This is a genomic window from Pseudomonas sp. Eth.TT006, assembly GCF_054456575.1.
Map to the genome: position 1 here is coordinate 112,232 of NZ_JBTJEN010000001.1, position 57,671 is coordinate 169,902.

Genomic DNA, 57,671 nt, shown 5'->3' on the forward strand with positions numbered 1-57,671 from the left:
CGGGTTATTCATGGCAAGCAGGGGCAGGGGACAGTGAATGGTTTCATGGGCCACAGGTCTGAAGACGTAGATCAGAAGAATCATAGCGGAGGTCGACCGACGGCGGACGGCTTACTTTCATCACACCGGCCAAGCCGTTATGGTGGCCGCCACTGACCAAGCAACAAGGAACCCACGCGTATGCGCGTTGCGATACTGGACGATGAGCCGGCCGAACTGCGCCGGGTCGAGCAAACCCTGCAGCAGATGGCGGCCGTGGGCGAACAGCCGTGGTCACTGCACAGTTTCGAGCGCGGCGAAGATCTGCTGCGACAGCTACGCCGCGAAACCTTTGACCTGTTGATCCTCGACTGGCAACTGCCCGACCTCACGGGTCTGGCTTTGCTGCGCTGGACTCGCGAACACATGGAAGCACCGCCCGCCGCGATCATGTTGACTAGCCGCGACGGCGAAAGCGATATCGTCCAGGCCCTCAACGCCGGTGCCGATGATTACGTGAGCAAACCGTTCCGCCCCAATGAGCTGAAAGCCCGGGTCGCCGCCGTGCTGCGCCGACACAGCCAGCAACGCAGCGCTGCTAGTGAAGTGCTGAGCTTCAATGACCTGACATTCGATGATGCAGAGTTGACCGTCACCCGTGAGGGCAAACCCATCGTCATGACTGAGCGGGAGTATCGACTCGCCCGTTGTCTGTTCAGCAATCTGGGCCGGCCGTTGTCGCGGGATTATCTGTACGAGCGGTTTTGGCCGCATGAGGAGATGGCGTCGTCGCGACCGCTGGATACGCATATCTATCGGCTGCGTAACAAGTTGGGGCTGACGGCGGATCGGGGTTGGCAGTTGCTGACGATTTATGGATATGGGTATCGGTTGGAGAGTGTGACGGTTGAGTCAGAGTAAAAATCGAAAGATCGCAGCCTGCGGCAGCTCCTACCGGTAATCCATGTGGAGCTGCCGCAGGCTGCGATCTTTTGATCTGCCAAAAAAAAGGCCAACGCAGATGCGTTGGCCTTTTCGTTGACAGCAACCTCGATCAGAAATCCAGGTTCGAAACCGCCAACGCATTGCTCTCGATGAAGTCACGGCGTGGCTCGACCGCATCACCCATCAGGGTGTTGAAGATCTGGTCTGCGCCAATGGCGTCTTCGATGGTGACTTTCAGCATGCGACGCACGCTTGGGTCCATGGTGGTTTCCCACAGCTGATCCGGGTTCATTTCGCCCAGACCTTTATAGCGCTGGATGGTGTGGCGCTTGGTGCTTTCGGCCATCAGCCAGTCGAGGGCTTCCTTGAACTCGGTGACGGCTTTCTTGCGCTCACCACGCTGGATGTACGCGCCTTCGTCGAGCAAGGTGCTGAGTTGCGCACCGAGGGTGACGACGGTCTTGTAGTCGTTACTGCCGAAGAAGTCGCGGTTGAAGGTGACGTAGTTCGACAGGCCGTGGGAGATCAGTTCGACCTCTGGCAGCCACACGCCACGTTCACGGTCCTCACGCAGGCTGGCCTTGTAGACCAGGCCCGACTTCTCGACGGTGCGCAGACGGACTTCGTATTGCGCCAGCCAATCCTGCATCTTGGCGTGGTCGCCAAGCATTTCCAGACTCACCGCCGGCAGGTAGATGAAATGCTCAGTCAGTTCCTGCGGGTACAGGCGCGACAGACGCTTGAGTGTCTTCATTACCATACGGAAGTCATTCACCAGACGCTCGAGCGCCTCACCGGAAATACCCGGGGCTTCTTCGTTCAGGTGCAGGCTCGCATCTTCCAGGGCCGACTGCGTCATGTACTCTTCCATGGCGTCGTCGTCTTTGATGTATTGCTCTTGCTTGCCTTTCTTGACCTTGTACAGCGGCGGCTGGGCGATGTAGATATAGCCGCGCTCGATCAGCTCCGGCAACTGACGGAAGAAGAAGGTCAGCAGCAGGGTACGGATGTGCGAACCGTCGACGTCAGCATCGGTCATGATGATGATGTTGTGATAACGCAACTTGTCGATGTTGTACTCTTCGCGACCGATACCGCAGCCCAGCGCGGTGATCAGCGTGCCCACTTCCTGGGACGAGATCATCTTGTCGAAACGAGCCTTCTCGACGTTGAGGATCTTGCCCTTCAACGGCAGGATCGCCTGGGTCTTGCGGTTACGTCCCTGCTTGGCAGAGCCGCCCGCGGAGTCACCTTCCACCAGGTACAGTTCGGACAGGGCCGGGTCTTTTTCCTGGCAGTCGGCAAGCTTGCCTGGCAGGCCGGCGATGTCCAGCGCGCCTTTGCGGCGGGTCATCTCACGGGCTTTACGCGCTGCTTCACGGGCGCGCGCTGCGTCGATCATCTTGCCGACGACCAGCTTGGCTTCGTTCGGGTTTTCCAGCAAGAAGTCGGAGAAGTACTTGCCCATCTCCTGCTCGACTGCAGTCTTCACTTCGGAAGACACCAGCTTGTCTTTGGTCTGCGAACTGAACTTCGGATCCGGCACCTTCACCGAGATGATCGCGGTCAGGCCTTCACGGGCATCGTCACCGGTAGTGGCGACCTTGTGCTTCTTCGCCAGGCCTTCCTGCTCGATGTAGTTGTTCAGGTTACGCGTCAGCGCCGACCGGAAGCCCACCAGGTGGGTGCCCCCGTCCCGCTGCGGAATGTTGTTGGTGAAGCACAACAGGTTCTCGTTGAAGCTGTCGTTCCACTGCAGGGCGATTTCCACGCCGATGCCGTCTTCACGCTGGATGTTGAAGTGGAACACTTGGTTGACCGCAGTCTTGTTGGTGTTCAGGTATTCAACGAACGCACGCAGGCCGCCTTCGTACTTGAACAGCTCTTCCTTGCCGCTGCGCTCGTCCTTGAGGACGATGCCGACACCAGAGTTCAGGAAGGACAGTTCACGAATACGCTTGGCCAGGATGTCCCAGCTGAAGTGAATGTTCTTGAAGGTTTCCTTGGAAGCCTTGAAGTGAATCTGTGTGCCGGTGGTTTCGCTGTCGCCAACGATGGCCATCGGTGCCTGCGGTACGCCGTGGACGTAGGTCTGTTCCCAGATCTTGCCGCTGCGGCGAACAGTCAGTACCAGCTCTTCGGACAGCGCGTTCACTACCGACACACCTACACCGTGCAGACCGCCGGATACTTTGTAGGAGTTGTCGTCGAACTTACCGCCCGCGTGGAGGACGGTCATGATGACCTCGGCGGCGGAAACGCCTTCCTCTTTGTGTACGTCTACCGGAATGCCACGACCGTTGTCTTTAACGGTGATGGACTCATCCGGATGGATGATGATGCTGATGTCGTCGCAATGGCCGGCGAGGGCTTCGTCGATCGAGTTGTCGACCACCTCGAACACCATGTGGTGCAGACCGCTGCCATCGTCGGTGTCACCAATGTACATACCGGGACGTTTGCGCACGGCATCCAGGCCTTTCAGCACTTTAATGCTCGATGAGTCGTACGTATTTTCTTCGCTCAATGCCTTCACTCCCGATGGTCGTGGGTCTGGGTGATACGGCCCTGTTCCACGTGGAACAGAGCGACTGGCGTTTCCGTCTGCCAGCCTTCCCTCAATAATTCGTGATCTACACAGGTGATAAAAACCTGGCAGCGTAAGTCTTCCAGCAAGCGGCACAGCGCACGACGGTGGCCCTCGTCCAGCTCGGACGGCAAGTCATCCACCAGATAAATACACTGGCCGCGGCGGGCCTGGCTCACCAGATGCCCCTGGGCGATGCGCAAGGCACACACCACCAACTTCTGCTGACCCCGGGACAAGATGTCCGCGGCGTTGTGTGCGCCCAATCGAAGACGCAAATCAGCCCGTTGTGGTCCGGCCTGGGTATGACCCATTTGCTGATCCCGTTGCACGGAGCCAGCCAATACGGCACTCAATTCCCGGTCCTTGTCCCAGCCTCGGTAATAGCTGAGCGTCAAACCTTCGAGCTCAACCAGTTCGCTCAAGGTTTGTTCAAAGACTGGTTTCAAGGCTTTGATGTAAGCGCGGCGGTATTCATCGATTTCAGCGCTGGCCTGGCACAGTTCCCTGTCCCAAACCGCTTGCGAAACGGCGTCAAGTGTACCATGCCGCAGCCAGGAGTTTCTCTGGCGCAAGGCCTTCTGCAGACGCTGCCAGGTCGCCATGAACCGCGGTTCGACGTGGAACACGCCCCAGTCGAGAAACTGCCGGCGAATCTTCGGCGCGCCCTCGAGCAGGCGGAAGCTGTCGGGGTTGATCAACTGCAGCGGCAGGATCTCCGCCAGTTGCGCGGCGCTGCGAGCGTTCTGACCGTCGATGCGGATCTGGAACTCGCCCTGACGGTCGCGCGATATCCCCAACGCACTGTGTCCACCCTCGGCCAGCTCGACCTGACCGAACACGGTGCAGGCAAGTTGCTCGTACTGGATGACTGGCAACAGCCGCGTGCTACGAAACGAACGGGCAAGCCCCAGCAGGTGAATGGCTTCCAGAACACTGGTTTTGCCGCTGCCGTTGGCGCCGTAAAGGATGTTGATGCGGGGGGAGGGGGAGAAGGTCACCGGGTGCAGATTACGCACCGCGGTGACCGAAACACGACTTAAGGACATCCAGAGTCAGCTGATTACAGACGCATCGGCATGACAACGTAAGCCGAGTCGTCGTTGTCGGACTCTTGCACCAGCGCACTGCTGTTGGAGTCGGACAGGATCAGGCGAACCTGCTCGGTGGTCATCACGCCCAGTACGTCGAGCAGGTAGCTCACGTTGAAGCCGATTTCCAGCGAACCGCCGTTGTATTCAACGCCCACTTCTTCTTCCGCTTCTTCCTGCTCCGGGTTGTTGGCCTGGATCTTCAACTGACCGCTGGCCAGTTGCAGTCGAATGCCGCGGTACTTCTCGTTGGACAGAATCGCGGTACGGCTGAAGGCTTCACGCAGGGCCTGGCGATCACCCAGTACCAGCTTGTCGCCGCCTTTCGGCAGTACGCGCTCGTAGTCCGGGAATTTGCCGTCGACCAGTTTCGAAGTGAAGGTGAATTCACCGGTGGTGGCACGAATGTGGTGCTGGCCGAGAACGATGCTGACATTGCCATCCGGCTCGGTGAGCAGGCGTGCCAGTTCGAGAATACCTTTGCGCGGCACGATCACCTGGTGGCGGTCCGGCTGACCGATATCGGCCTGCATCGAGCACATCGCCAGACGGTGACCATCGGTGGCCACGGCACGGATCACCCCGGCCGAGACTTCCAGCAGCATGCCGTTGAGGTAGTAACGCACGTCCTGCTGCGCCATGGCGAAGCTGGTGCGTTCGATCAGACGCCGCAGTTTGCTCTGCTCCAGGCTGCAGGTCAGCGAACCCGGGCCCTCTTCAACGGTCGGGAAATCGTTGGCCGGCAGGGTCGACAGGGTGAAGCGGCTACGGCCAGCCTTAACCACCAGCTTCTGCTCGTCGACCTTGATGTCGATCAGCGCATCGTTGGGCAGGCTCTTGCAGATGTCCATCAGCTTGCGCGCAGGCACGGTGATGGAACCTGTTTCGGCCGGCTCTTCGAGTTGCACGCGGCCAACCAGTTCGACTTCCAGGTCGGTACCGGTCAGCGACAATTGCTGGCCATCGACAACCAACAGCACGTTGGAGAGTACCGGCAAGGTCTGTCGGCGCTCGACGACGCCTGCGACCAGTTGCAGGGGTTTCAACAGGGCTTCGCGTTGAATGGTGAAATGCATGGTCTAGTCCCTTGCCTTAATAAGCTGCGCTGGTGTTCATCAAGTGGTCAGTGTACGCAGCAGGTTCTTGTAGTCCTCGCGGATGTCCGCGTCGGATTCCTTAAGTTCGTTGATCTTGCGGCAGGCGTGCAACACCGTCGTGTGGTCGCGACCGCCAAACACATCGCCGATTTCCGGCAGACTGTGGTTGGTGAGTTCCTTGGACAAGGCCATGGCCACCTGACGCGGACGCGCCACCGAGCGCGAACGGCGCTTGGACAGCAGGTCGGAGATCTTGATCTTGTAGTACTCGGCGACAGTGCGCTGAATGTTATCCACAGAGACCAGTTTGTCCTGAAGTGCCAACAAGTCTTTCAGGGATTCGCGAATCAGCTCGATGGTGATGTCACGGCCCATGAAGTGCGAGTGGGCGATCACGCGTTTCAGCGCACCTTCCAGCTCACGGACGTTGGAGCGAATGCGCTGGGCAATGAAGAACGCCGCATCGTGTGGCAGCTCGACTTTGGCCTGGTCGGCTTTCTTCATCAGGATCGCCACGCGGGTTTCCAGCTCAGGCGGCTCGACGGCAACAGTCAGACCCCAGCCGAAACGGGATTTGAGGCGCTCTTCAAGGCCTTCGATTTCTTTCGGATAGCGGTCACTGGTGAGAATGACCTGCTGGCCACCTTCAAGCAGGGCGTTGAAGGTGTGGAAAAACTCTTCCTGCGAACGCTCCTTGCGGGCGAAGAACTGAATATCGTCGATCAACAAGGCGTCCACCGAACGGTAGAAACGCTTGAACTCGTTGATCGCGTTCAGCTGCAGCGCCTTGACCATGTCGGCCACAAAGCGCTCGGAATGCAGGTACACGACCTTGGCATTCGGATTCTTCTTTAATAGATGGTTACCCACTGCGTGCATCAAGTGGGTTTTACCCAAGCCGACACCGCCATAAAGGAACAGCGGGTTATAGCCGTGCTTGGGGTTATCTGCTACCTGCCAGGCTGCCGCACGGGCGAGCTGGTTGGACTTGCCTTCAACGAAGTTCTCGAAGGTAAAGGTGCGGTTGAGGTAGCTGGTGTGCTTCAGCGCACCTTCGACCTGTACGGTGCGCTGTTCGGCGCGCACCGGGGCCTGTTGCGAGGCCGCACCGGCCATCGGATCGAAGCTGTCACGGGACGGCTCTTCGCTGACTTCTTCGGTTTTCTGCGTCGAGCGCTTCGCCGGAGCAGGCGTCGGTGCCGGCACAGGAGCGCTGACCGGTGCCGCATTGGCCTGGGCAAGAGATGCTTGCGCAGCCGCCAATGGCGCATTCGGCGCGGCACGCGGTGCCGAACTGCGTTTGCTGCCTATTAATAAGGAAAGCGCAGGCGCCATGCCGTTGCCGTGCTCATCCAGCAGTTCAAGGACGCGACCCAGGTACTTTTCGTTGACCCAGTCCAGCACAAAACGGTTCGGTGCGTAGACGCGCAACTCGTCGCCTTCGGCTTCGACCTGTAGTGGACGGATCCAGGTGTTGAATTGTTGGGCAGGCAGCTCCTCGCGCAAAAGCTCCACGCACTGCTGCCAAAGTTCCACTGACACGGATATCCCCTAAGTTGAAAGCCGGTGAGGCAAAAACAAGCGGCCATTGTAGCGGCGAGCGGTCCACTTATCCACATGCAGGTTGTGTGGTGAACATGATTAATCAATGCGTTAACCGGCAAAAAGGCGACCAACGGTGTATGAATAAGCTCTGTGGATAACCGCCTCTGAGGGCACTGGACAACTGGGGGTAGAACCCGGTGGATAACCGACCTGTGGATAACTGGCGTTTCCACACACAGGTTATCCGACACTGCAGCACAGGCTGAACACGGTTTTCCACTGTAGTTGTCATTCTCTGTACATCACGATCCATAAGGCCCAGACCTGGTTATCCACAGAAGAGGGCCGTCCTAGCTTTTACAAGCTTTACAGAAAAGCTTTAAATAATTCCCTTCTTTATTTTTATGTTTGGCCAACACGTTCACGGTCCTGAAAGCTCCAGAGATCTATTTATAAGGAAACGCTGGTTGGAAATTGACCTGAAGGCTTGCTTTCTCTAGAATCCCCGGTCTCTTAAAACGGGGGCCATTCCGGCCCGTTGTGGACGAACCAGGTAACACGACATGAAACGTACTTTCCAACCAAGCACTATCAAACGCGCTCGTACCCACGGTTTCCGTGCTCGCATGGCTACCAAGAACGGCCGCGCAGTCCTGTCGCGTCGTCGCGCCAAAGGTCGTGCGCGTCTGGCAGTTTGATAATCCGGTACTGGAGGTGAGTCAGGACTTCAGTCGGGAAAAGCGTCTGCTTACCCCCCGGCATTTCAAGGCAGTCTTTGACTCCCCTACCGGCAAGGTTCCGGGGAAAAACCTCCTGCTCCTTGCGCGCAACAACGATCTTGATCACCCCCGTCTCGGGCTGGTTATCGGGAAAAAGAGCGTAAAGCTCTCCGTCGAGCGCAATCGCCTCAAACGTCTTATGCGCGAATCGTTTCGCCTGCACCAGGATTCACTGGTCGGCTGGGACATCGTTATCGTCGCGCGCAAAGGTTTGGGCGACGTAGAAAACCCCGAATTGATTCAGCATTTCGGCAAGCTCTGGAAACGTCTGGCCCGTAACAAGCCAGTCCCAGCAGTCAAAACCGAAACTGTAGGGGTAGACAGTCCAGATGCGTAAACTGGCACTCGTTCCGATCCAGTTTTATCGCTATGCCATTAGTCCTCTGATGGCCAGCCACTGTCGTTTCTACCCCAGTTGTTCCTGCTACGCGTATGAAGCCATTGAAAATCATGGCCTTCTGCGCGGTGGCTGGCTGACCTTTCGTCGTTTAGGTCGCTGTCATCCGTGGAATCCCGGTGGTTATGACCCGGTTCCACCTATCCCTACCTCCCGTTCTTCTTCGATGGCCGAGTAATCATGGATATCAAACGCACGATCCTGATCGTCGCCCTGGCAATCGTGTCCTATGTCATGGTCCTTAAATGGAACCAGGACTATGGCCAGGCTGCCCTGCCGACTCAGAATGTTGCTTCCAGTACGACTGCATCCGGTTTGCCGGACACCGTTCCTGGCAATAACGCTTCCGCCAGTGACGATATTCCGCGTGCCGCCAGCGATACCAGCGCACCTGCAGAAACGCCGGTCGCTGCCAGCAAGGATCTGATCCAGGTCAAAACCGACGTGCTCGATCTGGCGATCGATCCACAGGGCGGTGACGTTGCGCAACTGACCTTGCCCCTGTATCCACGTCGTCAGGACCGTCCGGATGTGCCGTTCCAGCTGTTCGACAACGGCGGCGAACGGACTTATCTGGCGCAAAGCGGCCTGATCGGCACCAACGGTCCGGACGCAAGCCCGGCCGGTCGTCCGGTTTATTCCTCGGAGAAGAAAAGTTATCAACTGGCTGACGGTCAGGACCAACTGGTGGTCGACCTGAAGTTCAGCAAGGACGGCGTCAATTACATCAAGCGTTTCACCCTGAAACGTGGCCTGTATGACGTGACTGTGACTTACCTTGTGGATAACCAGAGCGCTCAGCCCTGGACCGGTTCGATGTTCGCGCAGTTGAAGCGCGACGCCAGTGCCGACCCTTCGTCGACTACTGCCACCGGCACCGCGACTTACCTGGGCGCCGCCCTGTGGACAAGTTCCGAGCCGTACAAGAAAGTGTCCATGAAGGACATGGACAAAGGTCAGCTCAAGGAAACCGTCACCGGTGGCTGGGTAGCCTGGCTGCAACACTACTTCGTGACTGCATGGGTTGCGCCGAAGGGCGAAAACAACATCGTTCAGACGCGTAAAGACAGCAAAGGCAACTACATCATCGGTTACACCGGTCCTGCGCTGACCGCTGCACCGGGTGCCAAAGTTGAGACCAGCGCCATTCTGTACGCTGGCCCGAAAAGCCAGGCAGTGCTGAAAGAGTTGTCCCCAGGTCTGGAACTGACCGTCGACTACGGCATTCTGTGGTTCATTGCCCAACCGATCTTCTGGTTGCTACAACACATCCACGCGATCGTGGGTAACTGGGGCTGGTCGATCATCTTCCTGACCATGCTGATCAAAGGGATCTTCTTCCCACTGTCGGCTGCCAGCTACAAATCCATGGCGCGCATGCGTGCCGTTGCTCCGAAACTGGCTGCACTGAAAGAGCAACATGGCGATGACCGGCAGAAAATGTCGCAGGCCATGATGGAGCTGTACAAGAAAGAGAAGATCAATCCGCTGGGCGGCTGCTTGCCGATCCTCGTGCAGATGCCGGTTTTCCTTTCGCTGTACTGGGTTCTGCTGGAAAGCGTGGAAATGCGCCAGGCGCCGTTCATGCTGTGGATCACCGACCTGTCGATCAAGGATCCGTTCTTCATCCTGCCGATCATCATGGGCGCGACCATGTTCATCCAGCAGCGACTGAACCCGACGCCGCCGGATCCGATGCAGGCGAAGGTAATGAAAATGATGCCGATCATCTTCACCTTCTTCTTCCTGTGGTTCCCTGCAGGTCTGGTGCTGTACTGGGTAGTGAACAACTGCCTGTCGATTGCCCAACAGTGGTACATCACGCGTAAGATCGAAGCGGCGACGAAAAAAGCCGAGGCGTAACTTGCTCTGTGGATAACACCACTCAAAACGCCCCCTAGTGGGGCGTTTTGCTATCTGCCACTTTTGTCTGGATTCCGGTTTATGAGCGCACCTCGTGAAACCATCGCTGCCGTCGCCACCGCTCAAGGTCGCGGCGGCGTCGGTATCGTCCGCATTTCCGGGCCGCTGGCCAGTGTGGCGGCTCAAGCCATCGCCGGCCGCGAACTGAAACCGCGTTACGCGCATTACGGTCCGTTCTTTAGTGCTGATCAGCAAGTTCTGGACGAAGGTCTGGCCCTGTACTTCCCGGGTCCGAACTCATTCACCGGCGAAGATGTGCTGGAACTGCAAGGCCATGGCGGCCCGATCGTTCTGGACATGCTGCTCAAGCGCTGCCTGGAACTGGGCTGCCGTCTGGCGCGTCCGGGAGAATTCAGCGAACGCGCGTTCCTCAACGACAAACTCGACCTGGCTCAGGCCGAGGCAATCGCCGATCTGATCGAGGCCAGTTCTGCACAGGCTGCGCGCAATGCCCTGCGTTCATTGCAAGGCGCGTTCTCCCAGCGTGTGCATAACCTCACCGAGCAACTGATCGGTCTGCGTATCTACGTTGAAGCCGCCATCGACTTCCCGGAAGAAGAGATCGACTTTCTTGCCGATGGCCATGTGTTGAGCATGCTCGACAAAGTGCGCGACGAGTTATCCACAGTGCTGCGTGAAGCCGGGCAAGGTGCATTGTTGCGTGACGGCATGACCGTGGTGATCGCCGGTCGTCCGAATGCCGGCAAGTCCAGCCTGCTGAATGCCCTGGCCGGGCGCGAAGCCGCGATCGTTACCGAGATTGCCGGCACTACGCGGGACATTCTGCGCGAACATATCCACATCGATGGCATGCCACTGCACGTTGTCGATACGGCAGGCCTGCGTGATACCGATGATCATGTGGAAAAGATCGGTGTCGAACGGGCGCTGAAGGCCATCGGTGAGGCGGATCGGGTGTTGCTGGTGGTGGATGCGACCGCACCGGAAGCACTGGACCCATTTGCGCTGTGGCCGGAATTTCTGGAAACCCGACCGGATCCGGCGAAAGTCACCCTGATCCGCAACAAGGCCGATCTGACCGGAGAAGCAGTAGCTCTGGAAACCAGTGAAGACGGCCATGTAACCATCAGTCTTAGCGCCAGGTCGGCCGGAGAAGGGCTGGATTTGCTGCGCGACCATCTCAAAGCCTGCATGGGTTATGAACAGACCTCGGAAAGCAGTTTCAGTGCACGTCGCCGCCACCTTGAGGCTTTGCGCCACGCCGGTGCGGCGCTGGAACACGGCCGTGCACAGCTGACCCTGGCAGGCGCTGGCGAATTGCTCGCTGAAGATTTGCGTCAGGCCCAGCATTCTCTCGGCGAGATCACCGGAGCCTTCAGTTCCGATGATCTGCTGGGAAGGATCTTTTCCAGCTTCTGTATCGGCAAATGAAAAAAAGGGGCTGTGGACAATTTATCCACAGCCCCTTTGTCGTTTACCAGTTGTAAGAGACCGTGCCCAGCAAGGTGCGGTCCTCACCCCAATAGCAACGGCCAGCATCGTTGCATCCCGACACATATTCCTTGTCGAACAGGTTCTTCGCGTTCAGGTCGACGCTCCAATGGGTGTCGATCTGGTAGCCGACCGCCGCATCCACCAACGTGACATCGCCGGCATCCAGCTTTCCGTACAGCGAAGGCGAGGTGTAGGCGAACGCACTGTCGAAGTAACGCACGCCACCGCCGACGTACAAACCTTTCAAATCGCCATCGAGGAAGCGGTATTTCGCCCAGACCGACGCCTGATTACGTGGCACGCCGGTCATTTGATGGCCTTTCACCAATGAGGTCGCGGCATCTTTGGTGATGCGTGCGTCGGTGTAGGTGTAAGCCGCTGTGACATTGAGGTTCTGGGTCAGATTGCTGTTGAGTTCCAGTTCCACACCTTTGGAGCGGCTTTCGCCCACTTGGCGGTAACTCGAGGTGGTGGCGTCGAAATAGGTGTCATCCTTTTTGCGCAGGTCGTACACCGACGCGGTGAATGCGGTATCCCAGCCGATCGGTTCGTATTTCAGACCCACTTCGTACTGGCTGCTGGTGATCGGATCAAGCGGCGTGCCGGCATTGGAAATCTGCTGCACAGGCACAAACGAAGTGGAATAGCTGACATACGGCGTCATGCCGTTGTCGAACTGGTACATCACGCCGCCCTGGTAAGTGAACTTCTTGTCCTCGGAGCTGATGTCGCTGCCCTTGGCCACCTTGTCGCGGAAATCACTGTCGACCCAGTCCTGACGACCACCGAGGAGAAACAGCCAGTGGTCATACTTGCTCTGGATCTGTGCATAAACGCCTTTCATCTGTTGCTCAAGCAAGGTGTTTTGCACGGCAATCGGCGTGCTCGGGTCGCGCAGGTAAACCGGGTTATACACATCGATCGGCCCGACGACGCCGGCATCCCAGTCCTGACTGAATGAAGTACGGTCATAACTGGCGCCGAACAGCACGGTGTTTTCCAGCCCACCGACCTGGAATTTGCCTTCCAGTTGGTTATCCAGCGAGTACACCATCGACTTGTTGAAGCGATCGTAGGCGGTCATATTCAGGCGCGTGCCGAAGCCGGCATTATTGAGGTTACCGGGCCAGGTTTCATGGCGGGTGATGCGCGACTGCATGTAGCGTGAGTTCTGCCGGAACTGCCAGTCGTCATTAAACGAGTGGCTGAACTCGTAACCGCTGCTCCAGGTCTCCCGTTCGAAGGTGTTCCAGTCCGGGTCGCCGAGCATGGTGCCTTTGGATAACTTGCCGTTGGGATTGCTGAGCAAGGTCCCGGCAGCCGGCAGGCCGAGTTCCATGTTGGTGTGATCCTTCTGGTAGTTGGCCAGCAGGGTCAGGGTGTTGAAATCGTCGAAATTCAGCGTGAGCGATGGCGCGATGTAGAGCCGGTCATCCGGGACGTGATCGGTCTGGGTATCGGATTTGCGACCGAGCATCACTAAGCGCCCGAGAACATTGTCGCTGTCATTGAGTGGCCCGGAGACATCCACGCCAAGCTGCCGGCGATTGTTCGAGCCGTAGCCCAATTGCACTTCGCCTTGGGGGGCAGCGGTCGGGCGCTTGCTCACCAGGTTGACCAGGCCACCCGGGGCGTTTTCGCCATAGAGCAGCGACGACGGGCCACGGAAAACCTCAACGCGCTCAAGCCCGTAAGGCTCGGTGCTGGTGTCATAGCGGTTGCCCTGTACACGCAGTCCATCGCGCAATAGCCCGTAGCCGTAATCGGTGGCGTTGAAACCGCGAATGTAGAACAGGTCTCCCGCCAGGCTGTCACCGGCAGCAAACGGCGGGGCGAAGATCCCAGGCACGTAGCCGAGCACCTCGGTGAGTGTCTGAGATTTCTGATCCTTCATGCGCTGGCCGGTTACGACTGACACCGAACGCGGCGTTTCCGACAGCGGCGTGCTGGTTTTCGTACCAATCCGGCTGTTCTGCGCCTTGTAACCGACGTCGGCGGCGTAATCCAGGTTCATCGGGTTGGCCAACTGACCGTTGACGTTGGTCGGTGCCAGCTCCAGCGAGCCGTCGTTGGGCAGTGCCTGCAGAATGTAGCTGCCCGGCGCTTGCAGTACGGCTTGTAAGCCCGAGCCCTGCAGCAGCTCGGCAAATCCCTGGTCGACACTGACACTGTCGTTCAGGCCGGCGCTGCGCAAGTGGCTGGTCTGTTGCGGGGAGAACGACAGGATCACATTGGCGGCGGAGGCGAACTGGCTCAGCGCACTGTCCAGCGGACCGGCGGCAATGGTGTAGCGCTGGGCCGGCGATGCCGCGAAGGTGCTTTGGCTAATGACCAGGCAGGAAGCGGCGCTGGTCATCAGTAAGCTGTAGGCAATGCAGTGCTGGGAAAAACGCTGACGGAATGTGGGAAGGCGCATGGATGGATAAGCCCTGAAGGTGGCAAAGAGCCGCGTTTATCGCGATTACCTGTAGGGCCGGGTCAGGGCCAAAAAAGATAACCCCGGCCGCAATTATTTTTCTCAGGTGTTCCGGGATCAGGCGTTATGGCTGATCGACACCCAGTAACGGGTGAAGTAACGGACGTTGACCGGCAATGACGCCTGAAGATTGGCCAGCACAGCATCGGTCGTATCCAGACGGAACGTGCCAGACACTCGCAGATCCCGAGCCTTGGAATCGCAATGCAAGACGCCGTGACGATAGCGCCCCAACTCTTCGATTACATCGCCCAACCGCGCATCGAGGACGATCAATTGGCCGTTGGTCCACGCCACTGCCGAGGTTTTGAAGGGATGAATCAAGCCGACATGCCGACTGTCGAAGTCAGCGCCTTCGCCCGCTTTCAATATCATCGCTGTGGATAAATCAGCGGGTTGTACACTGACCCGATCCTCCAACACACCTACACGGGTAGAACCCGCCAGCTGGTGAACGGAAAAACGCGTGCCCAAGGCTCGAATCCGCCCATCGCGGGTTTCGACCAATAAAGGACGCTGGTCGCCAAGCTTGCCGGTTTGAATCAGCATCTCACCCGAGCGCAGGCGAATCAGCCGCTGCCCTGCGTCAAAAGACACGTCGATGGCCGAATCGGTATTGAGCTGAATCTGGCTGCCATCGGCCAACGCGATGTTGCGCCGCTGGCCGACGCCGGTTTTATAGTCGGCCCAGACATTGCCCAGGGATGTGTTTTGCTGAACATTCCAGCCAACGAAACCCGTCCCCGCCGCAAGCAGCAATAGCTTCAATACCTGACGCCGGTGCTGGCCGTGGTTCAGCGCTCGACGTTTCAGATCCTGCGGCACGGTGCCGAGATGGCGCTGCAGTTGTTCCATCTGGTTCCAGGCCGCCAGATGCGCTGGATCACTATCTATCCACAGCTGCCAAGCCTTGCGCTCGGCAAGCGTTGGCGAATGGGCCTGGAACTGCACATACCAACTGGCGGCAGCTTCGAACACCTGGCGGTTCGGGGTGATTGGCATCAGCGCTGCGCCATGATCAGGGCACATTCGGTCAGCGCACGGATCATGTGCTTCTTCACCGTGGTCAGCGAAACCCTCAATTGCGTGGCGATCTGTTGATAAGTCAGGCCATCGATCTGCGACAGCATGAAGATCTGTCGGCTTCTGTCACCGAGCCCGCTCAGGGCCTTATCCACGGCGACCAGGGTTTCGATAATCAGCGCCTTGTCCTCTTCGCTGATGGTCGTGGCTTCCGGCCGGGCTGCCAGGGTCTGCAAATAAGCGGCTTCGACAGCTTGTCTGCGATAACGATCGATGACCAGCCCGCGGGCAATGGTCGCCAGATAATCCCTGGGTTCGCGAATCTGTGCGGCATTGCGCGCGGTGAGGATCCGCACAAACGTGTCATGCGCCACATCGGCCGCATCGCAGGCGTCATGCAATTTGCCCTTGAGCCATCCATATAGCCACGAATGGTGTTGCGCGTAGATTCGCTCGATCGCAGCAGTGTGGGTGGCTAGGGACATGGAGAGAACTGGCGAGTTAATGATAATGGCTATTATTAGCCTCTGTTACGTTCACTCACAATAGCCCTTAGGCTTTTCTCTGACTGTCTCTGTCGGCGCCACTGATCTTCAGCGGCGCTTTTTTTTGCATATGTTGAAGCCGCCGACCCGGTTTTCTGTGGATTAAGCCCTGTGAATAACTGCCACTGAGGTCAGTTGATAACAGGGCTTGAAAACTGGATACAACCCCACCTGTGGATAACCATCACTTTCATCCACAGGCTTACACCGGTTATCCAAGGGCCTTATTGGCACATGGGCACAGGGTTTTAAAACGCTGTACACGCTGAATTATAAGGGATACAGAGATTTATCCACAGACAGGAGGGTCAGTAAGAATAAGCATTAAAACAAAGGTTTTATAAATTTCTCTCTTTTTTATTCTTTTAACCTCGAGTTCTCCACAGCTGGTTAAATTTTGTGCAAAGGGTTCTTTAGGAAGGGCGAAGTCCCTATACTTGCCGACCAGGTCCAGAAACCTGATCTCAAACTATTCCTGAATGACCTACTTAAGCAGGCACGAGGTGCGTGGTGGATTTCCCTTCCCGTTTTGAAGTGATCGTCATCGGCGGCGGTCATGCCGGTACCGAGGCAGCACTGGCCTCAGCACGTATGGGGGCGAAAACCCTGCTGCTGACGCATAACGTGGAAACCCTCGGTGCCATGAGCTGTAACCCGGCCATTGGCGGCATTGGTAAAAGCCATCTGGTCAAGGAAATCGACGCCCTCGGCGGCGCGATGGCCGTGGCCACCGATCTGGGCGGCATCCAGTTTCGCGTGTTGAACAGCCGCAAAGGCCCGGCCGTGCGTGCAACCCGTGCGCAGGCCGACCGGATTCTGTACAAGGCCGCTGTCCGCGAAATTCTGGAAAACCAGCCGAACCTGTGGATATTCCAGCAAGCGGCTGACGACCTGATCGTCGAGCAAGAACAAGTCCGCGGTGTTGTCACGCAAATGGGTCTGCGGTTCTTCGCCGATTCCGTGGTGTTGACCACTGGCACCTTCCTCGGCGGACTTATCCACATCGGTTTGCAGAATTTCTCCGGCGGTCGCGCCGGTGATCCGCCGTCGATTGCTCTGGCTCACCGTTTGCGTGAACTTCCATTGCGTGTCGGTCGCTTGAAAACCGGTACGCCGCCACGCATCGATGGCAAGTCTGTGGATTTCTCGGTGATGACCGAGCAACCGGGTGATACGCCAATCCCGGTCATGTCGTTCATGGGCAACAAGGAACAGCATCCACGTCAGGTCAGTTGCTGGATTACCCACACCAACGCCCGCACCCACGAAATCATCGCGGCGAACCTCGACCGTTCGCCGATGTATTCCGCTGCCGGCGAAATCGAGGGCATCGGCCCGCGCTACTGCCCGTCGATCGAAGACAAGATTCACCGCTTTGCCGACAAGGAAAGCCATCAGGTCTTTATCGAACCAGAAGGTCTGACCACCCATGAGCTGTACCCGAACGGGATATCCACAAGCCTGCCGTTCGACGTGCAATTGCAGATCGTGCAATCGATCCGCGGTATGGAAAACGCGCACATCGTGCGTCCGGGCTACGCGATCGAGTACGACTACTTCGACCCGCGCGACCTGAAGTACAGCCTCGAAACCAAAGTCATCGGCGGTCTGTTCTTCGCCGGCCAGATCAACGGCACCACCGGTTACGAAGAGGCTGGTGCCCAGGGTCTGCTCGCGGGTGCCAACGCAGCACTGCGCGCCAAGGGCAAAGAAGCCTGGTGCCCGCGTCGCGACGAGGCGTACATCGGGGTGCTGGTCGACGACCTGATCACCCTCGGCACTCAAGAGCCGTACCGCATGTTCACGTCCCGTGCCGAATACCGCCTGATCCTGCGTGAAGACAACGCCGACCTGCGTCTGACCGAAAAAGGTCGCGAACTCGGCCTGGTCGATGACGCGCGCTGGGCGACCTTCTGCAAGAAACGCGAAAGCATCGAGCTCGAAGAACAGCGCCTGAAAAGCACCTGGGTTCGCCCGGGCACCGAGCAGGGCGATGCGATTGCCGAAAAATTCGGCACGCCGCTGACCCACGAATACAACTTGCTCAATCTCTTGAGCCGTCCGGAAATCGACTACGCTGGTCTGGTCGAAGTGACCGGCAACGGCGCCGAAGATCCACAGGTCGCCGAGCAGGTTGAAATCAAGACCAAATACGCCGGTTACATCGACCGCCAACAGGACGAAATCGCCCGTCTGCGCGCGAGTGAAGACACGAAACTGCCTGTGGATATCGATTACACCAACATTTCCGGTCTCTCCAAGGAGATCCAGAGCAAGCTCGGTGCGACGCGTCCGGAGACGCTCGGCCAGGCTTCACGGATCCCGGGGGTGACCCCGGCAGCCATTTCGCTGTTGATGATTCATTTGAAAAAACGCGGCGCGGGCCGTCAGTTGGAGCAAAGCGCTTGAGTTCTAAGGTCACTTCGCAACACGCCGAAGAGTTATCCACAGGAGCCCGCGCGCTCGGTGTCAATCTCACTGAAACCCAGCACGAATTGCTGCTGGGTTACTTGGCCCTGTTGATCAAATGGAACCAGGCCTACAACCTGACGGCTGTGCGCGATCCGGACGAAATGGTCTCGCGGCATTTGCTTGATAGTCTGAGCGTGATGTCGTTCATCGAAAACGGCCGCTGGCTCGATGTCGGCAGCGGTGGCGGCATGCCGGGGATCCCGCTGGCGATCCTGTATCCGCAGTCGCAAGTGACGTGTCTGGACAGCAATGGCAAGAAAACCCGCTTCCTGACCCAGGTCAAACTCGAACTCAAACTGGATAACCTGCAAGTTATCCACAGTCGCGTCGAAGCCTTCCAGCCCGCGCAGCCATTCAACGGGATCATTTCCCGGGCGTTCAGCAGCATGGAGAACTTCACCAACTGGACTCGCCACCTCGGCGACGCCGATACGCGCTGGCTGGCAATGAAGGGCGTTCATCCGGCCGATGAGCTGGTAGCATTGCCGGCAGACTTCAAACTCGATAGCGAACACGCCCTGGCCGTACCCGGTTGCCAAGGCCAACGCCATCTGCTGATACTGCGCCGCACGGCATGATTGGGAACACAAGCAAGAATGGCTAAGGTATTCGCGATAGCGAACCAGAAGGGTGGTGTGGGCAAGACCACCACCTGCATCAACCTCGCAGCATCCCTGGTCGCGACCAAGCGCCGGGTGCTGTTGATCGATCTCGATCCACAGGGCAACGCCACCATGGGTAGCGGTGTGGATAAACATGGCCTGGAAAACTCGGTCTATGACCTGCTGATCGGCGAATGCGATCTGACCCAGGCCATGCACTTTTCCGAGCATGGCGGTTATCAACTGCTGCCGGCCAACCGCGATCTGACCGCGGCCGAAGTGGTGCTGCTGGAAATGCAGATGAAGGAAAGCCGTCTGCGCAGCGCGCTGGCGCCGATCCGCGAAAACTACGATTACATTCTGATCGACTGCCCGCCGTCGCTGTCGATGCTCACGCTCAACGCGCTGGTCGCCGCCGACGGGGTGATTATCCCCATGCAGTGCGAATACTTTGCGCTCGAAGGCTTGAGCGACCTTGTGGATAACATCAAGCGCATCGCCGAACTGCTGAACCCGAACCTCAAGGTCGAGGGTTTGCTGCGGACCATGTACGACCCGCGCCTGAGCCTGATGAATGATGTGTCGGCGCAGCTTAAGGAACACTTCGGCGAGCAGCTCTACGACACGGTGATCCCGCGCAACATCCGTCTGGCCGAAGCGCCGAGCTACGGCATGCCGGCACTGGCCTACGACAAGCAATCGCGCGGCGCGCTGGCCTACCTGGCCCTGGCGGGCGAGATGGTTCGCCGTCAGCGCAAAAATTCACGCATCGCCGCTGCCCAGCCAACTTAAGGAATCCCCATGGCCGTCAAGAAACGAGGTCTCGGACGTGGACTGGATGCACTGCTGAGTGGTCCGACTGTCAGCGCCCTGGAAGAGCAGGCTGCGCAGGCGGATAGCCGTGAACTGCAACATCTGCCGCTGGATCTGCTGCAGCGTGGCAAATACCAGCCACGCCGCGACATGGACCCGCAGGCACTGGAAGAACTCGCGCAGTCGATCAAGGCGCAAGGCGTGATGCAGCCGATCGTGGTGCGCCCGATTGGCGCTGGCCGCTTCGAAATCATTGCCGGTGAACGCCGTTGGCGCGCCAGCCAGCAGGCCGGGCAGGAAACGATCCCGGCGATGGTTCGCGATGTGCCGGATGAAACCGCAATCGCCATCGCGCTGATCGAAAACATCCAGCGCGAAGACCTGAACCCGATCGAGGAAGCGGTGGCCCTGCAGCGTCTGCAACAGGAATTCCAGCTGACTCAGCAGCAAGTGGCTGAGGCTGTGGGTAAGTCGCGGGTGACTGTGGCTAACCTGTTGCGACTTATTGCGCTGCCTGAAGTGATCAAGACCATGCTGTCCCACGGCGACCTGGAAATGGGTCACGCCCGTGCTTTGCTCGGTTTGCCGGACAATCAGCAGGTGGAAGGGGCGCGACATGTTGTCGCACGCGGCCTCACCGTGCGCCAAACTGAGGCACTGGTTCGCCAGTGGTTGAGCGGCAAACCGGAGCCCGTGGAAGCGGCCAAACCCGACCCGGATATCGCTCGTCTCGAACAGCGTCTGGCCGAGCGCCTAGGCTCTGCGGTGCAGATTCGCCACGGCAAGAAGGGTAAGGGTCAGTTGGTCATCGGTTATAACTCGCTCGATGAGCTTCAAGGTGTGCTTGCACACATCCGCTGAAACATTTCCTCATGTAGCGCGCAGTCGGAAATCACTACCTGACAGTTGAATAGGGGCTGAACCGCCCCTATACTCTGCGCGCATTTTGTCGGCACAAATTATGCCAAGTTATTGAATTCTGGCAGCCGGCCATTGGAGAGCAAACGTGATGGAAACCCGCAAGCCAAACCGCCTGCCGTTCCATCGCCTGGCGGTTTTTCCGGTGCTGATGGCTCAATTTGTCATTTTGCTCATTGCCGCTTTGGCGCTCTGGCAATGGCATGGAGTCGTTGCCGGATACTCGGGACTTTGCGGAGGCCTGATAGCCTTGCTGCCCAATGTTTATTTCGCTCACAAGGCATTTCGGTTTTCCGGCGCCCGAGCAGCCCAGTCCATCGTCCGGTCTTTTTATGCCGGCGAGGCAGGCAAACTGATTTTGACGGCAGTGCTGTTTGCACTGGTGTTTGCAGGTGTGAAGCCATTGGCGCCGATCGCAGTATTCGGCGCTTTCGTGCTGACTCAGTCGGTCAGCTGGTTCGCTCCCCTGCTGATGAGAACAAGACTTTCGAGACCTTAGGGCGTTTGAGGCAACCATGGCAGAAACAACCGCTTCGGGCTATATCCAGCACCACTTGCAGAACCTGACCTTCGGTCAGCTACCTAACGGCGGCTGGGGCTTTGCCCATTCCGCAGCAGAGGCCAAGGAAATGGGCTTCTGGGCTTTCCACGTCGATACCCTCGGCTGGTCGGTCGCATTGGGTCTGATCTTCGTTTTCCTTTTCCGCATGGCGGCGAAGAAAGCGACTTCCGGTCAACCAGGTGCCCTGCAGAACTTCGTTGAAGTACTGGTCGAATTCGTCGATGGCAGCGTGAAAGACAGCTTCCATGGCCGTAGCCCGGTGATTGCACCGCTGGCACTGACCATCTTCGTCTGGGTGTTCCTGATGAACGCCGTCGACCTGGTACCGGTCGACTGGATTCCTCAGCTGGCCATCCTGATCACCGGCGACCACCACATCCCGTTCCGCGCCGTGTCGACCACCGACCCGAACGCGACCCTGGGCATGGCGTTCTCGGTTTTCGCACTGATCATTTTCTATAGCATCAAGGTCAAGGGCATCGGCGGCTTCATCGGCGAACTGACCCTGCACCCGTTCGGCAGCAAGAACATCTTTGTTCAGGCCCTGCTGATCCCGGTGAACTTCCTGCTGGAATTCGTGACCCTGATCGCCAAGCCGATCTCTCTGGCTCTGCGTCTGTTCGGCAACATGTATGCCGGCGAGCTGGTGTTCATTCTGATCGCTGTGATGTTCGGCAGCGGCTTGCTCTGGCTGAGTGGCCTGGGCGTTGTTCTGCAGTGGGCGTGGGCGGTGTTCCACATCCTGATCATCACCCTGCAGGCGTTCATCTTCATGATGCTGACCATCGTCTATCTGTCGATGGCGCACGAAGAAAACCATTAAGACCAGTCTCGACTAGTCTGATGTCCTTCCCGGTAAAACGGGAAGGGGCTCTTCACAGGGCACCTGAAACGATTTGTTTTACCGCTTTAATCTAAAAAACCTAAACCATACGACGTAAAAGTCGGGAGGAAAGATGGAAACTGTAGTTGGTCTAACCGCTATCGCTGTTGCACTGTTGATCGGCCTGGGCGCACTGGGTACCGCAATTGGTTTCGGCCTGCTGGGCGGCAAGTTCCTGGAAGGCGCAGCGCGTCAGCCAGAAATGGTTCCAATGCTGCAAGTCAAAATGTTCATCGTTGCCGGTCTGCTCGACGCCGTAACCATGATCGGTGTTGGTATCGCTCTGTTCTTCACCTTTGCGAACCCGTTCGTTGGTCAGATCGCTGGCTAATTACCCGGATTCTTCCGAGTAATTTGGTGTGATGGACAACGTAACTGCGAGGTGTTGGCGTGAACATTAATGCGACCCTGATTGGCCAGTCCGTTGCGTTCCTGATTTTTGTACTGTTCTGCATGAAGTTCGTATGGCCTCCGGTCATCGCGGCACTGCACGAACGTCAAAAGAAGATCGCTGATGGTCTGGACGCTGCCAGCCGTGCAGCTCGCGACCTGGAGTTGGCCCAAGAGAAAGCGGGTCAGCAACTGCGCGAAGCGAAAGCTCAGGCAGCTGAAATCATCGAGCAAGCCAAGAAACGCGGTAACCAGATCGTTGAAGAGGCTGTTGAAAAAGCCCGTATCGACGCTGACCGTGTGAAGGTTCAGGCTCAAGCCGAGATCGAACAGGAACTGAACAGTGTCAAAGACAAGCTGCGTGCCCAAGTGGGCTTGCTGGCTGTCGGCGGCGCCGAGAAGATCCTGGGTGCCACAATCGATCAAAACGCGCACGCAGAGCTGGTTAACCAACTGGCTGCTGAAATCTAAGCGAGGGCGATCATGGCAGAACTGACCACGTTGGCCCGACCTTACGCTAAGGCGGCCTTCGAGCACGCTCAGGCCCACCAGCAACTGGCCAATTGGTCAGCCATGCTCGGCCTGGCAGCAGCGGTGTCGCAAGACGACACCATGCAGCGCGTGCTCAAGGCCCCGCGACTGACGAGCGCAGAAAAGGCCGCCACGTTCATTGACGTGTGCGGCGACAAGTTCGATGCCAAGGCACAGAATTTCATCAATGTCGTTGCCGAAAACGACCGTCTCCCGCTTCTGCCGGAGATCGCCGCTCTTTTCGACCTGTACAAGGCCGAACAAGAGAAGTCGGTAGACGTTGAAGTGACCAGTGCTTTTGCATTGAACCAAGATCAGCAAGACAAACTCGCCAAGGTTCTCAGTGCACGACTCAACCGGGAAGTGCGCCTGCAAGTCGAGGAAGACAGCTCCCTTATCGGGGGTGTTGTCATCCGCGCCGGCGACCTGGTTATCGATGGCTCGATTCGCGGCAAAATCGCGAAACTTGCCGAAGCATTGAAATCTTGAGTTTGAAGGGGCAGCAGAGCAATGCAGCAACTCAATCCTTCCGAAATAAGTGAAATTATCAAGGGCCGCATCGAAAAGCTCGATGTGACCTCCCAAGCCCGTAACGAAGGCACTGTCGTCAGCGTATCTGACGGCATCGTGCGGATTCACGGTCTGGCCGACGTCATGTACGGCGAGATGATCGAGTTTCCGGGCGGCGTCTACGGTATGGCCCTCAACCTGGAGCAAGACTCCGTAGGTGCCGTTGTACTGGGCGCATACACCAGTCTGGCTGAAGGCATGAGCGCCAAGTGCACCGGCCGCATCCTCGAAGTTCCGGTTGGTAAGGAACTGCTGGGTCGCGTAGTCGACGCACTGGGTAACCCTGTTGACGGCAAAGGTCCACTGGGCAACACCGAGACCGACGCGGTCGAGAAAGTTGCACCGGGCGTGATCTGGCGTAAGTCGGTAGACCAGCCTGTACAGACTGGCTACAAGGCTGTCGATGCCATGATCCCTGTCGGCCGTGGCCAGCGTGAGCTGATCATCGGTGACCGTCAGATCGGTAAAACCGCTCTGGCGATCGACGCGATCATCAACCAGAAAGACAGCGGCATTTTCTGCGTCTACGTGGCAATCGGTCAGAAGCAATCGACCATCGCCAACGTGGTTCGCAAGCTGGAAGAAAACGGTGCACTGGCTAACACCATCATCGTTGCAGCGAGCGCTTCGGAATCTGCAGCACTGCAGTTCCTGGCTCCGTACTCCGGTTGCACCATGGGTGAATTCTTCCGCGACCGCGGTGAAGACGCGCTGATCGTTTATGACGATCTGTCCAAGCAAGCAGTGGCTTACCGCCAGATTTCCCTGCTGCTGCGCCGTCCACCAGGCCGTGAAGCTTATCCAGGCGACGTGTTCTATCTCCACTCCCGTCTGCTGGAGCGCGCATCCCGCGTTTCGGAAGAGTACGTAGAGAAGTTCACCAACGGCGCAGTGACCGGCAAAACCGGTTCCCTGACCGCACTGCCGATCATCGAAACCCAGGCTGGCGACGTTTCCGCGTTCGTTCCGACCAACGTGATTTCCATCACTGACGGTCAGATCTTCCTGGAATCGGCCATGTTCAACTCGGGCATCCGCCCTGCAGTGAACGCCGGTGTTTCGGTATCCCGTGTGGGTGGTGCCGCTCAGACCAAGATCATCAAGAAGCTGTCCGGTGGTATCCGTACCGCTCTGGCTCAGTACCGTGAACTGGCGGCATTCGCCCAGTTCGCTTCTGACCTGGACGAAGCGACCCGCAAGCAACTTGAGCATGGTCAGCGCGTTACCGAGCTGATGAAGCAGAAGCAATACGCACCAATGTCGATCGCTGACATGGCGCTGTCGCTGTATGCCGCTGAGCGTGGGTTCCTGACTGACATTGAAATCGCCAAGATCGGCAGCTTCGAACAAGCGCTGATTGCTTTCTTCAACCGCGATCACGCCGATTTGATGGCCAAGATCAACGTTAAAGGTGACTTCAATGACGAAATCGACGCTGGCCTCAAAGCCGGTATCGAGAAGTTCAAGGCCACCCAAACCTGGTAAGCCGCAGCGGGAGCCGCAAGGCTCCCGCTTGCTAACCTGATAGGTGTTACATGGCAGGCGCAAAAGAGATTCGCAGTAAGATTGCGAGCATCAAAAGCACGCAAAAAATTACCAGCGCCATGGAAAAAGTGGCGGTCAGCAAAATGCGCAAGGCACAAATGCGCATGGCTGCTAGCCGTCCTTATGCGGAACGTATCCGCCAGGTAATTGGGCATCTGGCCAACGCCAACCCGGAATACCGCCACCCGTTCATGATCGACCGTGAAGTAAAGCGCGTCGGTTATGTCGTAGTGAGCAGTGACCGTGGTCTGTGCGGCGGCTTGAACACCAACCTGTTCAAGGCCCTGGTCAAGGACATGGCGGTAAACCGCGAAAACGGCGTCGAGATTGATCTGTGTGTCGTGGGTAGCAAGGGTGCGGCCTTTTTCCGCAACTTCGGCGGTAACGTCGTTGCAGCTATCAGCCACCTGGGTGAAGAGCCGTCGATCAATGATCTGATCGGCAGCGTCAAGGTGATGCTGGATGCCTACCTGGACGGCCGTATCGACCGCCTGTCCGTGGTATCCAACAAGTTCATCAACACCATGACGCAACAGCCTACCGTGGAGCAGTTGATTCCACTGGTGGCGACCCCGGATCAGGAACTCAAGCACCACTGGGACTACCTCTACGAACCAGACGCCAAAGAGCTGCTTGACGGCTTGATGGTGCGCTACGTGGAGTCGCAGGTGTACCAGGCGGTGGTCGAGAACAACGCGGCTGAACAGGCTGCGCGGATGATCGCGATGAAGAACGCTACCGACAACGCCGGTGATTTGATCAGCGATTTGCAGCTGATCTACAACAAGGCGCGTCAGGCTGCGATCACCCAAGAGATCTCGGAAATCGTCGGCGGCGCTGCCGCGGTTTAACGGTTCAAATATTCAGAGGATCCAGCTATGAGTAGCGGACGTATCGTTCAAATCATCGGCGCCGTTATCGACGTGGAATTTCCACGCGACAGCGTACCGAGCATCTACGACGCCTTGAAGGTTCAAGGCGCCGAAACCACTCTGGAAGTTCAGCAGCAGCTGGGTGACGGCGTGGTTCGTACCATTGCGATGGGCTCCACCGAAGGCTTGAAGCGCGGTCTGGACGTCAACAACACTGGCGCAGCCATCTCCGTACCGGTCGGTAAAGCGACTCTGGGCCGGATCATGGACGTACTGGGCAACCCGATCGACGAAGCTGGCCCGATCGGCGAAGAAGAGCGCTGGGGTATCCACCGCGCCGCTCCTTCCTTCGCAGAACAGGCGGGTGGCAACGAGCTGCTGGAAACCGGCATCAAGGTTATCGACCTGGTCTGCCCGTTCGCCAAGGGCGGTAAAGTCGGTCTGTTCGGTGGTGCCGGTGTAGGCAAAACCGTAAACATGATGGAACTGATCCGTAACATCGCCATCGAGCACAGCGGTTATTCCGTGTTCGCCGGTGTGGGTGAGCGTACTCGTGAGGGTAACGACTTCTACCACGAGATGAAGGACTCCAACGTTCTGGACAAAGTGGCACTGGTTTACGGTCAGATGAACGAGCCGCCGGGAAACCGTCTGCGCGTAGCCCTGACCGGCCTGACCATGGCCGAGAAGTTCCGTGACGAAGGTAACGACGTTCTGCTGTTCGTCGACAACATCTATCGTTACACCCTGGCCGGTACTGAAGTATCCGCACTGCTGGGCCGTATGCCTTCGGCAGTAGGTTACCAGCCGACCCTGGCTGAAGAGATGGGCGTGCTGCAAGAGCGCATCACTTCGACCAAGCAAGGTTCGATTACTTCGATCCAGGCCGTATACGTACCAGCGGACGACTTGACTGACCCGTCGCCAGCGACCACGTTTGCTCACCTGGACGCCACCGTCGTTCTGTCCCGTGACATCGCTTCCCTGGGTATCTACCCGGCGGTAGACCCACTGGACTCGACTTCGCGTCAGCTGGATCCGAACGTGATCGGCAACGATCACTACGAAACCGCTCGCGGCGTTCAGTATGTTCTGCAGCGCTACAAAGAGCTGAAAGACATCATCGCGATCCTGGGTATGGACGAGCTGTCGGAAGCCGACAAACAGCTGGTTAACCGTGCTCGTAAGATCCAGCGCTTCTTGTCGCAGCCGTTCTTCGTGGCTGAAGTCTTCACCGGTGCTTCGGGTAAATACGTTTCCCTGAAAGACACCATTGCTGGCTTCAAAGGCATCCTCAACGGTGACTACGACCACCTGCCAGAACAAGCGTTCTACATGGTTGGCGGCATCGAAGAAGCGATCGAGAAAGCCAAGAAACTGTAATCCCGGCGCCCGGCAACGGGCGCTAATTTAGGTTGAGGCAATCAGATGGCTATGACAGTCCATTGCGATATCGTCAGCGCGGAAGGGGAAATCTTTTCCGGCCTGGTCGAGATGGTGATTGCGCACGGTGCACTGGGTGATCTTGGTATCGCTCTGGGTCACGCGCCGCTGATCACTAATCTCAAGCCGGGTCCGATCCGCCTGATCAAGCAAGGCGGGGAAGCCGAGGTGTTCTACATCTCCGGTGGTTTCCTCGAGGTTCAGCCGAACATGGTCAAGGTTCTTGCCGACACTGTGCAACGCGCCGCCGACCTGGATGAAGCTCAGGCTCAGGCAGCTCTCAAGGCTGCCGAAGCTGCTCTGCATGAGAAGAGCGCAGATTTCGATTACGGAGCTGCGTCCGCACGTCTGGCCGAGGCTGCAGCTCAGCTGCGCACCGTCCAGCAGATCCGCAAGAAGTTTGGCGGTTAATCCGTCAGCCGCTTGTTGTGCGATTGATAAAAAAGGGTAGCCTCGGCTACCCTTTTTTCTTTTCCGATTTATACACTCCGGTCGCAGTTGCTGACCGCCCAGGATTGGTAGCCAGTCATGTCTCTCGAAATCGTTATTCTCGCGGCCGGTCAAGGCACTCGTATGCGTTCGGCACTGCCGAAGGTTTTGCACCCGGTTGCCGGCAACTCCATGCTGGGTCATGTTATCCACAGCGCGCGACAACTCGATCCACAACGCATTCATGTGGTGATCGGTCACGGCGCTGACGTGGTGCGTGAACGTCTGGCCGCTGATGATCTGAATTTCGTCCTGCAAGACAAACAACTGGGTACCGGCCACGCCACCGCCCAGGCTGTGCCGTTCATCAAAGCCGATACCGTGCTGATCCTCTACGGTGACGTGCCACTGATCGAGGTCGAAACCCTGCAACGCCTGCTCAAGCATGTCGTGCCGGGACAGATGGGGCTGTTGACCGTCGAGTTGGAAGACCCGACCGGTTATGGCCGGATTGTGCGCGACGCTGACAACAAGGTTGCAGCCATCGTCGAGCATAAAGATGCCAGCGAGGCCCAGCGCGCAATCACTGAAGGCAACACCGGAATCCTCGCGGTCCCGGCCAATCGTCTGGCCGACTGGATGAGCCGCCTGTCGAACAATAACGCGCAGGGTGAGTACTACCTGACCGACGTGATCGAAATGGCGGTCAACGATGGTCTGGTGGTGGCCACCGAGCAGCCGCACGATCCGATGGAAGTGCAGGGCGCCAATGATCGCAAGCAATTGGCGGAACTGGAGCGGCATTACCAGTTGCGCGCCGGCCGCCGCCTGATGGCGCAAGGTGTGACTCTGCGCGACCCGGCACGTTTCGATGTGCGTGGCGAAGTGACTGTCGGTCGCGATGTACTGATTGACGTTAACGTGATTCTGGAAGGCAACGTCGTGATTGAAGATGACGTGGTGATCGGCCCGAACTGCGTGATCAAGGACAGTACCCTGCGCAAAGGTGTGGTGATAAAAGCCAACAGCCATATCGAAGGTGCAATTCTGGGCGAAGGCAGTGATGCCGGTCCGTTCGCCCGTTTGCGTCCGGGCACGGTGCTGGAAGCTCGCGCCCATGTGGGTAACTTTGTCGAACTGAAAAACGCCCGCATGGGCGAGGGCGCCAAGGCCGGGCACCTGACCTATCTGGGCGACGCCGAAGTCGGTGCACGGACCAACATTGGCGCGGGCACCATCACCTGCAACTACGATGGCGCCAACAAGTGGAAAACCGTGTTGGGCGAAGATGTGTTTATCGGTTCCAATAACTCGCTGGTCGCGCCTGTGGATATCTCTTCCGGTGCGACCACTGCGGCGGGCTCGACCATCACTCAGAATGTGGATAACGCGCAGTTGGCTGTGGGCCGTGCGCGGCAACGAAACGTGGATGGCTGGAAGCGGCCGGAGAAAATCAACAAGGGTTGAGTCCACAGCAGTTTGAAGATCAAAAGATCGCAGCCTTCGGCAGCTCCTACAGAGAGGGTTGAGGGATGCGATTTTTTTTGCGCGTTGGCTTGACGATGAATGAGCAATAGGTTTTGATTGCTTCCGTTATCTTTCGAATCGAAACTTAAGCACCCATGTCGAAACGCAATACGCCCCAGCGCCGGCACAATATCCTTGCCTTGCTCAATGAGCAGGGTGAAGTCAGCGTGGATGAACTGGCCAAGCGCTTCGAAACCTCGGAAGTTACGATCCGCAAGGATCTGGCTGCGCTGGAAAGCCATGGCCTGTTGCTGCGTCGTTATGGCGGGGCAATCACCATGCCGCAGGAATTGGTCGCGGAATCCGGTCACAGCGTCTCGAAGTACAAGCAGGCGATTGCTCGCGCCGCGGTCAAACGTATCCGTGAGCACGCGCGCATCATCATCGACAGCGGCAGCACCACCGCCGCGATGATCCCTGAGCTTGGCCAACAGCCGGGTCTGGTGGTCATGACCAACTCGTTGCACGTCGCCAATGCCCTGAGTGAACTTGAACACGAGCCGGTGTTGCTGATGACCGGCGGCACCTGGGACCCGCATTCCGAGTCCTTCCAGGGCCAGGTGGCGGAGCAGGTACTACGCTCTTACGACTTTGATCAGTTATTTATCGGCGCCGATGGCATCGATCTGGTGCGCGGCACCACCACGTTCAACGAACTGCTCGGCCTCAGCCGGGTGATGGCCGAGGTGGCGCGCGAAGTGATCGTGATGGTCGAAGCCGACAAGATCGGTCGCAAGATTCCTAATCTGGAGCTGCCATGGAGCAGCGTCCATACCCTCATTACCGATGATCGCCTGCCACAAGAGGCCCGCGATCAGATTCAGGCCCGCGGTATCACCTTGATTTGCGCGGCTGTCAGTCAGGAGAAATAAGCATGTGTGGAATTGTCGGCGCAGTTGCTGAACGTAATATCACTGCCATCTTGCTCGAAGGCCTCAAACGCCTTGAGTACCGCGGCTATGACAGCGCCGGTGTGGCGGTATTCACCAATGATGAAAAGCTCGAGCGCATGCGGCGTCCGGGCAAGGTCAGCGAGCTGGAAGCCGCACTGGCCGAGCATCCACTGGTCGGCCGACTCGGTATCGCGCACACCCGTTGGGCAACCCACGGCGCGCCGTGCGAGCGCAACGCCCACCCGCATTTCTCCGGCGACATTGCCGTGGTGCATAACGGCATCATCGAAAACCACGAAGCCCTGCGCGAACAGCTCAAGGCGCTGGGTTACGTGTTTTCCTCGGACACCGACACCGAGGTCATCGCCCACCTGCTGAACCACAAGCTCAAGGATCAGCCAGATCTGACCGTTGCCCTCAAGGCGACCGTCAAGGAGCTCCACGGTGCCTACGGTCTGGCCGTGATCAACGCCCATCAGCCTGACCGTCTGGTTGCCGCGCGCAGTGGCAGCCCGCTGGTGATCGGCCTGGGCCTGGGCGAAAACTTCCTCGCCTCCGACCAGTTGGCCCTGCGTCAGGTCACTGACCGTTTCATGTACCTGGAAGAGGGCGATATCGCCGAGATTCGCCGCGACAGCGTGCAGATCTGGGATGTGAACGGCAAAGCCGTCGAGCGCCAGACCGTGCAGTACAGCGATGGCGCCGAAGCTGCCGATAAAGGTGAATACCGCCACTACATGCTCAAGGAAATCCACGAGCAGCCGTCCGTGGTCCAGCGCACCCTCGAAGGTCGTCTGAGCCCGAATCAGGTGCTGGTGCAGGCTTTTGGTCCACAGGCTGCTGAACTGTTTGCCAAAGTGCGGAATGTGCAGATCGTCGCCTGCGGTACCAGCTACCACGCCGGTATGGTCGCGCGTTACTGGCTCGAAGAGTTGGCCGGTATTCCGTGCCAGGTCGAAGTCGCCAGCGAATTCCGCTATCGCAAGGTGGTGGTGCAGCCGGACACCCTGTTCGTCACCATCTCTCAGTCCGGCGAAACCGCCGACACCCTGGCCGCGCTGCGTAATGCCAAGGAACTGGGCTTCCTCGCCAGCCTGGCAATCTGCAACGTCGGCATCAGCTCGCTGGTGCGTGAATCCGATCTGACCCTGCTGACCCAGGCCGGCCGCGAAATCGGCGTCGCCTCGACCAAAGCCTTCACCACGCAACTAGTCGGCCTGTTGCTGTTGACTCTGTCGCTGGGTCAGGTGCGCGGTACCCTGGGCGCAGGCGTCGAAGCCACGCTGGTGGAAGAACTGCGTCGCCTGCCGACCCGTCTGGGCGAAGCGCTGGCCATGGACAGCACGGTGGAAAAGATCTCCGAACTGTTCGCCGAGAAAAACCACACGCTGTTCCTCGGCCGCGGTGCGCAATTCCCGGTGGCGATGGAAGGTGCCCTGAAGCTCAAGGAAATCTCCTACATCCACGCCGAAGCCTACCCGGCCGGCGAACTGAAGCACGGCCCGCTCGCCCTTGTGGATAACGACATGCCGGTGGTCACTGTGGCGCCGAACAACGAACTGCTGGAAAAGCTCAAATCCAACCTGCAGGAAGTCCGCGCCCGTGGCGGCGAACTGATCGTGTTTGCTGACGAGAAGGCCGGGATGACCAATGGCGAAGGCACTCACGTGGTGCAGATGCCGCATATCCACGACGTCCTTTCGCCTATTCTCTATACCATCCCGTTGCAGCTGCTGTCGTATTACGTTGCTGTGCTCAAGGGGACGGACGTGGATCAGCCGCGCAACCTGGCGAAGTCGGTGACCGTGGAATAAGTTATCCACAGCTGACATAGACCCCCAGAAAATCGCAGCCTCGGCTGCGATTTTTCATATCTGACTCAAGGACATCCATGGACCGCTTCCAGGAAATGCAGATCTTCGCCGCCGTGGCCCAGGAACAAGGCTTTTCGGCGGCATCGCGGCGCCTGGGCTTGTCAGCGGCGAGTGTCACCCGGGCGGTGGCGGCGCTGGAGCAGCGTATCGGTACGCAATTGCTGATCCGCACCACGCGCAGTGTGCATCTGAGCGAAGCGGGTCAGCGTTACCTGGAAGACTGTCGGAGGATTCTCGCCGAGGTGCAGGAAGCCGAGGATTCCGCTGCAGGCAGTCATGCCCAGCCCCGTGGGCAATTGACAGTGACCGCGCCGGTATTGTTCGGCGAGCTGTTTGTCACGCCGCTGATGGCTGCTTATCTGACGCAATACCCGGACGTTTCGATCAATGCACTGTTGGTTGATCGGGTGGTGAGCATGGTCGAGGAGGGCATCGATGTCGCGGTGCGCATCGGTGACTTGCCGGACAGCAATCAGCACGCGATTCGGGTCGGCGAGGTGCGGCGGGTGATCTGTGGTTCGCCGAAGTACCTGGCGGAGTATGGTCGTCCCGAGCATCCACAGGCATTGGCCGGGGCGCCGGTGGTGGCGACCTCGTCGATCGGCCAGTTGCGCAGTTGGCCCTTTCTGGATCAGGGCGAAGCGATCAGCGTGCGGCCCGAGCCCAGGCTGGTGGTGACTGCCAATCAGGCCGCGATCGTCGCTGCCTGCCTGGGGTTGGGGCTGACCCGGGTGTTGTCCTATCAAGTCGCCGACAAGGTGGCCGCAGGCGAGCTGGAAATTGTCCTCGCCGAGTTTGAACTGCCGCCGCTGCCGATCCATGTGGTGTATCAGGGCGGGCGCAAGGCGCCGGCTCGGGTGCGCAGCTTCGTTGATCACGCGGTGAAGGCGCTGCGCGAGCATCCGGCGTTGCAGAACGCTGCGTTATTTCATCAGGTGAAATAATCGATTGCGATTGCTGGTGATTCTGTTGCCGTGAGGATGGGTGGAAGATGGCCCCCATCGGTGCTGCCATCCCGAACAGCGCCACCTCCAGCGGAGTCGACCATGCAAGCGATCAAACTCTACAACTTCCCGCGTTCCGGCCATGCTCATCGCGTCGAGTTGATGCTGTCCCTGCTGCAACTGCCCACCGTATTGATCTTCGTCGATCTGGCCAAGGGTGAGCACAAGCAACCTGCGTATTTGGCAATCAACAGCTTTGGCCAAGTGCCGGCGATCGATGATGGCGGCGTGGTGCTGGCCGATTCCAACGCGATTCTGGTGTATCTGGCGCAGAAATATGGCCAGGGTCGCTGGCTTCCAGCTGATCCGGTCGGCGCCGCACGGGTACAGCGCTGGTTGTCGGCCGCCGCTGGGCCGATTGCCTTCGGACCTGCTGCAGCGCGATTGGTCACAGTGTTCGGTGCACAGCTGAATGCTGAAGAGGCGATCGCTCGTGCGCACAACTTGCTCAAGGTGATGGACGTCGAGCTGGGCCAAACCGCGTATCTGGCTGGCGATGAACCGACCATCGCTGACGTTTCCGCTTACAGCTACATCGCCCATGCACCGGAAGGCAACGTGTCGCTCGCTGAGTACGGCAATGTTCGCGCCTGGCTGGCGCGGGTCGAAGCCTTGCCCGGTTTTGTCGGCATGCCGCGCACCGTCGCCGGTCTGCAAACCAGCGCCTGATTTTCGCAATCCACACTGTGCCGCCGGTACAGGGGAGAGGTCGTGATGGAACGTTCACCGTGGCACGCTGGCGAGCAACAGTTACAGGCGCATGTCGGGGTTGCCGAGCGCATGGAAGCCTTCGGGCGTAAGGTGATTCGCAGCTGGATGCCGGATCAGCACCGGGCGTTCTATCAGCAGTTGCCGTTTCTGTTGTACGGCGCGGTCGATGCGGATGGGCGGCCGTGGGCCAGTGTGCTTGAGGGCGCACCGGGGTTCGCCCAGTCGCCCGATCCGCAGCATTTGCATTTCACCACTCAGGTGGCTGCCGATGACCCGGCGCAACTGCGCGATGGCGAGCCAATCGGTCTGCTTGGTATCGAGTTGCACACCCGGCGGCGTAACCGTCTTAACGGGCATGTCAGCCATCTCGGCGCTCAGGGTTTTGCGGTGAGCGTGGATCAGGCCTTTGGCAATTGCCCGCAGTACATTCAGTTGCGGCAGTTTCAGCGTGTGCCGCTGACGGATCCGCAGACACGTCCGGCTAAGTATCTGACCGCTCTCGATGACGCGGCCACGGCGCTGATCGCCGGCGCTGATACGTTCTTCGTCGCCAGTTACGTGGAGGACGACGGCCAGCGTGCAGTGGATGTTTCCCATCGCGGCGGCCAACCCGGTTTTGTAAGGGTGGAAGGTAATCGCCTGACCATTCCTGATTTTGCCGGCAACCTGCATTTCAATACCCTCGGCAACCTGCTGCTCAACCCGCGAGCGGGGTTGCTGTTCATCGACTTTTCCACAGGCGATGTGCTGCAGTTGAGCGGTCGTACCGAGATCATCCTTGATGGGCCGCAGATCGAAGCGTTTCAGGGCGCCGAGCGCCTGTGGACGTTCGAGGTGGAGAAACTGGTGCGGCGTCCGGCGGCGCTGGCCTTGCGCTGGCGCTTTGACGGCATGTCGCCGACCAGCCTGCTGACCGGTACCTGGGCGCAGGCCGACGCACGTTTGCAGGCCAAAGCCTTGGGTGACAAATGGCGACCATTGCGGGTGACCCGCATCGAGCGGGAGAGCCAGCATATCCGCTCGATCTATCTGCAACCGGACGACGGCGCCGGGATGCCGGTATTCCAGGCCGGACAGCATCTGCCGCTGCGCTTTACGCTGAATGGCGAAACCCATATCCGCACCTACAGCCTGTCGAGTGCGCCGTCGGATGATTTCCTGCGCATCAGCGTCAAGCGCGAAGGCCTTGTTTCCGGTCATTTGCACCAGCAGATCCGCGTCGGCGATGTGCTCGAGGCGCGGGCGCCGCAAGGGCATTTCACGGTGGCGCCGCTGGAACAACGGCCGCTGGTGCTGTTGGCGGCGGGTGTCGGCATCACGCCGTTACTGTCGATGCTGCGCGAGGTGGTGTATCAGGGCCTAAGGACGCGGGGGATTCGTCCGACGTTGTTGCTGCAGAGTTCGCGCAGTCTGGCGGATCAGCCGTTTCGCAAGGAGCTGGATCATCTACTCGAAACCGCCGGCGGCGCAGTGCGAGTCCTGCGTTTGCTCAGCCAACCGGAAGCTGATCTGCAAGAGGGCGAGGATTTTGATCTGCCGGGCCGAATTGACGGCACGGTGCTGAGGAACCTGCTGGATGCCGAGGATTTCGATCAGCTCGACTTCGTGCTCTGTGGTCCCGGTGGTTTTACCCAAGGGATCTACGACATCTTGCGTGAACTGGACGTGCGCGATGCGCAGATTCATGCGGAAACCTTTGGCCCCTCGACACTGAAGCGTCAGGCCGATCCGGACGCCATCGTCATCGAACAACCGCCCGCCGCGACCACGTCGGTACCGGTGATGTTCGAACGATCGGCCAAAGAGGCCCGTTGGCAACCGGATGGCGGCAGTCTGCTGGAGCTGGCGGAAAGCCGCGGTCTGCGCCCGGAGTTCAGTTGCCGCGGTGGTTCGTGCGGCACCTGCAAGACTCGTCTGATCAGTGGCGCAGTGAATTATCCACAGCCCCCGGCGGACATGCCGGAAGAAGGGCAGGTGCTGATCTGCTGTGCGGTACCGGCGCAGAGTGAACAATTGCTGGTGCTGGATCTGTAAAAAGCCCCCTGTAGGAGCCGCCGAAGGCTGCGATCTTTTGACCTTGTTTTTAAAGATCAAGATCAAAAGATCGCAGCCTTCGGCAGCTCCTACAGGGATTGGGTTTCGGCCTGAGGTCAGGCGTAGGACAGGGCTTTTTCCTCCAGCAACTCCTGATACAGCTCGTTCCACTTGCGGCCCATTTCATCGGCGGTGAACAACTGACGATAGCGCGCCTCCGCTTTCACCCCCATGGCTGCCGCGCGCTCCGGGTTTTCCCACAGGGTGCGCATCGCCTCGCGAAACGCCTGTGGATGACTTGGTGGCACCACCAGCCCGGTTTCGTTGTGGATATTGATGTAGCTGGTGCCGGTGCCGATCTCGCTGGAGATCATCGGTTTGCCGTACATCGCGCCTTCGAGCAGGGAAATGCCGAACGCTTCGGAACGCAGGTGCGACGGGAACACGATGGCGTAGCTCAGTTGCAGCAGGGCAACCTTGTCTTCATCACCCAGGCGCCCGAGGAAGTGGATATTGCGCAGGCCCAGGGCGGCGGCCTGAGCGTGCAGCTCCATTTCCAGCGGCCCGGCGCCAACGATCACCACCGGATAGTCCACGTCCTGCAAGGCGTCCAGCAGAATGTGCAGGCCCTTGTAATAACGCATGACCCCGACGAACAGAAAAAACTTATCCCCAAGTTGCTGGCGCCAGCGATTCATGCGTTCGCGGTCGGCCTGTGGATAACCGGCCTTGTTCAAACCGTAGGGAATCACCCGGGTCTTGTTCTGGAACTGCTGCAACACGTCGCTGGTGTGCAGGTAGTTCGGCGAGGCCGCGACGATCCGGTCGGCGCTGGCGAGGAAGCGGTTCATCAATGGCCGATACAGTTTGAGCAGATGCTTTTGGCGAATGATGTCCGAGTGGTAGGTCACCACGCTTGGTTTGTTCATGCCGCTGGCGAAATGCACCAGGTCCATGAACGGCCACGGGAAGTGGTAATTGATTACGTCGGCTTCGGCGGCCAGCTCGCGAAACTGTTTGAACACGCTCCAGGAGAACCCGGTGGAGGCGAACTGAATGTCGAGTCCGGCGCGGTGCACTTCGTGTTGGCCCAGTTTCACTACCGGCGGTGTCGGGGCGGCGCTGAGGGTCAGTACCTGGCCGTCGATGCCGTGCTGCGCGCCACTTTCGCACAGCTGGAAGATGACTTGCTCGATACCGCCGACCGAATCAGGCAAATAGGTTTTGAAGAAATGGAGCACGCGCATTCAGCCTCCCATGGCCTGGCGGTAGGCACCGGCGGTGGCCTGTGCACAACGTTCCCAGGAAAATAGCCGCGTCCGGTGCAATCCGGCTTCTCGGCAGGCCTGCCAATGTGCGTGATCGTCGATCAGGCGCAGCAGCGCATCGCGCAGGCCGTGTGCATCGTCAGGTTCAATATAGTTGCCGGCCGCGCCAGCGACTTCCGGCATGGCCGAAGACCGGGTCAGGATCACCGGAGTGCCGCTGGCCATGGCTTCCAGCACCGGCAGCCCGAAGCCTTCATACAGCGAGGGAAACACCAGCGCCCGGGCGCCGGCGAGCAGTTGCGCGACGTTTTCATCGGGCAGATAGCCGAGCAGGCAAACGTGCCCCGAGGCCAGGCCCTGGCGCAGTTCGTCGCTGAACTGGTTCTGTTGCCAGCCGGCCATGCCGACAATCAGCAACGGGAAGCGCTGGCGCACAGCTTCCGGCAGCAGCGCGTGGGCACGCAGGGCGAGGTTCAGGTTCTTGCGCGGTTCGAGGGTGCCGACACACAGGAAATATTCGCCCGGGGCAACCGCATGAGCCTTGAGCACCGTGTCGATCGCATGCGCCTTCCGAGGATGAAAGCGTTCCGCTACTCCCAGTGGCGCCACCACAAAACGCTCGGCCGACAGACCGAAATGGGCTTGGGCTTCGTCGGCAATCGCCTGCGAATCGGTGATGATGCGCTGTGCCTGCTGTACGCCAGCGCTCAGGCGCCGTTCGATTTCCTTGAGACGCGCTAGCGGTTGGGTGTCAGGGAAATGCAGGTGCGTCAGGTCGTGCAGGGTGATCACTGTCGGGCCGTCGAAGGCCAGCGGCCACAGGCTCGGTTCGTGATACAGATCGATGCCGCGCGCGCGACCTTGATCGAAGCGTTTCTGCTCCAGCCAGCGTCGCGCCTGATAGGCCCCGGGGATCTGCCGCAGCAGCGGCGTCAGACGCGAATAACCGGGCATCGCCGCTTCCGGCAGAACCGAACTCCAGCCCCAGCCGTGGAACAACGCGATGTCGATATCGGTATCACTGCGCAACGCCTTCACCAACTCGGCCACGTAATGGCCGATTCCGGTTCGGGGCGCCTGCAGGATCCGGGCATTAAGGGCAATGCGCATGCGGCCTCGCTGACGCCAATGGCGCTTGCACCGTATGGCGCACGATGCGTTCGGCCAACTGCGCGCTCGCCTCGCGCCAGCCGATCCAGCGCCAGTCCGCCACATCGCGGGCGGCCGGGAACTGGCCACTTTGCAGGAACCGGCTGATCAAGTCGGCGAGACTTTGCGGATCCTGCAAATCGAAATAAGCCATGAACTCGCCGCCTATTTCCCGGAACACCGCTATGTCACTGCCCATTGCCGGCAAGCCGCGCTGCATCGCCTCGACCAGTGGCAGGCCGAAACCTTCGACGAAGGACGGAAATACCAGTGCCTGGGCATGGGCGTAGGCGTGTTCGAGGCTGGTGTCGCTCAAGTCGTTGAACATGAACAGGCGGCGATTCAATTCCGGATGACTGCGCACCCGGGCGAGCAGGGCATCGCACTTCCAGCCGATGCGACCGGCTATGCACAGCCGCGCCGGGGAGCCGGCAGCCCAGGCCAGTTCGAAGGCATCGAGCAGGTACGCGTGGTTCTTGCGCGGCTCGATGGTACTGACCATCAGGAATACCGGCTGCGGTGCACTGAACAGCTGTTGCAGGCGAGCATCGACGCTGGCGCCGGCGCTGCGCAGATCCAGTTCGGAACCGAGGTGGAAATAGTCGAACCAGCGTTGTTCGGCCTGTGCCGCGCCGATCCGTTGCTGCAGTTCGGCACGCACCTGATCGCGTACCGTCGCGGAAATGGCCATGTAGCCGTCGGCCGTGCGCGTGATCCAGTCGAACCATTCGCCAAAGACCTGCACCAGCCGGGCGTCATAAAACTGCGGGTGGGTCAGCGGTATCAAGTCGTAGATGACCGCCACAATACCGACGCCCTCGCGCTTGAGCTGTTCGGCGTGGGGGAAAAAGTCCGAATGCCAGGACGAATCCAGCAGCACCAGTTGATCGCCTGGCTGATGCTGCAAGGGTTCACAGCGTTTGGGCAGTTGATGGCGGTTGATCCGCTCGATCAGCCGCAAGGGAACGCCAAACGCCGCGAACGCGCTCAGTCGGTAGCCGACGTACAACAGGCGTCGTGCGGTTTTGGCCTGTAGCCGGCTGTCCAGACGCTGATGCCACTGCCAGAGGCGGTGTGCGAGGCGCTCCAGCCGTTCGCCGAATGTCACGATGGTGTTAAACAGCGGCGAGTCCAGCGGAGCCAGGCGCGTGACCCGATAGAGCCGGCCCCTGAGTGAAATGACCGGCAGGCACTCGACATCCCCCACCCGTTCGGGCAGTTGCGTGATGACGTTGCGCACCACCCGTTGAATACCGGAGTTGATCTTCGGGTGTTTGAAGACATGGGTGCATTCCACCAGCAGCCGCGTCATGGCGCACGCTCGGTCAGCGCTGCCTGGGTCTGGCGGGTAATCGAGGTCGTGGCGTTGAGCCAGGCACAGCCGACAAAATCCTCCTGACGGTTGTTGATCACCTGAAACACCAGGCCGTAATCGCGCCATTCGAAGTTGCGGTCCAGGTGCGAGTCCAGCCGCGACAGGCTCAGCGATACCGAATAGTTGCCCTTGCCCAGGCCCATGACGAAGGCGAAGCGATAGGTGAAGCGTTCGCCGGCGCGCAGGTCGGTCAGGGCCTTGTTCAGGCGATGGGTGTTGATGCCATACATCATCTGGCCCAGACGGTCCTTGAGAATGAAGCCCAGTACGAGCCGTTCGATGTCCTGACGGACTTCAACCTGCACCTCCAGCACCACCGGCTGACCGACCTCGACCGCATCAATGGCGCGGTCCTGTTCGTCCAGCAGGCGCACGCTGAGAATCCCGGCCTCGCCGGTGCCGGAGATGGTCTGGACTTCGCCGCCGGCGAGCATTTCCTGGCGCACCACCTGGCCCTCGCGTTCGGCCATCAAGGCGTTGTAATAGTCGAGGACCACTTCCGGTTTGTCGTACATGGCCATGTGGCCATCCTTGAGCAGGATCGCCGAATCGCAGATCGACTGGATGGCCGAGCGGTCGTGGGAGACGATCAGCAGGGTGGTGCCGGCCTTGCGAAAGCTGCGGATGCGTTCGAAGCTCTTGTGCTGGAAGTAGGCGTCACCCACCGACAGGGCCTCGTCGACAATCAGAATGTCCGGGCGCCGTGCGGTGGCGACGCTGAAGGCCAGGCGCATCTGCATGCCGCTGGAGTAGGTGCGGACCGGGTGGTCGATGGCGGCGCCGATTTCCGCGAAGTGTTCGATGTCCGGCATCAGTGTTTCGATTTCGCCGACCTGCATCCCCAGCAGTTGTCCGGCCATGATTGCATTCTGGCGGCCGGTGAAGTCCGGATGAAAGCCCATGCCCAACTCCAGCAGCGCCGCCACGCGGCCCTCAAGTTCGATCGAGCCGCAGGTGGGTTGAGTGGTGCCGGTGATCATCTTCAGCAAGGTGCTTTTACCCGCACCGTTGGCACCGACGATACCTACGGCCTCGCCGGGTGCGATCTGGAAGCTGACATCCTGCAGCACCCAGTGCGGCTGGTGGCGCACCGGGGAAAACGGGATCAGCCATTCCGCCAGGCGACTCCAGCGTGTCGGATACTGTTTGTAGGCTTTGCCCAGGCCCGTAACGCGTATAAGTCCCATCAGAGTTCATCCACCATTTCACCGACACGTTGGCGAAACAGACGCAGGGCGATCAGACACATCACCAGCGCGACGATGAACACCGGCAACAGCGAGCTCCAGACAGGCCATTGCCCATACAGGAACAGGTTCTGATAGCTGCCGATCAGTTGGGTCAACGGGTTGAGTTGCAGCAGTCGCTGCACCCATTCCGGGAGAATGGTGACCGGATACACGATCGGCGTCAGCCAGAACCAGAATTGCAGGCAGATGGCGAAGAGCTGGCCGACGTCGCGAAAGAACACGTTCAACACGCCGAGGATCATGCCCAGACCGGCGCAGAACAGCATCTGCAGGGCAATCAGCGGGACCAGCGCCAGCAGCGCCACGCCCGGCCAGCGTCCGCTGATCAATAAAAACCCGAGGAACAGACCAATGATGATGGCGAAATTGATCGCCGCATTGCACAGCACGATTACCGGCAGGCAGATGCGCGGGAAGCTGATTTTTTTCAGCAGGTTGGCGTTGTCCAGAAACATGGTCTGGCTGCGCAGGGTGATTTCCGAAAACATTCCCCAGGCCAGCAACCCGGCGCACAGATAGACGCTGTAGGCCATGCTGTCATCCACGCCCGGCAGGCGGGCGCGCATGATGTGCGAAAAAATCACGGTGTAAACGATGATCATCGACAGCGGGTTGAACACCGGCCACAAGGCACCAAGCAATGAGTTGCGATAACGCGCTTGAAACTCTCGCTGCACGCTGCCGAGGATGAATCCGCGATAGCTGCGCAGCGAGCGGTACAGGGAAAACAGCATCAAACCGTCCTGCCGTATTGGTCTTCGAAACGCACAATGTCGTCTTCACCCAGGTATTCGCCGCTTTGCACCTCGATGATCACCAGGTCGATCACTCCGGGGTTCTCCAGACGATGCTTGTGCCCGGCGGCGATGAACGTCGATTCGTTCTTGGCTACCAGATGCGTACCGCTGCCGTTGTTGGTGACTTTGGCCATGCCCTCGACCACCACCCAGTGTTCGTTGCGGTGATGGTGCATTTGCAGCGACAGTTTGCCACCGGGCTTGACCACGATGCGCTTGATCTTGAAGCGCGGACCTTCTTCGAGCACGGTGTAGGTGCCCCATGGACGGCTCACCGTACGGTGCAGGCGATAGGCTTCGTGGGACTTGTCCTTGAGCTGTTTGGCGACGCGCCGCACATCCTGGGCGCGGTCGGCATGCGCCACCAGTACCGCGTCGGCGGTATCGACCACGATCAGGTTATCCACACCCACGGCCGCGACCAGACGGCTTTCGCTGTGCACGAAGTTATTGTGGCTGTCGATAAAGATCGCTTCGCCGCTGGCGCGGTTGTTCTCGGCATCGGCCGGTATCAGCGCCGCGACCGCGCTCCAGGAACCGATGTCGCTCCAGTCGAAACCGGCGGGCACCACCACGACTTTTTCCGAGCGTTCCATCAAGGCGTAATCGATGGAGATGTCGGTGATCTCGGCAAACAGCACCGGTGACAGTTCCTGTTGCAGGCAGCCGACGGTTTCCACCGGGGCACTGGCTGCCATGCACGCGCGGGTCTGCTCCAGCAGCTCGGGAGCATGCAATTGCAACTCGTTGATCAGGGTCGCGGTGGTGAAGCAGAACATACCCGAGTTCCACAGGAAGTTACCGCTTTCCAGGTAATGCGTTGCGGTTTGCAGATCGGGTTTTTCCACGAAACGCTGGACCTTTGCCGCGCCTTTGGCGTCGAGAGGCGCGCCGGTTTCGATGTAGCCAAAGCCGGTTTCCGGGGCGGTCGGCAGCACACCGAAGGTCACCAGATAACCGTCCTTCGCCAGATTCACTGCGTGTTCAACGGCGCCCTTGAGGGCTTGCTGATTAACGATCAAATGGTCGGCGGGCATCACCACCATGATCGCGTCGTCGCCATGCAGTGCCTGCAACGACAGCGCTGCCGCCGCGATGGCCGGCGCCGTGTTGCGCCCGGTCGGCTCCAGCAGAAAATGCCCGCGATGGCGCGACACCTGGGCCGCACAGTAGTGATCCTTGCTCTGAAAGTAGTACTCGCGATTGGTCACCGTGACGATATCGCCCCAGCCGTCCAGCAGCGCGGCGGCGCGCTGATAGGTCTTGCCCAGCAACGACTGGCCGTCGGGCAGGGTCATGAACGGCTTGGGATGGCCTTCACGGGACACCGGCCACAAACGCGTGCCGGCGCCGCCGGACAGAATCACGGGAATCAGCATGCCCTACTCCTTGGCGACGCGTTTCATGTCCGCATCCATCATCATGCGGATCAGGGTGTCGAGGTCGGTTTTCGGTTTCCAGCCCAGCACGCGCTGTGCCTTGGCCGGGTTGCCGAGCAGCACTTCGACTTCGGCCGGGCGGAAGAACGCCGGGTCGATCTTCACGTAGTCGCGGTAGTTCAGGCCGACGTGATCGAAGGCGATGCGGCACATCTCGCGCACGGTGGTGGTGACGCCGGTGGCGACCACGAAATCGTCAGGCTTGTCCTGTTGCAGCATCAGCCACATGGCTTCGACGTAGTCGCCGGCAAAGCCCCAGTCGCGTTTGGCGTCGATGTTGCCCAGGGCCAGTTCCTGCTGTTTGCCCTGCTTGATACGGGCGGCGGCGTCGGTGACTTTTCGGGTGACGAATTCGATGCCGCGCAGCGGCGATTCGTGGTTGAACAGGATGCCGCTGCAGGCGTGCAGGTTGAAACTTTCGCGGTAGTTGACGGTAATCCAGTGGCCGTAGAGTTTGGCCACGCCGTAGGGGCTGCGTGGATAGAACGGCGTGTTTTCGTCCTGCTGCTCAGCCTGGATCAGGCCGAACATCTCACTGGTCGAGGCTTGATAGAAGCGGGTGTGCGGGCTGAACTGGCGGATCGCTTCAAGCAGATGGGTCACACCCAGGCCATCGACGATGCCGGTGGTCACCGGTTGATTCCAGGAGGCGGCGACGAAGCTTTGCGCAGCGAGGTTGTAGACCTCGTCCGGCGCGGACTGGATGACCGCACGCTGCACCGAGCAGGCATCGGCCATGTCTCCGTCGAGATAGACAATGTCGGCTTCGACACCCATCTCGCGCAGACGCCAGCGCGAATCGCTGCTGCGCCGTGCGACCAGGCCGTAAACCTTGTAGCCCTTGTCGAGCAGCAGTCTGGCCAGATAAGCGCCGTCCTGGCCGGTGATCCCTGTGATCAGTGCACTTTTCATTCTTGTCGTACTCGCTGCTCCCAGTCGGACAGGATCGCCCGCAGGGATTGTTGTGTTGTGATTTTCTGCGTCCAGCCGGTGGTCTGGACCAACCTGGCGTGACTGCCGCAAACGCGACGCTGATCTGCACGACGCATGCGCGCCGGGTCCTGCACCAGTTGCAGGTCGATTTCGGCAAGGTCGGCCATTTGTTCGATCAGACTGCGGATGCTGAGCTCGTGGCCCGAGCAGATGTTGTAGACCTGGCCCGGCGTGCCTTTTTCCAGCAGTGCGAAGTAAGCCGAGAGCACATCCTCGACATCGAGGAAGTCGCGCGTGACATCAATATCGCCGACTTCCAGTCGGGGTGCCTGCAGGCCTTGCTTGATGCGGTTGATCTGGCGGGCAGCGCTGGCGATGACAAAGTTGTCTTTCTGGCCGCTGCCGATGTGGTTGAACGGCCGCGCCACCAGCACCGGCCAGCCTTCGCTCAAGCCCCATTGCAGGCTGAGGAACTCCGCCGACAGTTTGCTCACTGCATAAGGATTGCGCGGGCAGGGCGCCTGATGTTCGGTGATGGGCAGGGCGCTTTCGGCCACTTGCCCATAGACGTCGCCGGAGCTGACATACAGGAACTTCCCCTGAAATCCGCGCGCCTTGAGCGCTTGCAACAGATTGAGGGTGCCAAGCAGATTGATCTCGAGAGTGCGGGCCGGATCGCGGAAGGCTTCGGGAACGAAGGTCTGCCCGGCCAGGTGAATCACCGCGTCGGGCAGTTCTGGCCACAGGTCGACGAGGCTGGCCGCCGCCGTGAGATCGTAAGGTGCAGGCGCGGATAGCAGTTCCCACGTCGAGTCAGGCTTGGCCAGATGCGACTGGATATGTTGTCCCACGAACCCGCTGATGCCCGTGACGAACAGACGCTTTTTCAAACAGCGACCCCTTGGTCTTGAACCTTCGCCACTTTCCCACAGGTGTTGAGAAGAAGTCTGTCAGGCCGGATGAAAAGATCGACATGACGACAGGCGAAGTCGTTGTTGTAGTTGTTTGTTGCCAATCTGTGCCAAATGCCGGGCAATTTCAACAGGGCAAACCGTGACCGGTCAGTTCTCGTCAGAGTAGACGGGTTTATTCGCGCCGGGCGGTTCACGAATCCTCGACGGATGTGTTTAGAATGCCCCTCGTCGCGTTCGACAGTGGCTGTTCAGCCCCCGTCGGACCGACCTCTAAAAACAACAACAAAGACGGCTGGAAGATGCATGAGAGTGTCGATATACCGACCACGATCCGGCGCTTCACCGTCAAAGATCGGGGCAGCCGGGATGGCGGCTTCAGCGTGGGATGCCATGAACTTCATTCTTTACTCGGACGTCAACGACCGTTCCATCAGTCAGAGTCTCGGGCGTCCCGAATACAGTTATTATTTCGTGCTCAAGGCCTATCGCCCGGTGCTGGAAAGCCTTGGACGGGTGCATGTGGTGTCCGCCATCACCGAGGTTGATCCGCTCTTCCGCCAATTGCGCGACGCGGGCGAAGATAGCCTGTTTCTCTCCTTCACCCCGCCGCAAAACACCCCGACCGATCTCGAGTGTCCGACCCTGTGTGTCGTTGCCTGGGAGTTCGATTCGATTCCGGACGAGACGTGGGACAACGATCCGCGCCACGACTGGACGCAGATGCTGGCCCGACAAGGGCGGGTGATTACCCTGTCCAGTCACACTGCGCGGGCGATTCGCCGGGCGCTGGGCGAGGATTTTCCGGTGCTGGTGCTGCCGACACCGTTGTGGGAAAGCTTTGCGGCGATTCGTCAGCAGCACGTTCCGGCGCCAGTCAATCCTGGGACGGCGCTGGCGATCAAGGGCTGTATTTTCGACAGTCGTACGCTGGCGCTCTCGCCTGATGTCCTGCTGCCCAAACCGCTGACCGCCGAGCAACTGGCCGCGATCGAGGCGCAGCGTCCACCTGCGCTGACCTTCAAACGGCGTCTGGTTATTGCCCGGCATTATCTGCGTCAGTGGCGCCTGGACGCGGGCCGCGAACAGCAACAGCCACGGGTGGTGTTTCTGCATCACTGGTATTGGGAAGGACTGCGCGACCTGTTCTCGCCCAAGGCTCATGCCTGGCTGGAACGGCGGCTGCCGAGCATTGCCGGACCACAGGCGGTGACAGTGGCCGAACCTGCGCCGCTGGATCTGCCGGACACCACTTCGGTGGTCGAGACCACGGTCGATGGCGTGGTTTACGTCACGGTGTTCAACCCCAGGGACGGCCGCAAGAACTGGCATCAGCTGATTACCGCGTTTTGCTGGGCGTTTCGCGAGACCACCGATGCAACGCTGGTGCTGAAAATTACCCAGAACGATCTGGCGTCTTACTACAGCGAATTGATGACCCTGTTGGCCCAGCTCTCGCCCTTCGCGTGCAGGGTGCTGGTGCTGCACGGTTACCTGGATGACGCGCAGTACGCCGAGCTTTACGCGGCTGCCAGTTTCTATGTCAACGCTTCACGCTGCGAGGGCTTGTGCCTGCCTCTGATGGAGTTCATGTCCAGTGGCAAACCGGTGATCGCCCCGAACCACACGGCCATGGAAGACTACATCGACGACAGCGTCGCGTTCGTGGTCGCATCCAGTGAAGAGCCTGCTATCTGGCCGCAGGACTCGCGGCTGATTTACCGCACCCTGCGCCATCGCCCGGATTGGGGGTCGCTGAAACAAGCCTACGAAGACAGCTACCGCATGGCCAAAGACCAGCCGCAGCAATACCGGCAGATGTCGGCAGCCGTGGTCGAGCGCATGCATGACTACTGCGCTTTTGCCCCGGTGCAAACGCGCATGGCTGACTTTTTCGGGCTTGCACCGCATGCCGCCCATGCTGCGTCAGTGACGGAAAACGCCTCATGCTGATCATCATTCATTCGGAAACCAACCAGCACACCATCGCGCAGAACCTGGGTCGCTCGGAGTACAGCTATTACTTCGTGCTCAAGGAGTACCGTCCGGTGCTCGAGCGTCTCGGACGCGTGGTGGAAGTCAGCGATCCGTTGGCTGAAGTCGATGCGCTTTATCTGGAATGCCAAAGCAGGGGCGAGCCCTGCGTGTTTCTGTCGTTCTCGCCGCCCCATCGCACGCCGGTACATCTGAAATGTCCGACGCTGCCGGTGTTTGCATGGGAGTTCAGCACCATTCCCGATGAGCCGTTTGCCGGCGAGCCGCGCAATGACTGGCGCACGGTGCTGCGAGCCTGCGGGGCAGCGATCACCCACTCCAGCTACACGGTCAACGCAGTGCGCGAGGTAATGGACAACGAATATCCGATCGTTGCGGTTCCGGCGCCGGTGTGGGATCGCTTTGCCGCCCGCGGTGCATCGTTGCAGGGCCAGCCATCGACCGGACCGGTACGGTTGAAGATCAAAGGACTGGTGGCCGACAGTCGTACGCTCGATTTGAATGCATTCGCTCCCAGGCCTTTGCGCACGGGCAAGGGTATCGATTTCCAGGCGCCGGTCAGAGATCAGGAGTTGCTGCTCGACGGGGTGGTCTACACCTCGGTATTCAATCCCGGTGACGGGCGCAAGAACTGGGAGGACATGCTCAGTGCGTTCTGCGTAACGTTCCGTGAGGTCGAGGACGCAACGCTGGTGCTGAAACTGACGCATCACGATGCCGAAGAGGCGCTGAGCGACATCCTCCACCACCTGTACAAGAATCAGTCTTACCGCTGCCGTATCGTGTTGATCTACGGCTACCTCGCGGACGCCGATTACGAGCGTCTGGTGCAGGCGACCCGCTATGTGGTCAACACGTCCTACGGCGAGGGCCAGTGCCTGCCGTTGATGGAGTTCATGTCGTGCGGAAAACCCGCAGTGGCTCCGCGCACCACGGCCATGATCGATTACCTGAGTGCCGACAACGCCTTCCTGATCGACTCCACCGACGAACTGACCGCCTGGCCGCATGATCCACGCAAGGCTTTTCGCACGCTGCGTTATGTAACCAATTGGACGTCCTTGTGTACGGCCTATCGCGCCAGCTATGCGGTCGCCAAAGACGATCCGCAACGTTATGCGCGGATGGCGGCGCAAGCGGTGAGCAGTCTGCAGGGTTTCTGCAGTCAGGCGGTGGCCGAGCAGCGGCTGCAGGTGTTTCTGCGGCAGTTGTTCGAAAGCCGGTTTGCCGCAGCCCCGGAGATGTCCGGGGCATGAACGGCAAACGGATCATGGACATCGAAGTGCTGCGCGCAATCGCGGTGCTCGGTGTGCTGTTTCATCACCTGCAGGGCAGCCTGTTCATCGATACCGTGCCTTTGCTGCAGAGCGTCCACAATTGGGCGCAATCGTGGTGGGGCGTGGACCTGTTTTTTGCCATCTCCGGGTTTGTCATCGCGCGCAGCCTGATTCCGGCCCTTGGCAATTGCACGACGCGTCGGCAGTGCTGGGAGCAGACACGCAATTTCTGGCTGCGCCGAGCCTTTCGTTTGCTGCCCTCGGCCTGGTTGTGGCTGGCACTGATGTTGCTGGCCTGTGTCGTCTTCAACCGCTCAGGCGCGTTCGGCACGCTGCACGCCAACCTGCAGGCGACGTTGGCCGGGGTGTTGCAATATGCCAATTTCCGCTTTGCCGACAGTTTCTTTCATTACGAATACGGCAGCAGTTTCGTCTACTGGAGCCTGGCGCTGGAGGAGCAGTTCTACCTGTTGTTCCCTTTGCTGATTCTGCTGTGCCGCAGGCACCTGGTCTGGGCCTTGCTGGCGCTGGTCGCGGTGCAACTGTTGACCCTGCGCACGCCGTTGCTGATGGTGGTGCGCACCGATGCCCTGGCCCTCGGGGTATTGCTGGCGATGTGGAGTGTGCGGCCCGGTTATCAACGTTGCGAACCGACTTTTCTACGGCGGCCATGGGCCGGTGTGTCGGTCCTGATCGCGCTGGTGTTGCTGCTGAGCTACATGGCCACTGACCGGTTTACCTTTGCCTCTTACCGCATCGGCTCAATCGCCGTGCTCAGCGCGCTGCTGGTGTGGATCGCTTCGTACAACCGCGATTACCTGTGGCCGGCCGGAAGGGTGCAGCACACGATGGCGTGGATCGGCAGCCGTTCCTACGGCATCTACCTGATCCATATTCCGGCCTATTTGCTGGTCCGTGAATTGATCTTTCGCCTGCAGGGCGCAGGGCTGCCCAGTCCGGCCGGGCATCCGCTGCTCACCGTGCTGATCGCCTGCAGTCTGATCGCGCTGCTCAGCGAGTTGAATTACCGCTTCATCGAAACGCCGATGCGCAATCGCGGCGCCGCGCTGGTGCGCCGCCTTGGTATGTCGCGAACCGCCGTCCCATCCTCTGGAGCTACCTCATGCTGAGCCTTTTGAAGAAACTCACGGCGACCTCTTCCGCACCGGTCGCTGTGCAACCTGCTGCCGACAAGGTCGATCCGTACATGCTCGGCCTCTACGACGCAAAGCTCAGCGGCTGGTACAACCAGGAGACTGACGAGCTGTTCACCGGGTTTCGCGTGAGCGCCGATGACACCCTGCTCGATGTCGGCTGCGGCGATGGCGGCAATGTGTATTTCTGCGGCATGCGCGGGGCGAAGATCATCATCGCCGACATCGACGCGGCCAAGGTCGAGGCGACCCGCCAGCGCCTCAGCGATACCCCGGCACGCAACGTCGAATGCCACATCACCGACTGCAACCCGTTGCCGATCGCCGACGGCACCGCCACCCGCGTGGTGTCCACCGAAGTCATCGAGCACGTCGACGATCCGGCGCAGTTCCTTGCCGAACTGGTGCGGGTCGGCCAGTCGGGTGCACTGTACCTGTTGAGCGTGCCGCATCCCAGCTCCGAAGACCTGCAGAAGGACATCGCCTCGCCGGAGTATTTCCAGAAGCCCAATCACATTCGCGTCATCAGCGAAGACCAGTTCAAGGCAATGGTCAGCGATGCCGGGCTGGAGATCATCAGCCACAGCCAGTACGGTTTCTACTGGTCGATGTGGATGTTGCTGTTCTGGGAAGCCAAGGTCGAGTTCAGCAACCCCGATCACCCGTTGCTCGAGCATTGGGCCAACACCTGGCAAGCCGTGCTCGATTCGCCCCGAGGCGCGCAGATCAAGCAGGCGCTGGATGCGGTGGTGGCGAAAAGTCAGGTAATCATCGCCCGCAAGCCCTGAGTCACTCCTACGCGGATTTGTGTACCCTGCGTTTTTTGCATCGGCAGGGAACGGGCATTTCATGCGGTTCGGCTTTTCGATTTTGATCGCGGCGCTGCTGCTGGCCGCGTGCGAGCGGCATGACGCCGCCGCTCTCGACCAACAACTTTATATCTGGCAACGCCAATGGACCCCGGCCCATGACGCCGCCCTGCGCGACAGCCGCGAAAGTTTTTCGACCTTGCGCGTGCTGGCCTTGCAGGCGTTTCCCAATGACGGCTGGCATCGGGCACGAATCGATGCGGCGTTGCTCAGGCAGGATGGCCGGCCGCTGATCGCGGTGATTCGTCTCGACGGTCAGCTCAAGTCGCTGGATCAGGAGCAGGTCACGGCGCAGATCCTTCAGGTGCTCGCCGACTGGCAGACACAGGGGCTGACCCTGAGCGGCGTCGAGATCGACCATGACGCGGGCAACGCGCGTTTGCCGGATTACACCGAGTTCCTGACGCATCTGCGTTCGACATTGCCGGCGTCATTGCCGCTGAGCATCACAGCACTGCCGGCGTGGCTCGGCAGCCCGCAGTTGCCAGGGTTGCTGGCCACGGTCGACAGCAGCGTGCTGCAGGTGCATGCCGTCAGCGATCCGCGACGCGGCTTGTTCGACCCGGAGCAGGCGCAACGCTGGGCGAATGACTGGGCGAAGATCAGCCGCAAACCGTTTTATCTGGCACTGCCGGCCTATGGCGTGGCGCTGCTTGCGGATGCCGGTGGTGCGCCGGTGGTGGAGAGTGAGGTGCCGGTCGAGCGCGACGGGCAGCGCCGCGAACTGCTCGCCGATCCGCTGCAACTGAGTCAACTTGCAAAGGCGCTGCGCGAGGATCCGCCAGCGCATCTGGCCGGGCTGATCTGGTTTCGCCTGCCGCTGGCCAACGACCGCCGGGCCTGGAGCCTGATCACGCTGCGTGCCGTGGCCGCTGGCGACGCCTTGCGCAGCGAGCTTGGATTGAGCTTCAGCGAGCACGATGGCCTCTACGACATCCACCTCACCAATCCGGGCAATCTCGACGCGGCGTGGCCGGCGCAGTTGCGCGTCAAGGCCAATGGCTGTGAGGGCGCCGACGCACTCGCCGGTTACGCGTTGCAACAAAGCGCGGATCTGCTTACCTTCACCCGCCTGCGCGACGGTCGTTTGCCGGCGGGTGGACAACGGGCCATCGGTTGGGCGCGCTGTGCATTTATTGATCAAGGAGGTTCGCATGTTGACCCGTAACTGGCCCCGCCATCTGCTCTGCCTGAGCCTCAGCCTGCCGCTGGGTTCGGCGCTGGCTTGCGGCCCGGACTTCCCGATGCGCCTGCTCGACAATCGCGGGCAAACCCTGGCCGAACTGCCGGAGGGCAACTTCAACTTCGAGATCAGCCGCTTGGGCAAAACCATTGCCGGGCTGAAGAACGTCACCGCGGCGACTTACAATCCCGACGCCATGTACGGCGACGAAAGCGAACCTGCTGCGCTGCGCGAAAAAGCCGAACAGGTCGGTCTGAGCGCCGAGCAACAGGCGCTGGTCAAGCAACTGCGCGGCCTGACCGATGCGCGGCAGGTCGAGGCGCAGGGCGCCAGTCTGCCGGCGGAAATTCGTCTGTACGTGGCTGGCGCGGTGGCATTTGCCACGGGCGATCATCAGCTGGCCGTCGAGTACTTCAACAAGGTGCTGGCGCTGCCGGTCGATCAGCGTCCGCTGCGCAGCACCTGGGCGGCGTACTCGCTAGGACGCACCTGGTTCGCCATGAGTGCCGAGGCGAGCAACATCATCGAACCGCTGGAGCAGGCGCTCGAGGCGTTCCGTCAGGCCCGGCAGATGAGCATTGATGGCTTGAGTGATCCGCTGGAACTCGGCGTGGCCAGTCTCGGTGAAGAGGCGCGGGCGCTGCGCACGGTTGGCGACTGGAGCGGCGCCATCCAATTGTATGAGGCGCAGAACCTGCACGGCTCGGCCGTGGGTTATACCTCGCTGAAACAGCTGGTGAATGAAATGGCCGAGCTGCCCGAGCCGCAGCTGGAGAAACTGCTGATCCGTGAGCCGGTGCAGCAACTGGTCACTGCCTGGTTGATCAGTCGCATGGGCTGGTCGTTCGACGAGCAGCCGCCGAACGAAAAGAAACTGATCAAGCTGTTGCAGAACAACACCCGTGGCAGTCTGGAAAATGCTGATCGGCTGGCGGCGCTGAATTACCAACAGGGCGATTACGCCAGCGCCAAGGCGTTCCTCGAGAACGCCGGTGACGGCGGGCTGGCGTGGTGGCTGCGGGCGAAACTGGCGCTGCGTGACGGCGATAAAAATGCTGCCGCTGCGGCCTATGCCAAAGCTGCGCAGGCCTTTCCGCAGAACGAGGACTGGGGCTACCGCCGCACCCCGGACTGGAATCTGGAAACCGTCCAGCCCAAATGCCGGGTCGAGGGCGAGAGCGCGATCCTCGCCTTGCAGCGCGGTGAATACCTGCAAGCGTTCGTGCAGCTGTATCGCAGCAACAGCATCTACTGGTTCGACGCGGCGACAGTGGCCGAGCGCGTGCTGACGGTTGATGAGCTCAAGCGTTATGTCGATGACAACGTGCCGGCGCCACCGGCGCTGACCCAGCAGCAGCGCGACAATTACGTGCCGCTGCCGGTCGCTGCCAGCCTGCGCAACCTGCTGGGACGACGACTGCTGCGCGAAGGGCATTACGAGGAAGCGGTCGGCTATTTCGACAATCCCGATCTGCAGCACAGGGCTCGACTCTACGGCGAACAGCGGATCAAGGCTGACGCTGCCTGGTGGCCGAGCAAACGTGCCAGCGCCCTGTACAACGCGGCGTGGACGGCACGCGAGTGGGGCATGGATATTCTCGGTTACGAGATGGCCCCGGATTACGCGACGTTTGGCGGCAACTACAGCCTGGAAAGTACCGAGCTGAAAGTCGGGCCGTTGGTGGCTGAGGACGAAGTCAAACGCCAGAAAGCCAGTGAAGCGCAGCCGGATCAGCGTTATCACTACCGCTTTGTCGCCACCGCGCTGGCCAGTCGCGCCGCCGACAATTTGCCGCACACCAGCCAGGCGTTTGCCGCGGTGTTGTGCAACGCGGTCGGTTTCAACAGCAGTCTGGAGGAGCAAAGTGCACTGTATCGCCGTTACGTCAACGAAGGTCCGTACGTGCCTTGGGCGGTGGACTTCGGCAATCAATGTCCGTACCCGGATTTCGAAAACGCCGACAAGCGTTACGTGACCCAGGTGACCGATGCCGTGCGCAATACCTTGCGCCCGTATAAATGGCCGGTGATCGGTGTTTTGCTGCTGCTCAGTGCCGGCGCTCTGGCGTTGTTCAGTCGGCGCAAGGCACGCAAGCCCTAAGCCTGCTGGATAAAGGTCAGGCGTACGGCAAAGCCGATCAACAGGCTGCCGAACAGCCATTGCTGGACCCGCTGGGCAGTTGGACTGTGTTGCAGCCAACGGCCCAGCGCGGCGCCGGTCAGGGCGAAGGCGCTGTCGAACAACAGCCCGATGCCCACCAGCAACGCGCCGAGGACAGCGAACTGGCTGAGCACCGGCGAACCATCATTGACGATGAATTGCGGCAACAGCACCGAGCAGAACAGCAGGGCCTTGGGGTTGAGCAGATTGGTCAGCAGGCCGCGCCGGATCGCTTCGCGCCATTGCCCGTGTGTAGCGCTTTCAGGGGCTGCGGCGAGGTTCGGCACCAGGCTGCTGCGCAGACACTGAATGCCGATCCACAGCAGATACGCCGCGCCCGCCAGTCGCACCAGGTCAAAAGTCCACGGCGCTGCCTTGAACAGCGCCGCCAGGCCCAATGCCGCCAACGCCACATGACAACCGCGGGCAACCGCGAGGCCCACGGCGGTCGCCAGCGCCGCGCCGCGACCCTGGCGGGCACCGGTTTGCAGCAACAGGATCATGTCCGGACCGGGCAGCAGGAAGACCACCGCCAATGCCAGAAAAAACAGCCAGATACTCGCCATGTCGCAGCCCTTTGGTGGTCGATTCGGTGAACAGATTTTAGGGCTGAAGGGCAGGGCAGGTGCTTGCGTAGTCAGCTTCAAAAACCTGCACGATTGGCATAATCTGCGTGCTTTTCGCGCCTTTACTATCGGGATCTGCCAACCATGAAACTCGACGCTTTCGACCGCAAGATTCTCGCAGCCCTGCAACGCAACGGGCGGTTGAGCAATGTCGAACTGGCGGACGAGATCGGCTTGTCGGCGTCACCGTGCTTGCGCCGGGTGCGAATGCTGGAGGAGGCCGGGGTGATTCGCGGCTATCAGGCCAATCTGGATCGCGACGAGGTGGGGCTGGGGCTGACGGTGTTTGTCGGGGTCAAGGTCGAGCGCCACAACGACGAACAGGCCGAAGCTTTTTATGCAGCGGTCACGGCGCTGCCCGAGGTGATCTCGGCGTTTCTGGTGTCAGGGGAATCGGACTTTCTGTTGCAGGTGGTGGTGCCGGATCTGCGTGCGTATGACCGTTTTCTCAGTGGTTGCCTGCTGAAGCTGCCGGGGGTGAGCGACATTCGCAGCAATTTTGCGATTCACACGGTGAAGACGCCGGGGGCGTTGCCGTTGGGACATCTTCCGCTGTAGACCGCGTCGCCTTGGTCGCGAGCAGGCTCACTCCTGCATTTAAGCGCTTTCCAATGTTGGAATGAGCCCTGCTCGCGATAGCTGTGTCACTCGCCAAGCTACATCTGCGTCGCCATCCCCTCGACATTCATCGCCGCTTGGCGCAATGCCTCTGAACGAGTCGGATGCGGGTGGCAGGTCAGGGCGATATCTTCGGCCGAGGCGCTGAATTCCATGGCCACGCAGTATTCGCCGATCATTTCGCTGACGCTCGGGCCAACCAGGTGCACCCCGAGGATTTCGTCCGTGCGCTCGTCGGCGAGGACTTTGGCGAAACCTTCGGTTTCGTGGTTGATCTTCGCCCGGCTGTTGGCGCTGAACGGGAATTTTCCGACTTTGTAGGCGCGGCCTTCGGCCTTGAGCTGCTCTTCGGTCTGGCCCACGCTGGCCAGCTCCGGACGGGTGTAGATGACGTTGGGAATCAAGGCGTAATTGACCTCGCCGGCCTTGCCGACGATCTGTTCGACACAGGCCATCGCTTCGTCTTCGGCCTTGTGCGCGAGCATCGGCCCCGATGTCACGTCGCCGATCACCCAGACACCGGGCGCTTCGGTGCGATGCTGGCGGTTGGCGAGCATGCCGCGTTTGTCGGTGGTCAGGCCGACATTCTCCAGGCCCAGCCCTTCGGTGTAAGGGCGCCGGCCGATCGCAACCAGCACGTAGTCGGCTTCCAGCAGCTCGGCGCTGCCACCGGCAGCCGGTTCGACGCTGAGTTGCACACCGCTGGCCGAAGTGGTGGCGCTGGTGACCTTTGAGCTCAGCTTGAAGCGGATGCCTTGTTTGCTCAGCGCGCGCTGCAGGGTCTTGCCGGCCTCGCCATCGACGCCGGGACAGATGCGGTCGAGGTATTCGACCACAGTCACCTCGGCCCCGAGGCGACGCCAGACCGAGCCCAGTTCGAGACCGATCACCCCGGCGCCAATCACCACCAGATGCCTGGGCACTTCATTCAGGGAAAGCGCGCCGGTGGAATCGAGGATGCGTTGGTTGTCGATCTCGACGCCGGGCAGGGGCGTGGGTTCGGAGCCGGTGGCGATGATGATGTCCTTGGCGCTCAACTCGGTCTGGTTGCCTTGATCGTCGGTCACGCTGACTTTGCCCGGGCCGTCGATGTGGCCCCAGCCCTTGATCCAGTCGACCTTGTTCTTGCGAAACAGAAACTCGATGCCTTTGGTCAGGCCGCTGACGCTCTGGTCTTTCTGTTTCATCATTTGCGCGAGGTTGAGTTTGGGTTTGACCTCAATGCCAAGGTTGGCGAATTCCGCACCCATGGCTGCGTCGTACAGCTCCGAGGCATGCAGCAAGGCTTTGGATGGCATGCAGCCGACGTTCAGGCAGGTGCCGCCCAAGGTGGCGCGACCTTCCACGCACGCAGCTTTCAGGCCCAGTTGGCCGGCGCGAATCGCCGCGTTATATCCACCGGGGCCGCCGCCCAGAATGACCACATCATAGTGACTCATGCTCTTGCTCCTCATTGGAAATGCGCATCGCCAAGTATCGGTCGCTTAAAATTACGAACGTAATATGTGCGCTTCGGGACATTTCGGTCAAGGCTTCAGGCAAGCGACAGGTTGCACGTCTTTAGATAGGCGTATTTGTGTACGAATATTTCACGTGTTTGGTTATATGGTAACGATCAGACCGCTGAATCTATGCTTTGGGGTGATATGCAAGTCGATCTGGATGTCGATGGCACGCAAGTGACCGGATTGCCGCGCTTTCAACAAGCGGCCTCGCAGGGGCGCCGCTTGCGCCGCCTGGCTGTTGGTCTTGGCGCGTTGGCCGGGGCGGGGTGGGTGTTGGCGTTTTTTATAGGACTGTTTGCCGCGCAATCGTTGTGGCCGGCGTTGCTGGTGAATCTGAGCGCGGCAGTGCTGGTGCTGGTCGCCGGGCTGCAGTCGGCGTGGTGGGTGACCCAGTGGCGCGCACGGGTGATGAACCCGCCGGCACCAGCGATCCGGGAGTCGGAGGCAGCAGCGCCTGATGGCTGGTACGAACGGCTGCTGGAGCGTCTGAGTCAACGCGGAGTGCATCTGCTTGGGCAGATCGGCACCGCCACTCTTTGGCTCGGCGGCTGGGCAGCCTTGGTGGTGTTGAGCATCGAGCAAGTGTGGAACCTGACATTGCCAGCCGGTGCCGTCGGCCTGTCTGCAACCGTTGGCGCGGTGCTGATGCTGCTGCTGGGCTTCGGCTTGCTGGTGCTGGAACGCCAACTGGCCCAGGAAAATCCGGCGCAATGGCCGGAAGCCGCTGCCCTCAGCCAATTGGCGCGGGTGACGATCATCAGTCTGGTGCTCGGCGCGTTGTGTCTGTTATTTGCCAGCGATGCGTCTGTCTGGCCAGTGCGGCTCGCGGTGTTGATCGGTATTCTGCCGGGATTAGTCGCGATCGAGTTGCTATTGCGCGCGTTTCTGTCGGTATTCAGCCCGCGCCGTGAACAGCTCGAACCGACCCTGCTGGCGCGCAGTTTTGTCGCTGACATGCTGCGTTGGCCGCCGCAGCCGTTGCTCGCCTTGCAGCATGAATTGCACAACCGCTTTGGTATCGATCTGCGGCAGATCTGGGCGTTCAGCTACATGCGCCGGGCCTTTCTGCCGGTGCTGGCGCTGGTCGCTGCAGTCGGCTGGTTGCTCACCGGGATTCACGAAATTCCGCTGCAAGGTCGCGGTATCTACGAGCGTTTCGGTAAACCGGTGCAAGTGTTTGGCCCCGGTTTGCACGCCGGTTTGCCCTGGCCGCTGGGCCGGGTGTTGAGCGTTGAGAATGGCGTGG

The 57,671-nt window shown here is 59.7% G+C and carries 51 protein-coding genes (2 of these 51 running past the window's edge); 33 read left to right on the forward strand and 18 right to left on the reverse strand.

The genetic code is table 11. The features are described 5' to 3' along the window. A protein-coding gene (locus ACXR0M_RS00560; RefSeq protein WP_458828968.1) for a sensor histidine kinase crosses the window boundary here: on the reverse strand, positions 1-12 show its start. 1,521 nt of this gene lie to the left of the window's left edge; the window shows 12 of its 1,533 coding nt (coding positions 1-12); the start codon lies at positions 10-12; its stop codon lies off the left edge, out of view. A 168-nt stretch (positions 13-180) separates the two neighbouring features. Here ACXR0M_RS00560 and ACXR0M_RS00565 point away from each other — a divergent pair, with 168 nt between their 5' ends. Then, positions 181-900 carry a response regulator transcription factor gene (locus tag ACXR0M_RS00565; protein ID WP_458828970.1) on the forward strand — a complete coding sequence of 240 codons (720 nt, stop codon included), beginning with the start codon at positions 181-183 and terminating at the stop codon, positions 898-900. 133 nt (positions 901-1,033) lie between these two features. Here the strand turns inward: ACXR0M_RS00565 and gyrB are convergent, their stop codons facing one another. Genes gyrB through dnaA form a run of 4 tightly spaced genes read right to left on the reverse strand, consistent with a single transcriptional unit; the run spans position 1,034 to position 7,241 of the window. Then, positions 1,034-3,451, reverse strand: a complete 2,418-nt coding sequence (gene gyrB / locus ACXR0M_RS00570; RefSeq protein WP_458828972.1) for a DNA topoisomerase (ATP-hydrolyzing) subunit B — start codon at positions 3,449-3,451, stop codon at positions 1,034-1,036. 5 nt (positions 3,452-3,456) lie between these two features. Beyond that, the gene (recF, locus tag ACXR0M_RS00575; protein ID WP_038359568.1) at positions 3,457-4,560 is read right to left on the reverse strand and encodes a DNA replication/repair protein RecF; all 1,104 of its coding nucleotides are present in this window, start codon (positions 4,558-4,560) and stop codon (positions 3,457-3,459) included. 14 nt (positions 4,561-4,574) lie between these two features. Next, positions 4,575-5,678 (reverse strand): DNA polymerase III subunit beta, encoded by a 1,104-nt coding sequence (gene dnaN, locus ACXR0M_RS00580; protein WP_007960767.1) that lies wholly within the window; start codon positions 5,676-5,678, stop codon positions 4,575-4,577. Between the two features lie 39 nt (positions 5,679-5,717). After that, positions 5,718-7,241, reverse strand: coding sequence for a chromosomal replication initiator protein DnaA (gene dnaA, locus ACXR0M_RS00585; protein ID WP_458828975.1), 1,524 nt, complete (start codon positions 7,239-7,241; stop codon positions 5,718-5,720). A gap of 566 nt (positions 7,242-7,807) precedes the next feature. Between dnaA and rpmH the strand changes: the two genes are divergently transcribed. The 5 genes from rpmH (at position 7,808) to mnmE (ending at position 11,735) form a co-directional block, all read left to right on the forward strand. Further along, positions 7,808-7,942, forward strand: a complete 135-nt coding sequence (gene rpmH / locus ACXR0M_RS00590; protein ID WP_003213577.1) for a 50S ribosomal protein L34 — start codon at positions 7,808-7,810, stop codon at positions 7,940-7,942. Between the two features lie 16 nt (positions 7,943-7,958). Then, positions 7,959-8,360 (forward strand): ribonuclease P protein component, encoded by a 402-nt coding sequence (gene rnpA / locus ACXR0M_RS00595; protein WP_011336726.1) that lies wholly within the window; start codon positions 7,959-7,961, stop codon positions 8,358-8,360. Beyond that, on the forward strand, positions 8,353-8,598 hold the full coding sequence (yidD, locus tag ACXR0M_RS00600; RefSeq protein WP_010465488.1) for a membrane protein insertion efficiency factor YidD: 246 nt from the start codon (positions 8,353-8,355) through the stop codon (positions 8,596-8,598). The genes rnpA and yidD overlap by 8 nt, the downstream gene beginning before the upstream one ends. 2 nt (positions 8,599-8,600) lie before the next feature. Beyond that, on the forward strand, positions 8,601-10,283 hold the full coding sequence (gene yidC, locus ACXR0M_RS00605; protein WP_458828978.1) for a membrane protein insertase YidC: 1,683 nt from the start codon (positions 8,601-8,603) through the stop codon (positions 10,281-10,283). A gap of 81 nt (positions 10,284-10,364) precedes the next feature. Beyond that, positions 10,365-11,735, forward strand: a complete 1,371-nt coding sequence (mnmE, locus tag ACXR0M_RS00610; protein WP_458828980.1) for a tRNA uridine-5-carboxymethylaminomethyl(34) synthesis GTPase MnmE — start codon at positions 10,365-10,367, stop codon at positions 11,733-11,735. A gap of 43 nt (positions 11,736-11,778) precedes the next feature. On the opposite strand, the gene ACXR0M_RS00615 is transcribed toward mnmE, so the two are convergent. From ACXR0M_RS00615 to ACXR0M_RS00625, 3 genes are all read right to left on the reverse strand, one after another. Further along, the gene (locus ACXR0M_RS00615; protein WP_458828981.1) at positions 11,779-14,214 is read right to left on the reverse strand and encodes a TonB-dependent siderophore receptor; all 2,436 of its coding nucleotides are present in this window, start codon (positions 14,212-14,214) and stop codon (positions 11,779-11,781) included. A 117-nt stretch (positions 14,215-14,331) separates the two neighbouring features. After that, entirely contained in the window at positions 14,332-15,276 is a 945-nt protein-coding gene (locus tag ACXR0M_RS00620) for a FecR domain-containing protein (protein ID WP_458828983.1), read from the reverse strand. Next, positions 15,276-15,782 carry a sigma-70 family RNA polymerase sigma factor gene (locus ACXR0M_RS00625; protein ID WP_458828984.1) on the reverse strand — a complete coding sequence of 169 codons (507 nt, stop codon included), beginning with the start codon at positions 15,780-15,782 and terminating at the stop codon, positions 15,276-15,278. The genes ACXR0M_RS00620 and ACXR0M_RS00625 overlap by 1 nt, the downstream gene beginning before the upstream one ends. A 570-nt stretch (positions 15,783-16,352) precedes the next feature. On the opposite strand from ACXR0M_RS00625, the gene mnmG reads away from it, so the two are divergent. The 19 genes from mnmG (at position 16,353) to ACXR0M_RS00720 (ending at position 35,915) form a co-directional block, all read left to right on the forward strand. After that, on the forward strand, positions 16,353-18,251 hold the full coding sequence (mnmG, locus tag ACXR0M_RS00630) for a tRNA uridine-5-carboxymethylaminomethyl(34) synthesis enzyme MnmG (RefSeq protein WP_458828986.1): 1,899 nt from the start codon (positions 16,353-16,355) through the stop codon (positions 18,249-18,251). Beyond that, the gene (gene rsmG, locus ACXR0M_RS00635; protein WP_458828988.1) at positions 18,248-18,892 is read left to right on the forward strand and encodes a 16S rRNA (guanine(527)-N(7))-methyltransferase RsmG; all 645 of its coding nucleotides are present in this window, start codon (positions 18,248-18,250) and stop codon (positions 18,890-18,892) included. The genes mnmG and rsmG overlap by 4 nt, the downstream gene beginning before the upstream one ends. 18 nt (positions 18,893-18,910) lie before the next feature. Beyond that, positions 18,911-19,708 carry a ParA family protein gene (locus tag ACXR0M_RS00640; protein WP_458828990.1) on the forward strand — a complete coding sequence of 266 codons (798 nt, stop codon included), beginning with the start codon at positions 18,911-18,913 and terminating at the stop codon, positions 19,706-19,708. Positions 19,709-19,717: 9 nt separating this feature from the next. Further along, positions 19,718-20,590 (forward strand): ParB/RepB/Spo0J family partition protein, encoded by an 873-nt coding sequence (locus ACXR0M_RS00645; RefSeq protein WP_458828992.1) that lies wholly within the window; start codon positions 19,718-19,720, stop codon positions 20,588-20,590. Positions 20,591-20,738: 148 nt separating this feature from the next. Continuing rightward, on the forward strand, positions 20,739-21,146 hold the full coding sequence (locus ACXR0M_RS00650) for a F0F1 ATP synthase subunit I (RefSeq protein WP_003229783.1): 408 nt from the start codon (positions 20,739-20,741) through the stop codon (positions 21,144-21,146). A gap of 16 nt (positions 21,147-21,162) precedes the next feature. Then, the gene (gene atpB, locus ACXR0M_RS00655) at positions 21,163-22,032 is read left to right on the forward strand and encodes a F0F1 ATP synthase subunit A (RefSeq protein ID WP_064589928.1); all 870 of its coding nucleotides are present in this window, start codon (positions 21,163-21,165) and stop codon (positions 22,030-22,032) included. Positions 22,033-22,165: 133 nt separating this feature from the next. Then, entirely contained in the window at positions 22,166-22,423 is a 258-nt protein-coding gene (atpE, locus tag ACXR0M_RS00660) for a F0F1 ATP synthase subunit C (protein WP_003097235.1), read from the forward strand. 59 nt (positions 22,424-22,482) lie between these two features. Continuing rightward, complete coding sequence (locus tag ACXR0M_RS00665) at positions 22,483-22,953, forward strand: F0F1 ATP synthase subunit B (protein WP_011336718.1); 471 nt, start codon at positions 22,483-22,485, stop codon at positions 22,951-22,953. A gap of 12 nt (positions 22,954-22,965) precedes the next feature. Next, positions 22,966-23,502, forward strand: a complete 537-nt coding sequence (locus tag ACXR0M_RS00670) for a F0F1 ATP synthase subunit delta (RefSeq protein ID WP_458828995.1) — start codon at positions 22,966-22,968, stop codon at positions 23,500-23,502. Between the two features lie 21 nt (positions 23,503-23,523). Then, complete coding sequence (gene atpA, locus ACXR0M_RS00675; protein ID WP_041073579.1) at positions 23,524-25,068, forward strand: F0F1 ATP synthase subunit alpha; 1,545 nt, start codon at positions 23,524-23,526, stop codon at positions 25,066-25,068. Between the two features lie 50 nt (positions 25,069-25,118). Next, entirely contained in the window at positions 25,119-25,979 is an 861-nt protein-coding gene (atpG, locus tag ACXR0M_RS00680) for a F0F1 ATP synthase subunit gamma (protein WP_007954161.1), read from the forward strand. A gap of 27 nt (positions 25,980-26,006) precedes the next feature. After that, positions 26,007-27,383: a F0F1 ATP synthase subunit beta gene (gene atpD / locus ACXR0M_RS00685; RefSeq protein ID WP_007954162.1), complete on the forward strand. Its 1,377-nt coding sequence runs from the start codon at positions 26,007-26,009 to the stop codon at positions 27,381-27,383. Positions 27,384-27,428: 45 nt separating this feature from the next. Next, on the forward strand, positions 27,429-27,854 hold the full coding sequence (locus ACXR0M_RS00690) for a F0F1 ATP synthase subunit epsilon (RefSeq protein WP_007954164.1): 426 nt from the start codon (positions 27,429-27,431) through the stop codon (positions 27,852-27,854). 117 nt (positions 27,855-27,971) lie between these two features. Next, positions 27,972-29,339: a bifunctional UDP-N-acetylglucosamine diphosphorylase/glucosamine-1-phosphate N-acetyltransferase GlmU gene (glmU, locus tag ACXR0M_RS00695; protein WP_458828999.1), complete on the forward strand. Its 1,368-nt coding sequence runs from the start codon at positions 27,972-27,974 to the stop codon at positions 29,337-29,339. Positions 29,340-29,494: 155 nt separating this feature from the next. Then, positions 29,495-30,271 carry a DeoR/GlpR family DNA-binding transcription regulator gene (locus ACXR0M_RS00700; RefSeq protein WP_458829000.1) on the forward strand — a complete coding sequence of 259 codons (777 nt, stop codon included), beginning with the start codon at positions 29,495-29,497 and terminating at the stop codon, positions 30,269-30,271. Positions 30,272-30,273: 2 nt separating this feature from the next. Then, positions 30,274-32,106, forward strand: coding sequence for a glutamine--fructose-6-phosphate transaminase (isomerizing) (glmS, locus tag ACXR0M_RS00705; RefSeq protein WP_458829002.1), 1,833 nt, complete (start codon positions 30,274-30,276; stop codon positions 32,104-32,106). 77 nt (positions 32,107-32,183) lie between these two features. Then, positions 32,184-33,110 (forward strand): LysR family transcriptional regulator, encoded by a 927-nt coding sequence (locus ACXR0M_RS00710; protein WP_458829004.1) that lies wholly within the window; start codon positions 32,184-32,186, stop codon positions 33,108-33,110. Between the two features lie 102 nt (positions 33,111-33,212). Continuing rightward, positions 33,213-33,839: a glutathione S-transferase family protein gene (locus ACXR0M_RS00715; protein WP_458829006.1), complete on the forward strand. Its 627-nt coding sequence runs from the start codon at positions 33,213-33,215 to the stop codon at positions 33,837-33,839. Positions 33,840-33,884: 45 nt separating this feature from the next. Continuing rightward, positions 33,885-35,915, forward strand: a complete 2,031-nt coding sequence (locus tag ACXR0M_RS00720) for a pyridoxamine 5'-phosphate oxidase family protein (RefSeq protein ID WP_458829008.1) — start codon at positions 33,885-33,887, stop codon at positions 35,913-35,915. Positions 35,916-36,031: 116 nt separating this feature from the next. Here the strand turns inward: ACXR0M_RS00720 and ACXR0M_RS00725 are convergent, their stop codons facing one another. Genes ACXR0M_RS00725 through ACXR0M_RS00760 form a run of 8 tightly spaced genes read right to left on the reverse strand, consistent with a single transcriptional unit; the run spans position 36,032 to position 45,016 of the window. Beyond that, entirely contained in the window at positions 36,032-37,162 is a 1,131-nt protein-coding gene (locus ACXR0M_RS00725; RefSeq protein WP_458829010.1) for a glycosyltransferase family 4 protein, read from the reverse strand. Then, a complete protein-coding gene (locus ACXR0M_RS00730; RefSeq protein WP_458829012.1) occupies positions 37,163-38,293 on the reverse strand; it encodes a glycosyltransferase family 4 protein in 1,131 nt (376 codons plus the stop codon). Further along, positions 38,277-39,644, reverse strand: a complete 1,368-nt coding sequence (locus tag ACXR0M_RS00735) for a glycosyltransferase family 4 protein (RefSeq protein WP_458829014.1) — start codon at positions 39,642-39,644, stop codon at positions 38,277-38,279. The genes ACXR0M_RS00730 and ACXR0M_RS00735 overlap by 17 nt, the downstream gene beginning before the upstream one ends. Continuing rightward, positions 39,641-40,894 (reverse strand): ABC transporter ATP-binding protein, encoded by a 1,254-nt coding sequence (locus ACXR0M_RS00740; protein WP_458829016.1) that lies wholly within the window; start codon positions 40,892-40,894, stop codon positions 39,641-39,643. Before ACXR0M_RS00740 ends, ACXR0M_RS00735 begins: the two co-directional genes overlap by 4 nt. Beyond that, a complete protein-coding gene (locus ACXR0M_RS00745) occupies positions 40,894-41,691 on the reverse strand; it encodes an ABC transporter permease (protein WP_458829018.1) in 798 nt (265 codons plus the stop codon). Before ACXR0M_RS00745 ends, ACXR0M_RS00740 begins: the two co-directional genes overlap by 1 nt. Beyond that, positions 41,691-43,133: a mannose-1-phosphate guanylyltransferase/mannose-6-phosphate isomerase gene (locus ACXR0M_RS00750; RefSeq protein ID WP_458829020.1), complete on the reverse strand. Its 1,443-nt coding sequence runs from the start codon at positions 43,131-43,133 to the stop codon at positions 41,691-41,693. Before ACXR0M_RS00750 ends, ACXR0M_RS00745 begins: the two co-directional genes overlap by 1 nt. Before the next feature lie 3 nt (positions 43,134-43,136). Further along, the gene (gmd, locus tag ACXR0M_RS00755) at positions 43,137-44,105 is read right to left on the reverse strand and encodes a GDP-mannose 4,6-dehydratase (protein WP_458829022.1); all 969 of its coding nucleotides are present in this window, start codon (positions 44,103-44,105) and stop codon (positions 43,137-43,139) included. Further along, the gene (locus tag ACXR0M_RS00760; RefSeq protein ID WP_458829024.1) at positions 44,102-45,016 is read right to left on the reverse strand and encodes a GDP-mannose 4,6-dehydratase; all 915 of its coding nucleotides are present in this window, start codon (positions 45,014-45,016) and stop codon (positions 44,102-44,104) included. Before ACXR0M_RS00760 ends, gmd begins: the two co-directional genes overlap by 4 nt. Before the next feature lie 414 nt (positions 45,017-45,430). Between ACXR0M_RS00760 and ACXR0M_RS00765 the strand changes: the two genes are divergently transcribed. The 6 genes from ACXR0M_RS00765 to ACXR0M_RS00790 all read left to right on the forward strand — a co-directional run bounded on the left by ACXR0M_RS00765 (position 45,431) and on the right by ACXR0M_RS00790 (position 53,616). Continuing rightward, entirely contained in the window at positions 45,431-46,990 is a 1,560-nt protein-coding gene (locus ACXR0M_RS00765; protein WP_458829026.1) for a glycosyltransferase, read from the forward strand. Further along, the gene (locus ACXR0M_RS00770; RefSeq protein ID WP_458829028.1) at positions 46,984-48,288 is read left to right on the forward strand and encodes a glycosyltransferase; all 1,305 of its coding nucleotides are present in this window, start codon (positions 46,984-46,986) and stop codon (positions 48,286-48,288) included. The genes ACXR0M_RS00765 and ACXR0M_RS00770 overlap by 7 nt, the downstream gene beginning before the upstream one ends. Further along, entirely contained in the window at positions 48,285-49,439 is a 1,155-nt protein-coding gene (locus ACXR0M_RS00775) for an acyltransferase family protein (RefSeq protein ID WP_458829030.1), read from the forward strand. Before ACXR0M_RS00770 ends, ACXR0M_RS00775 begins: the two co-directional genes overlap by 4 nt. Further along, positions 49,433-50,251: a class I SAM-dependent methyltransferase gene (locus tag ACXR0M_RS00780; RefSeq protein WP_458829032.1), complete on the forward strand. Its 819-nt coding sequence runs from the start codon at positions 49,433-49,435 to the stop codon at positions 50,249-50,251. The genes ACXR0M_RS00775 and ACXR0M_RS00780 overlap by 7 nt, the downstream gene beginning before the upstream one ends. 61 nt (positions 50,252-50,312) lie before the next feature. Further along, entirely contained in the window at positions 50,313-51,500 is a 1,188-nt protein-coding gene (locus tag ACXR0M_RS00785) for a DUF3142 domain-containing protein (protein ID WP_458829034.1), read from the forward strand. Next, positions 51,487-53,616, forward strand: a complete 2,130-nt coding sequence (locus tag ACXR0M_RS00790) for a hypothetical protein (protein WP_458829036.1) — start codon at positions 51,487-51,489, stop codon at positions 53,614-53,616. Before ACXR0M_RS00785 ends, ACXR0M_RS00790 begins: the two co-directional genes overlap by 14 nt. On the opposite strand, the gene ACXR0M_RS00795 is transcribed toward ACXR0M_RS00790, so the two are convergent. Next, positions 53,613-54,242, reverse strand: coding sequence for a LysE family translocator (locus tag ACXR0M_RS00795; protein ID WP_458829038.1), 630 nt, complete (start codon positions 54,240-54,242; stop codon positions 53,613-53,615). The genes ACXR0M_RS00790 and ACXR0M_RS00795 overlap by 4 nt on opposite strands. Before the next feature lie 144 nt (positions 54,243-54,386). Between ACXR0M_RS00795 and ACXR0M_RS00800 the strand changes: the two genes are divergently transcribed. Further along, on the forward strand, positions 54,387-54,860 hold the full coding sequence (locus tag ACXR0M_RS00800) for an Lrp/AsnC family transcriptional regulator (protein WP_007960832.1): 474 nt from the start codon (positions 54,387-54,389) through the stop codon (positions 54,858-54,860). 98 nt (positions 54,861-54,958) lie between these two features. Here the strand turns inward: ACXR0M_RS00800 and lpdA are convergent, their stop codons facing one another. Then, the gene (lpdA, locus tag ACXR0M_RS00805; protein ID WP_458829040.1) at positions 54,959-56,359 is read right to left on the reverse strand and encodes a dihydrolipoyl dehydrogenase; all 1,401 of its coding nucleotides are present in this window, start codon (positions 56,357-56,359) and stop codon (positions 54,959-54,961) included. Positions 56,360-56,566: 207 nt separating this feature from the next. Here lpdA and hflK point away from each other — a divergent pair, with 207 nt between their 5' ends. After that, positions 56,567-57,671, forward strand: the 5' portion of a protein-coding gene (gene hflK, locus ACXR0M_RS00810; RefSeq protein ID WP_458829041.1) for a protease modulator HflK. 857 nt of this gene lie beyond the right edge of the window; only the first 1,105 of its 1,962 coding nucleotides appear in the window; it begins with the start codon at positions 56,567-56,569; its stop codon lies off the right edge, out of view.

Bases quoted from the DNA above. Each gene is read 5' to 3' on its own strand.
- ACXR0M_RS00565 (WP_458828970.1), top strand. From the start codon at position 181: ATGCGCGTTGCGATACTGGACGATGAGCCGGCCGAACTGCGCCGGGTC.
- recF (WP_038359568.1), bottom strand. From the start codon at position 4,560: ATGTCCTTAAGTCGTGTTTCGGTCACCGCGGTGCGTAATCTGCACCCG.
- dnaN (WP_007960767.1), bottom strand. From the start codon at position 5,678: ATGCATTTCACCATTCAACGCGAAGCCCTGTTGAAACCCCTGCAACTG.
- rpmH (WP_003213577.1), top strand. From the start codon at position 7,808: ATGAAACGTACTTTCCAACCAAGCACTATCAAACGCGCTCGTACCCAC.
- yidD (WP_010465488.1), top strand. From the start codon at position 8,353: ATGCGTAAACTGGCACTCGTTCCGATCCAGTTTTATCGCTATGCCATT.
- yidC (WP_458828978.1), top strand. From the start codon at position 8,601: ATGGATATCAAACGCACGATCCTGATCGTCGCCCTGGCAATCGTGTCC.
- mnmE (WP_458828980.1), top strand. From the start codon at position 10,365: ATGAGCGCACCTCGTGAAACCATCGCTGCCGTCGCCACCGCTCAAGGT.
- ACXR0M_RS00615 (WP_458828981.1), bottom strand. From the start codon at position 14,214: ATGCGCCTTCCCACATTCCGTCAGCGTTTTTCCCAGCACTGCATTGCC.
- ACXR0M_RS00620 (WP_458828983.1), bottom strand. From the start codon at position 15,276: ATGCCAATCACCCCGAACCGCCAGGTGTTCGAAGCTGCCGCCAGTTGG.
- ACXR0M_RS00625 (WP_458828984.1), bottom strand. From the start codon at position 15,782: ATGTCCCTAGCCACCCACACTGCTGCGATCGAGCGAATCTACGCGCAA.
- ACXR0M_RS00640 (WP_458828990.1), top strand. From the start codon at position 18,911: ATGGCTAAGGTATTCGCGATAGCGAACCAGAAGGGTGGTGTGGGCAAG.
- ACXR0M_RS00645 (WP_458828992.1), top strand. From the start codon at position 19,718: ATGGCCGTCAAGAAACGAGGTCTCGGACGTGGACTGGATGCACTGCTG.
- ACXR0M_RS00650 (WP_003229783.1), top strand. From the start codon at position 20,739: ATGGAAACCCGCAAGCCAAACCGCCTGCCGTTCCATCGCCTGGCGGTT.
- atpB (WP_064589928.1), top strand. From the start codon at position 21,163: ATGGCAGAAACAACCGCTTCGGGCTATATCCAGCACCACTTGCAGAAC.
- atpE (WP_003097235.1), top strand. From the start codon at position 22,166: ATGGAAACTGTAGTTGGTCTAACCGCTATCGCTGTTGCACTGTTGATC.
- ACXR0M_RS00670 (WP_458828995.1), top strand. From the start codon at position 22,966: ATGGCAGAACTGACCACGTTGGCCCGACCTTACGCTAAGGCGGCCTTC.
- atpA (WP_041073579.1), top strand. From the start codon at position 23,524: ATGCAGCAACTCAATCCTTCCGAAATAAGTGAAATTATCAAGGGCCGC.
- atpG (WP_007954161.1), top strand. From the start codon at position 25,119: ATGGCAGGCGCAAAAGAGATTCGCAGTAAGATTGCGAGCATCAAAAGC.
- atpD (WP_007954162.1), top strand. From the start codon at position 26,007: ATGAGTAGCGGACGTATCGTTCAAATCATCGGCGCCGTTATCGACGTG.
- ACXR0M_RS00690 (WP_007954164.1), top strand. From the start codon at position 27,429: ATGGCTATGACAGTCCATTGCGATATCGTCAGCGCGGAAGGGGAAATC.
- glmU (WP_458828999.1), top strand. From the start codon at position 27,972: ATGTCTCTCGAAATCGTTATTCTCGCGGCCGGTCAAGGCACTCGTATG.
- ACXR0M_RS00700 (WP_458829000.1), top strand. From the start codon at position 29,495: ATGTCGAAACGCAATACGCCCCAGCGCCGGCACAATATCCTTGCCTTG.
- glmS (WP_458829002.1), top strand. From the start codon at position 30,274: ATGTGTGGAATTGTCGGCGCAGTTGCTGAACGTAATATCACTGCCATC.
- ACXR0M_RS00710 (WP_458829004.1), top strand. From the start codon at position 32,184: ATGGACCGCTTCCAGGAAATGCAGATCTTCGCCGCCGTGGCCCAGGAA.
- ACXR0M_RS00715 (WP_458829006.1), top strand. From the start codon at position 33,213: ATGCAAGCGATCAAACTCTACAACTTCCCGCGTTCCGGCCATGCTCAT.
- ACXR0M_RS00720 (WP_458829008.1), top strand. From the start codon at position 33,885: ATGGAACGTTCACCGTGGCACGCTGGCGAGCAACAGTTACAGGCGCAT.
- ACXR0M_RS00725 (WP_458829010.1), bottom strand. From the start codon at position 37,162: ATGCGCGTGCTCCATTTCTTCAAAACCTATTTGCCTGATTCGGTCGGC.
- ACXR0M_RS00730 (WP_458829012.1), bottom strand. From the start codon at position 38,293: ATGCGCATTGCCCTTAATGCCCGGATCCTGCAGGCGCCCCGAACCGGA.
- ACXR0M_RS00735 (WP_458829014.1), bottom strand. From the start codon at position 39,644: ATGACGCGGCTGCTGGTGGAATGCACCCATGTCTTCAAACACCCGAAG.
- ACXR0M_RS00740 (WP_458829016.1), bottom strand. From the start codon at position 40,894: ATGGGACTTATACGCGTTACGGGCCTGGGCAAAGCCTACAAACAGTAT.
- ACXR0M_RS00745 (WP_458829018.1), bottom strand. From the start codon at position 41,691: ATGCTGTTTTCCCTGTACCGCTCGCTGCGCAGCTATCGCGGATTCATC.
- ACXR0M_RS00750 (WP_458829020.1), bottom strand. From the start codon at position 43,133: ATGCTGATTCCCGTGATTCTGTCCGGCGGCGCCGGCACGCGTTTGTGG.
- gmd (WP_458829022.1), bottom strand. From the start codon at position 44,105: ATGAAAAGTGCACTGATCACAGGGATCACCGGCCAGGACGGCGCTTAT.
- ACXR0M_RS00765 (WP_458829026.1), top strand. From the start codon at position 45,431: ATGAACTTCATTCTTTACTCGGACGTCAACGACCGTTCCATCAGTCAG.
- ACXR0M_RS00770 (WP_458829028.1), top strand. From the start codon at position 46,984: ATGCTGATCATCATTCATTCGGAAACCAACCAGCACACCATCGCGCAG.
- ACXR0M_RS00775 (WP_458829030.1), top strand. From the start codon at position 48,285: ATGAACGGCAAACGGATCATGGACATCGAAGTGCTGCGCGCAATCGCG.
- ACXR0M_RS00780 (WP_458829032.1), top strand. From the start codon at position 49,433: ATGCTGAGCCTTTTGAAGAAACTCACGGCGACCTCTTCCGCACCGGTC.
- ACXR0M_RS00785 (WP_458829034.1), top strand. From the start codon at position 50,313: ATGCGGTTCGGCTTTTCGATTTTGATCGCGGCGCTGCTGCTGGCCGCG.
- ACXR0M_RS00790 (WP_458829036.1), top strand. From the start codon at position 51,487: ATGTTGACCCGTAACTGGCCCCGCCATCTGCTCTGCCTGAGCCTCAGC.
- ACXR0M_RS00795 (WP_458829038.1), bottom strand. From the start codon at position 54,242: ATGGCGAGTATCTGGCTGTTTTTTCTGGCATTGGCGGTGGTCTTCCTG.
- ACXR0M_RS00800 (WP_007960832.1), top strand. From the start codon at position 54,387: ATGAAACTCGACGCTTTCGACCGCAAGATTCTCGCAGCCCTGCAACGC.
- lpdA (WP_458829040.1), bottom strand. From the start codon at position 56,359: ATGAGTCACTATGATGTGGTCATTCTGGGCGGCGGCCCCGGTGGATAT.